Source organism: Cribrihabitans neustonicus (assembly GCF_048820895.1).
Classification (GTDB): Bacteria; Pseudomonadota; Alphaproteobacteria; order Rhodobacterales; family Rhodobacteraceae; genus Cribrihabitans_A; species Cribrihabitans_A neustonicus.
Map to the genome: position 1 here is coordinate 1 of NZ_JBMERQ010000008.1, position 53,191 is coordinate 53,191.

At 68.1% G+C, this 53,191-nt stretch carries 56 protein-coding genes (1 of these 56 cut by a window edge); 35 read left to right on the forward strand and 21 right to left on the reverse strand.

Annotation, left to right across the window (positions count from 1 at the left end; translation table 11 throughout):
* Window positions 1–556 precede the first annotated feature (556 nt).
* From ACOHWE_RS15255 to ACOHWE_RS15285, 7 genes are all read left to right on the forward strand, one after another.
* Window positions 557–1,354: a S49 family peptidase gene (locus ACOHWE_RS15255; RefSeq protein WP_420667576.1), complete on the forward strand. Its 798-nt coding sequence runs from the start codon at window positions 557–559 to the stop codon at window positions 1,352–1,354.
* Between the two features lie 169 nt (window positions 1,355–1,523).
* On the forward strand, window positions 1,524–2,510 hold the full coding sequence (locus ACOHWE_RS15260) for a calcium/sodium antiporter (RefSeq protein ID WP_420667577.1): 987 nt from the start codon (window positions 1,524–1,526) through the stop codon (window positions 2,508–2,510).
* Between the two features lie 35 nt (window positions 2,511–2,545).
* On the forward strand, window positions 2,546–3,349 hold the full coding sequence (locus ACOHWE_RS15265; RefSeq protein ID WP_420667578.1) for an SDR family oxidoreductase: 804 nt from the start codon (window positions 2,546–2,548) through the stop codon (window positions 3,347–3,349).
* 437 nt (window positions 3,350–3,786) lie between these two features.
* Entirely contained in the window at window positions 3,787–5,664 is a 1,878-nt protein-coding gene (gene uvrC / locus ACOHWE_RS15270) for an excinuclease ABC subunit UvrC (protein WP_420667579.1), read from the forward strand.
* Between the two features lie 137 nt (window positions 5,665–5,801).
* Window positions 5,802–6,473, forward strand: a complete 672-nt coding sequence (gene pgsA / locus ACOHWE_RS15275; RefSeq protein ID WP_420667580.1) for a CDP-diacylglycerol--glycerol-3-phosphate 3-phosphatidyltransferase — start codon at window positions 5,802–5,804, stop codon at window positions 6,471–6,473.
* Window positions 6,473–6,718 (forward strand): molybdopterin converting factor subunit 1, encoded by a 246-nt coding sequence (gene moaD / locus ACOHWE_RS15280; protein WP_420667581.1) that lies wholly within the window; start codon window positions 6,473–6,475, stop codon window positions 6,716–6,718. Before pgsA ends, moaD begins: the two co-directional genes overlap by 1 nt.
* Window positions 6,719–6,722: 4 nt before the next feature.
* On the forward strand, window positions 6,723–7,181 hold the full coding sequence (locus tag ACOHWE_RS15285; RefSeq protein WP_420667582.1) for a molybdenum cofactor biosynthesis protein MoaE: 459 nt from the start codon (window positions 6,723–6,725) through the stop codon (window positions 7,179–7,181).
* A 166-nt stretch (window positions 7,182–7,347) separates the two neighbouring features.
* Here the strand turns inward: ACOHWE_RS15285 and ACOHWE_RS15290 are convergent, their stop codons facing one another.
* The 3 genes from ACOHWE_RS15290 to ubiA all read right to left on the reverse strand — a co-directional run bounded on the left by ACOHWE_RS15290 (window position 7,348) and on the right by ubiA (window position 10,602).
* Window positions 7,348–7,662, reverse strand: a complete 315-nt coding sequence (locus ACOHWE_RS15290; protein WP_420667583.1) for a hypothetical protein — start codon at window positions 7,660–7,662, stop codon at window positions 7,348–7,350.
* On the reverse strand, window positions 7,659–9,575 hold the full coding sequence (locus ACOHWE_RS15295; RefSeq protein WP_420667584.1) for an OmpA family protein: 1,917 nt from the start codon (window positions 9,573–9,575) through the stop codon (window positions 7,659–7,661). The genes ACOHWE_RS15290 and ACOHWE_RS15295 overlap by 4 nt, the downstream gene beginning before the upstream one ends.
* 64 nt (window positions 9,576–9,639) lie before the next feature.
* Window positions 9,640–10,602 carry a 4-hydroxybenzoate octaprenyltransferase gene (gene ubiA, locus ACOHWE_RS15300; protein WP_420667585.1) on the reverse strand — a complete coding sequence of 321 codons (963 nt, stop codon included), beginning with the start codon at window positions 10,600–10,602 and terminating at the stop codon, window positions 9,640–9,642.
* A 12-nt stretch (window positions 10,603–10,614) separates the two neighbouring features.
* Here ubiA and ACOHWE_RS15305 point away from each other — a divergent pair, with 12 nt between their 5' ends.
* From ACOHWE_RS15305 to ACOHWE_RS15320, 4 genes are all read left to right on the forward strand, one after another.
* Window positions 10,615–11,340: a 16S rRNA (uracil(1498)-N(3))-methyltransferase gene (locus ACOHWE_RS15305; protein ID WP_420667586.1), complete on the forward strand. Its 726-nt coding sequence runs from the start codon at window positions 10,615–10,617 to the stop codon at window positions 11,338–11,340.
* Window positions 11,340–12,320 (forward strand): hypothetical protein, encoded by a 981-nt coding sequence (locus tag ACOHWE_RS15310; protein ID WP_420667587.1) that lies wholly within the window; start codon window positions 11,340–11,342, stop codon window positions 12,318–12,320. The genes ACOHWE_RS15305 and ACOHWE_RS15310 overlap by 1 nt, the downstream gene beginning before the upstream one ends.
* Window positions 12,317–12,844 carry a hypothetical protein gene (locus ACOHWE_RS15315; RefSeq protein ID WP_420667588.1) on the forward strand — a complete coding sequence of 176 codons (528 nt, stop codon included), beginning with the start codon at window positions 12,317–12,319 and terminating at the stop codon, window positions 12,842–12,844. Before ACOHWE_RS15310 ends, ACOHWE_RS15315 begins: the two co-directional genes overlap by 4 nt.
* Before the next feature lie 65 nt (window positions 12,845–12,909).
* On the forward strand, window positions 12,910–14,280 hold the full coding sequence (locus tag ACOHWE_RS15320) for a glutamate--cysteine ligase (protein ID WP_420667589.1): 1,371 nt from the start codon (window positions 12,910–12,912) through the stop codon (window positions 14,278–14,280).
* A gap of 139 nt (window positions 14,281–14,419) precedes the next feature.
* On the opposite strand, the gene ACOHWE_RS15325 is transcribed toward ACOHWE_RS15320, so the two are convergent.
* From ACOHWE_RS15325 to ACOHWE_RS15345, 5 genes are all read right to left on the reverse strand, one after another.
* Window positions 14,420–14,893: a YHS domain-containing (seleno)protein gene (locus ACOHWE_RS15325; RefSeq protein ID WP_420667590.1), complete on the reverse strand. Its 474-nt coding sequence runs from the start codon at window positions 14,891–14,893 to the stop codon at window positions 14,420–14,422.
* Between the two features lie 237 nt (window positions 14,894–15,130).
* Complete coding sequence (plsY, locus tag ACOHWE_RS15330) at window positions 15,131–15,736, reverse strand: glycerol-3-phosphate 1-O-acyltransferase PlsY (RefSeq protein ID WP_420667591.1); 606 nt, start codon at window positions 15,734–15,736, stop codon at window positions 15,131–15,133.
* On the reverse strand, window positions 15,736–17,046 hold the full coding sequence (gene pyrC / locus ACOHWE_RS15335) for a dihydroorotase (RefSeq protein ID WP_420667592.1): 1,311 nt from the start codon (window positions 17,044–17,046) through the stop codon (window positions 15,736–15,738). Before pyrC ends, plsY begins: the two co-directional genes overlap by 1 nt.
* A 65-nt stretch (window positions 17,047–17,111) precedes the next feature.
* On the reverse strand, window positions 17,112–17,657 hold the full coding sequence (locus ACOHWE_RS15340) for a hypothetical protein (RefSeq protein ID WP_420667593.1): 546 nt from the start codon (window positions 17,655–17,657) through the stop codon (window positions 17,112–17,114).
* Window positions 17,658–17,672: 15 nt separating this feature from the next.
* Window positions 17,673–18,635: an aspartate carbamoyltransferase catalytic subunit gene (locus tag ACOHWE_RS15345; protein ID WP_420667594.1), complete on the reverse strand. Its 963-nt coding sequence runs from the start codon at window positions 18,633–18,635 to the stop codon at window positions 17,673–17,675.
* Between the two features lie 208 nt (window positions 18,636–18,843).
* On the opposite strand from ACOHWE_RS15345, the gene ACOHWE_RS15350 reads away from it, so the two are divergent.
* From ACOHWE_RS15350 to ACOHWE_RS15375, 6 genes are all read left to right on the forward strand, one after another.
* Window positions 18,844–19,608, forward strand: a complete 765-nt coding sequence (locus tag ACOHWE_RS15350; RefSeq protein ID WP_420667595.1) for a uracil-DNA glycosylase — start codon at window positions 18,844–18,846, stop codon at window positions 19,606–19,608.
* Between the two features lie 10 nt (window positions 19,609–19,618).
* Window positions 19,619–20,218: a metallophosphoesterase family protein gene (locus ACOHWE_RS15355; protein WP_420667596.1), complete on the forward strand. Its 600-nt coding sequence runs from the start codon at window positions 19,619–19,621 to the stop codon at window positions 20,216–20,218.
* The gene (locus tag ACOHWE_RS15360; protein WP_420667597.1) at window positions 20,215–20,835 is read left to right on the forward strand and encodes a LysE family translocator; all 621 of its coding nucleotides are present in this window, start codon (window positions 20,215–20,217) and stop codon (window positions 20,833–20,835) included. Before ACOHWE_RS15355 ends, ACOHWE_RS15360 begins: the two co-directional genes overlap by 4 nt.
* Entirely contained in the window at window positions 20,836–21,378 is a 543-nt protein-coding gene (gene moaB, locus ACOHWE_RS15365) for a molybdenum cofactor biosynthesis protein B (RefSeq protein ID WP_420667598.1), read from the forward strand. It abuts the gene before it with no gap.
* 128 nt (window positions 21,379–21,506) lie between these two features.
* Window positions 21,507–22,961: an efflux RND transporter periplasmic adaptor subunit gene (locus ACOHWE_RS15370; RefSeq protein WP_420667599.1), complete on the forward strand. Its 1,455-nt coding sequence runs from the start codon at window positions 21,507–21,509 to the stop codon at window positions 22,959–22,961.
* Window positions 22,962–22,964: 3 nt separating this feature from the next.
* Window positions 22,965–26,375, forward strand: coding sequence for an efflux RND transporter permease subunit (locus tag ACOHWE_RS15375; protein ID WP_420667600.1), 3,411 nt, complete (start codon window positions 22,965–22,967; stop codon window positions 26,373–26,375).
* Here the strand turns inward: ACOHWE_RS15375 and ACOHWE_RS15380 are convergent.
* Window positions 26,345–26,851, reverse strand: a complete 507-nt coding sequence (locus tag ACOHWE_RS15380) for an NUDIX hydrolase (RefSeq protein ID WP_420667601.1) — start codon at window positions 26,849–26,851, stop codon at window positions 26,345–26,347. The two genes, ACOHWE_RS15375 and ACOHWE_RS15380, sit on opposite strands and share 31 nt — an antisense overlap.
* Complete coding sequence (locus tag ACOHWE_RS15385; protein WP_420667602.1) at window positions 26,848–27,690, reverse strand: protein-disulfide reductase DsbD domain-containing protein; 843 nt, start codon at window positions 27,688–27,690, stop codon at window positions 26,848–26,850. Before ACOHWE_RS15385 ends, ACOHWE_RS15380 begins: the two co-directional genes overlap by 4 nt.
* Window positions 27,691–27,871: 181 nt before the next feature.
* Here ACOHWE_RS15385 and ACOHWE_RS15390 point away from each other — a divergent pair, with 181 nt between their 5' ends.
* Window positions 27,872–28,429 carry a YqgE/AlgH family protein gene (locus ACOHWE_RS15390; protein WP_420667603.1) on the forward strand — a complete coding sequence of 186 codons (558 nt, stop codon included), beginning with the start codon at window positions 27,872–27,874 and terminating at the stop codon, window positions 28,427–28,429.
* Between the two features lie 107 nt (window positions 28,430–28,536).
* Here ACOHWE_RS15390 and ACOHWE_RS15395 read toward each other — a convergent pair whose 3' ends face one another.
* Entirely contained in the window at window positions 28,537–29,487 is a 951-nt protein-coding gene (locus ACOHWE_RS15395; protein ID WP_420667604.1) for an L-threonylcarbamoyladenylate synthase, read from the reverse strand.
* 140 nt (window positions 29,488–29,627) lie between these two features.
* Between ACOHWE_RS15395 and ACOHWE_RS15400 the strand changes: the two genes are divergently transcribed.
* From ACOHWE_RS15400 to ACOHWE_RS15420, 5 genes are all read left to right on the forward strand, one after another.
* Window positions 29,628–31,334, forward strand: coding sequence for an acyl-CoA dehydrogenase family protein (locus ACOHWE_RS15400; RefSeq protein ID WP_420667605.1), 1,707 nt, complete (start codon window positions 29,628–29,630; stop codon window positions 31,332–31,334).
* Entirely contained in the window at window positions 31,331–32,377 is a 1,047-nt protein-coding gene (locus ACOHWE_RS15405) for an MBL fold metallo-hydrolase (protein ID WP_420667606.1), read from the forward strand. The genes ACOHWE_RS15400 and ACOHWE_RS15405 overlap by 4 nt, the downstream gene beginning before the upstream one ends.
* Window positions 32,378–32,403: 26 nt before the next feature.
* Window positions 32,404–32,883, forward strand: coding sequence for a DUF6173 family protein (locus ACOHWE_RS15410; protein WP_420667607.1), 480 nt, complete (start codon window positions 32,404–32,406; stop codon window positions 32,881–32,883).
* A 195-nt stretch (window positions 32,884–33,078) separates the two neighbouring features.
* Entirely contained in the window at window positions 33,079–33,213 is a 135-nt protein-coding gene (locus tag ACOHWE_RS15415) for an aa3-type cytochrome c oxidase subunit IV (protein ID WP_420667608.1), read from the forward strand.
* A 100-nt stretch (window positions 33,214–33,313) separates the two neighbouring features.
* Window positions 33,314–33,943: a hypothetical protein gene (locus tag ACOHWE_RS15420; RefSeq protein WP_420667719.1), complete on the forward strand. Its 630-nt coding sequence runs from the start codon at window positions 33,314–33,316 to the stop codon at window positions 33,941–33,943.
* Between the two features lie 396 nt (window positions 33,944–34,339).
* Here ACOHWE_RS15420 and ACOHWE_RS15425 read toward each other — a convergent pair whose 3' ends face one another.
* Both ACOHWE_RS15425 and ACOHWE_RS15430 read right to left on the reverse strand, forming a co-directional pair.
* A complete protein-coding gene (locus tag ACOHWE_RS15425) occupies window positions 34,340–34,669 on the reverse strand; it encodes an AzlD domain-containing protein (protein WP_420667609.1) in 330 nt (109 codons plus the stop codon).
* The gene (locus tag ACOHWE_RS15430) at window positions 34,666–35,415 is read right to left on the reverse strand and encodes an AzlC family ABC transporter permease (RefSeq protein WP_420667610.1); all 750 of its coding nucleotides are present in this window, start codon (window positions 35,413–35,415) and stop codon (window positions 34,666–34,668) included. Before ACOHWE_RS15430 ends, ACOHWE_RS15425 begins: the two co-directional genes overlap by 4 nt.
* Before the next feature lie 73 nt (window positions 35,416–35,488).
* On the opposite strand from ACOHWE_RS15430, the gene ACOHWE_RS15435 reads away from it, so the two are divergent.
* The 4 genes from ACOHWE_RS15435 to ACOHWE_RS15450 all read left to right on the forward strand — a co-directional run bounded on the left by ACOHWE_RS15435 (window position 35,489) and on the right by ACOHWE_RS15450 (window position 39,695).
* Window positions 35,489–36,355 (forward strand): formate dehydrogenase accessory sulfurtransferase FdhD, encoded by an 867-nt coding sequence (locus tag ACOHWE_RS15435; protein WP_420667720.1) that lies wholly within the window; start codon window positions 35,489–35,491, stop codon window positions 36,353–36,355.
* 93 nt (window positions 36,356–36,448) lie between these two features.
* Window positions 36,449–37,066, forward strand: coding sequence for a molybdenum cofactor guanylyltransferase MobA (gene mobA / locus ACOHWE_RS15440; RefSeq protein ID WP_420667611.1), 618 nt, complete (start codon window positions 36,449–36,451; stop codon window positions 37,064–37,066).
* A complete protein-coding gene (mobB, locus tag ACOHWE_RS15445; protein ID WP_420667612.1) occupies window positions 37,063–37,566 on the forward strand; it encodes a molybdopterin-guanine dinucleotide biosynthesis protein B in 504 nt (167 codons plus the stop codon). Before mobA ends, mobB begins: the two co-directional genes overlap by 4 nt.
* Window positions 37,563–39,695, forward strand: coding sequence for a molybdopterin-binding protein (locus tag ACOHWE_RS15450; RefSeq protein WP_420667613.1), 2,133 nt, complete (start codon window positions 37,563–37,565; stop codon window positions 39,693–39,695). The genes mobB and ACOHWE_RS15450 overlap by 4 nt, the downstream gene beginning before the upstream one ends.
* 197 nt (window positions 39,696–39,892) lie before the next feature.
* On the opposite strand, the gene ACOHWE_RS15455 is transcribed toward ACOHWE_RS15450, so the two are convergent.
* The 3 genes from ACOHWE_RS15455 to ACOHWE_RS15465 all read right to left on the reverse strand — a co-directional run bounded on the left by ACOHWE_RS15455 (window position 39,893) and on the right by ACOHWE_RS15465 (window position 42,242).
* Window positions 39,893–41,113: a hypothetical protein gene (locus ACOHWE_RS15455; protein ID WP_420667614.1), complete on the reverse strand. Its 1,221-nt coding sequence runs from the start codon at window positions 41,111–41,113 to the stop codon at window positions 39,893–39,895.
* Window positions 41,114–41,138: 25 nt separating this feature from the next.
* On the reverse strand, window positions 41,139–41,609 hold the full coding sequence (gene greA / locus ACOHWE_RS15460) for a transcription elongation factor GreA (RefSeq protein ID WP_420667615.1): 471 nt from the start codon (window positions 41,607–41,609) through the stop codon (window positions 41,139–41,141).
* Between the two features lie 249 nt (window positions 41,610–41,858).
* Window positions 41,859–42,242 carry a VOC family protein gene (locus ACOHWE_RS15465; protein WP_420667616.1) on the reverse strand — a complete coding sequence of 128 codons (384 nt, stop codon included), beginning with the start codon at window positions 42,240–42,242 and terminating at the stop codon, window positions 41,859–41,861.
* A 97-nt stretch (window positions 42,243–42,339) separates the two neighbouring features.
* On the opposite strand from ACOHWE_RS15465, the gene soxR reads away from it, so the two are divergent.
* The 4 genes from soxR to ACOHWE_RS15485 all read left to right on the forward strand — a co-directional run bounded on the left by soxR (window position 42,340) and on the right by ACOHWE_RS15485 (window position 47,319).
* On the forward strand, window positions 42,340–42,819 hold the full coding sequence (gene soxR / locus ACOHWE_RS15470; RefSeq protein ID WP_420667617.1) for a redox-sensitive transcriptional activator SoxR: 480 nt from the start codon (window positions 42,340–42,342) through the stop codon (window positions 42,817–42,819).
* Between the two features lie 160 nt (window positions 42,820–42,979).
* Window positions 42,980–44,626, forward strand: coding sequence for an electron transfer flavoprotein-ubiquinone oxidoreductase (locus ACOHWE_RS15475; protein WP_420667618.1), 1,647 nt, complete (start codon window positions 42,980–42,982; stop codon window positions 44,624–44,626).
* Between the two features lie 133 nt (window positions 44,627–44,759).
* Entirely contained in the window at window positions 44,760–46,487 is a 1,728-nt protein-coding gene (locus ACOHWE_RS15480) for a tetratricopeptide repeat protein (RefSeq protein ID WP_420667619.1), read from the forward strand.
* Entirely contained in the window at window positions 46,477–47,319 is an 843-nt protein-coding gene (locus tag ACOHWE_RS15485; RefSeq protein WP_420667620.1) for a 4-(cytidine 5'-diphospho)-2-C-methyl-D-erythritol kinase, read from the forward strand. The genes ACOHWE_RS15480 and ACOHWE_RS15485 overlap by 11 nt, the downstream gene beginning before the upstream one ends.
* A gap of 138 nt (window positions 47,320–47,457) precedes the next feature.
* On the opposite strand, the gene ACOHWE_RS15490 is transcribed toward ACOHWE_RS15485, so the two are convergent.
* Window positions 47,458–48,456 carry a polyprenyl synthetase family protein gene (locus ACOHWE_RS15490; RefSeq protein WP_420667621.1) on the reverse strand — a complete coding sequence of 333 codons (999 nt, stop codon included), beginning with the start codon at window positions 48,454–48,456 and terminating at the stop codon, window positions 47,458–47,460.
* Window positions 48,457–48,512: 56 nt separating this feature from the next.
* Here ACOHWE_RS15490 and ACOHWE_RS15495 point away from each other — a divergent pair, with 56 nt between their 5' ends.
* The 3 genes from ACOHWE_RS15495 (at window position 48,513) to ACOHWE_RS15505 (ending at window position 49,968) form a co-directional block, all read left to right on the forward strand.
* Window positions 48,513–48,728, forward strand: coding sequence for a putative signal transducing protein (locus ACOHWE_RS15495; protein ID WP_420667622.1), 216 nt, complete (start codon window positions 48,513–48,515; stop codon window positions 48,726–48,728).
* A 10-nt stretch (window positions 48,729–48,738) separates the two neighbouring features.
* Window positions 48,739–49,503 (forward strand): tRNA1(Val) (adenine(37)-N6)-methyltransferase, encoded by a 765-nt coding sequence (locus ACOHWE_RS15500; protein ID WP_420667623.1) that lies wholly within the window; start codon window positions 48,739–48,741, stop codon window positions 49,501–49,503.
* 291 nt (window positions 49,504–49,794) lie between these two features.
* On the forward strand, window positions 49,795–49,968 hold the full coding sequence (locus ACOHWE_RS15505) for a YdcH family protein (protein ID WP_420667624.1): 174 nt from the start codon (window positions 49,795–49,797) through the stop codon (window positions 49,966–49,968).
* A gap of 107 nt (window positions 49,969–50,075) precedes the next feature.
* On the opposite strand, the gene yddG is transcribed toward ACOHWE_RS15505, so the two are convergent.
* Window positions 50,076–50,939, reverse strand: coding sequence for an aromatic amino acid exporter YddG (yddG, locus tag ACOHWE_RS15510; RefSeq protein WP_420667625.1), 864 nt, complete (start codon window positions 50,937–50,939; stop codon window positions 50,076–50,078).
* Window positions 50,936–51,883: a transcriptional regulator GcvA gene (gcvA, locus tag ACOHWE_RS15515; RefSeq protein WP_420667626.1), complete on the reverse strand. Its 948-nt coding sequence runs from the start codon at window positions 51,881–51,883 to the stop codon at window positions 50,936–50,938. Before gcvA ends, yddG begins: the two co-directional genes overlap by 4 nt.
* 111 nt (window positions 51,884–51,994) lie before the next feature.
* Between gcvA and ACOHWE_RS15520 the strand changes: the two genes are divergently transcribed.
* Entirely contained in the window at window positions 51,995–52,147 is a 153-nt protein-coding gene (locus tag ACOHWE_RS15520) for a hypothetical protein (protein WP_420667627.1), read from the forward strand.
* A gap of 93 nt (window positions 52,148–52,240) precedes the next feature.
* On the opposite strand, the gene phbB is transcribed toward ACOHWE_RS15520, so the two are convergent.
* Entirely contained in the window at window positions 52,241–52,963 is a 723-nt protein-coding gene (gene phbB / locus ACOHWE_RS15525) for an acetoacetyl-CoA reductase (RefSeq protein ID WP_420667628.1), read from the reverse strand.
* A gap of 188 nt (window positions 52,964–53,151) precedes the next feature.
* Window positions 53,152–53,191, reverse strand: partial view of an acetyl-CoA C-acetyltransferase gene (locus tag ACOHWE_RS15530; RefSeq protein WP_420667629.1) — the end only. Its footprint extends 1,136 nt past the window's final position; 40 of the gene's 1,176 nt are visible here — the last part of the coding sequence; the start codon falls outside the window, past its right edge — the gene reads right to left on this strand; its stop codon occupies window positions 53,152–53,154.

A 53,191-nucleotide genomic window follows, 5' to 3' on the forward strand; every position in this document is an offset into this window, starting at 1 on the left:
CTCTATCGAGAACTCGTAGAACAGCGCACCCTGCGATTCCTGCCGTGGTCCCATCATTGCCACGCACCTCCGCTTGCCTCGCGGAAAGTGAATCAACACTCAACACCCAAAACAACCCGAGTTTTTCAACAGAATAAGCCGATAGCTGACATTCGTGCGCCGCGCAGCATTGGTCGCAATGGGCTCGATTCCGTCTTTCGCTGCACCGCAGGCAAGCGGCGGCATCAGGCCGGGCTGCGCGGATTGCAGGGGCGATGGCGCTGGAAGGCAGGTGCCTGGGGCGCTTGCCGCATTGACCGCGGGCCGGATGAAGCCTGCCGAGGGCGAAAAGCGCCCCGCCGCGCGCGAGCGCGGCGCCCGGCCCAACGGGAAGCGGCCGCCGAAAGGAGGCCTCTGACGGGCGGGAGCACGCGGTACCGGGCAGGGGGAGGCAACAGGCCCCGCGCATCAGACGGCGTTGCAATTATGCCTGCGCACCCTCCGGTTTTTACCTTTCTCCGCATTTGTTCCGGGGGCAGATCTTGTTTCATCCGGTACGGCCCTTTACATCGGCGCCATGAGATTTCACCTGCCTTTCCTGAAACGGCGGCCCAGCGTGGCCGTGGTGCGCCTGGCGGGCGCCATTGGCATGCCGGGCCGCGGCTCCCTCAATGACGCTGCCCTCGCACCGGTGCTGGAACGCGCCTTCCGCAAGGGCAAACCCGTCGCGGTCGCGCTGGAGATCAACTCGCCCGGCGGCTCGCCGGTGCAGAGCGCGCTTATCGGCGCCCGCATCCGCCGCCTCGCGGACGAACTGGAACTGCCGGTCTATGCCTTTGCCGAGGATGTGGCGGCCTCCGGCGGCTACTGGCTGGCGGCGGCCGCGGATGAGATCTGGGCCGATGCCAATTCGGTGATCGGATCGGTGGGCGTGATCTCCTCGGGCTTCGGCGCCCATGTGTTCCTCGCCCGCCAGGGGGTGGAGCGCCGGGTCTACACCGCCGGTGAGAGCAAATCGATGCTCGACCCATTCCGCCCGGAGAAACCGGAAGACGTGGAGCGCCTGAAAGGCATCCTGAACGGTGTGCACGCCAATTTCATCACCCACGTCAGGGACCGCCGCGGCGCCCGGCTGAAGGCGGATGAGAACCTGTTTTCGGGTGACATCTGGCTTGCTGGCCGCGCCAAGGAACTGGGGCTGATCGACGGCATCGGCCATCTGGTGCCCAAGATGCAGGAGCGCTTCGGCAAAAAGGTGCGGCTGCGCCGCTACGGGCTGAAGCGCCCGCTGCTCAGCCGCTTCGGCCTGCGCCTGGCGCAGGATGCGCTCGCGGACATCGAGGAGCGCGCCAGCTTCGCGCGGTTCGGCCTGTAGTGCTGTTCAAGATCGTCACGGTTTTCCTCGCGGTGATGGCAGTGCTGGCGATGTTCGGCAAGCTGCGGCTGCCCGGCCGGAAAACCCTTCAATCCGTGCGCTGCCCGTCCTGCGGGCGGTTCAAGATCGGAAAGGGCCCCTGCGCCTGCAAGAAAGGAGGGCCGGGCAAATGATGCCTTGGCTGTATTCGGCTCTTGGTCTCCTGATCCTGCTGCTGGCGGGCGACGCGCTGGTGCGCGGCGCGGTGAACCTCAGCCTGCGGCTGGGGGTGCCTGCGCTGATTGTGAGCCTCACCATCGTTGCCTTCGGCACCTCGGCGCCCGAATTGCTGATCGCGATCAGCGCGGTGCGCGACAATGCCGACGGAATCGCGATGGGCAATGTGGTCGGCTCCAACATTGCCAACGTGCTCCTGGTGCTCGGCATCCCCGCGCTGCTGCGGTCTTTGCATACCAGCGAATGCAGCACGCGGAAGAACTACACCTTCATGCTGGCAGCTTCCGTCCTGTTCATCGGGCTGTCGTTTGCAGGCACGTTCACCGCCTTGTCCGGATTTGTCCTCCTGGCTGCGCTGTCGGGTGTGCTCTTCATTGCCTTCCGCGAGGCCCGCGCCCACCGCCGCAGCAACAATGGCAATGGTGCTGCTGCGGCGGTTGCCGAAGGCGGGGGCTTTTCCGAGGATCTTGAGGAGATCGAGGAAGCCGACCCGGACATGCCCTATTGGCGCATCCTCCTGTTTCTGGTGCTTGGCCTCATTGGCCTGCCGCTGGGCGCGGACCTGCTGGTGGAGAACGCCTCGGTGATCGCCCGCCTCTATGGGATCAGCGAAACCGTGATCGGCCTCACGCTGGTCGCCGTCGGAACCTCGCTGCCCGAGCTTGCCACCACCGTGATGGCGGCGCTGCGGCGGCAGGCCGACGTGGCGCTTGGCAACGTGATCGGCTCCAACATGTTCAACCTGCTGGCCATCATCGGCATTGCGTCCTTTGTCGGGCCGATCTCGGTTGACCCGGGCTTCCTGAGCTTCGACCTGTGGGTGATGCTGGCGTCCTCGTTGCTGCTGGTGCCCTTCGTCTACCTCAAGCAGGACATCACCCGGGCCTGGGGTGTCGCGCTCAGCGCTCTTTACCTGATTTACATGGTGGCCCTGTTCTAACTCTTTTGCCTGCAACAGCCTGAGAGGAGATCGTGATGCGCGCATTGGTGACCGGAGCAGGGCGGCGGCTGGGCCGCGCCATGGCGCTGCGGCTGGCGGCTGAGGGGTACGATGTGGCGGTGCATTACCGCGGCTCCAGGACGGCGGCGGAGGAGACCGCGGAGATGATCCGCGGGCAGGGCCGCCGCGCGGTGGCGCTGCAGGCCGATCTCGCGGATGAAGACGCAACCCAGGGCCTGCTGCCCGGGGCCGCCGCTGCCCTGGAAGGCCCCATCACTTGCCTCGTCAACAACGCCTCGGTCTTCGAGCGCGACACCATCGAGAGCGCCACCCGCGAAAGCTGGGACGCGCATTTCAGTTCCAACCTCCGCGCCCCCTTCCTGCTTTTGCAGGCCATGGCGGCCCAGGAAGACGTGCCGCCGCTTTTCCCCGCGGGGGATGGGCCGGAGGCCGAAGGCTGCCCCGAGCCGCGCGCCTGGGGGCTTGCGGTCAACATGGTGGACCAGCGGGTGCTGAAGCTGACCCCGGATTTCATGAGCTACACGCTGGCCAAATCCGCTCTCTGGACTCTGACGCGCACCGCGGCCCAGGCGCTGGCGCCGCGGATCCGCGTCAATGCGATCGGCCCGGGACCGACCCTTCGCGGCGCACAGCAGAGCGCCGAGCAGTTCGCCCGCCAGCGCGCCAGCACCATCCTGGAGCGCGGCGCCGGCCCGGGGGACATCGCCGCGGCGCTGGCCTACCTGCTGGCGGCCCCCGCGGTCACGGGCCAGATGATCTGCGTCGATGGCGGCCAGCACCTGGCCTGGCAGACACCGGACGTCTGCGGGCTGGAGTGACTGCCTGGGGCTGTCTGCGGAAGCGGTTCTCTGCAAGCCCCGCGCCCGCACCTGCCGGACCCTGCACCGCTCCCTGCGGCGGCCCCGCAGCAGGGGGCGCGCTTTCCCGATTCCCTCCCGGGCCACCCGTAAAACCAGCCGCCTGTCAACGCGCTTACGGAAGTTTTACACCGGCAGGTGTGGCCTTTCGGAAACGTTACAAAATTCTAAAGAGCGCCAGAGGCTTGTCAGAAGTGGAAAATCTTTCGTTTAAAATCAATATGTTGCATGGTAGCCTAAAAATTAGGCAGCCGCCGGAAACCACCCGGAAATAAGGGAAATCGGCGGATAGCCCAAAGTTATCTCCGGGGTTATCCACAGGTTCCGTGGACTATCCCAGCCTTGATCCCTTGCGGCAAACATTGCAGCCCGCGGCCGGGAATCATATGTCTTCAACCATGAACGAACTGCCCGTCCAAGAGCCCCCCAAGAAGCCCGCCACCGGCTATGCCGTGATCCAGGGTTACCTGAAGACGCTGGACTCTTCCCCCGGCGTCTACCGCATGCTCGATGCCGAAAGCCGGGTGCTCTACGTGGGCAAGGCCCGCAACCTCAAGGCGCGGGTGTCGAACTACGCCCGGCCGGGCCACAGCCCGCGCATCGAGCGGATGATCGCGCTCACCGCCTCGATGATGTTCCTCACCACCAGGACCGAAACCGAGGCGCTGCTCCTGGAGCAGAACCTGATCAAGCAGCTGAAGCCCAAGTACAACGTGCTCCTGCGCGACGACAAAAGTTTCCCCAACATCCTGGTCGCCAAGGATCACGCCTATCCGCAGATCAAGAAACACCGCGGTGCGCGCAAGGAGAAAGGCAGCTACTTCGGCCCGTTTGCCAGCGCTGGCGCGGTGAACCGCACGCTGAACCAGCTGCAAAAGGCATTCCTGCTGCGCAACTGCTCGGATTCGATGTTCGAGACCCGCACGCGGCCCTGCCTGCAATACCAGATCAAGCGCTGTTCCGGTCCCTGTGTGGGGCTGGTCTCGGAAGCGGACTACGCCGCCAGCGTGCGCGACGCCGAACATTTCCTGTCGGGCCGCTCCACCAAAGTGCAGGAGGAGCTGGCCGAACAGATGGCCGCGGCCTCCGAGGCGATGGAGTTCGAGCGCGCCGCTGCCCTGCGGGACCGCATCAAGGCGCTGACGCAGGTGCAGTCCTCGCAAGGCATCAACCCGCGCGGCGTTGCCGAGGCGGACGTGATCGGCCTGCACATGGAAGGCGGGCAGGCCTGCGTGCAGGTTTTCTTCATCCGCGCCAACCAGAACTGGGGCAACCAGGACTTCTACCCGCGCGTCGACGCCGACATGAGCGCGGCGGAAGTGATGGAAGCCTTCCTCGGCCAGTTCTACGGCAACAAAGAGCCGCCGCGGCAGCTGATTCTCTCCGACGCGATCGAGAACACCGACCTGATGGAAGCCGCCCTCACCGAACAGGCCGGCCGCCGGGTCGAGGTGGCGGTCCCGCAGCGCGGCGAGAAATCCGAGCTGGTGGCCTTCGCCGTGCGCAACGCCCGCGAGAGCCTGGCCCGCCGCATGGCCGAAAGCGCCACCCAGGCTAAACTCTTGCGCGGACTGGCGGAGGCCTTCGGCCTGGAAGCCCCGCCGCAGCGGATCGAGGTCTACGACAACTCCCACATCCAAGGCACCAACGCGGTCGGCGGCATGATCGTCGCGGGCCCCGAGGGCCTGATGAAGAACGCCTACCGCAAGTTCAACATCCGCGGCGAGGACCTGGTGCCGGGCGACGACTTCGGCATGATGAAAGAAGTTCTGAACCGCCGCTTCTCGCGCCTCCTGAAGGAAGACCCGGACCGGGAGAAGGGCATGTGGCCCGACCTGCTGCTGATCGACGGCGGCGCGGGCCAGGTCTCTGCAGTGGCGGAGATCATGGCCGAACACGGCGTCCAGGACATCCCGATGGTGGGGGTCGCAAAGGGCGTCGACCGCGACCACGGCAAGGAGGAGTTCTACCGCCCCGGCCAGAGCGCCTTTGCGCTGCAGCGCAACGACCCAGTCCTCTATTTCATCCAGCGCCTGCGCGATGAGGCGCATAGGTTCGCCATCGGCACCCACCGCGCCAAACGCGCCAAGGCCATCGGCGCCACCCCCCTCGACGAGGTGCCTGGCGTCGGCGCTGCCCGCAAGCGCGCGCTGCTTGCGCATTTCGGCAGCGCCAAGGCGGTAAGCCGCGCCAACCTCTCGGACCTGAAGGCGGTGGAGGGCATCTCCGCGGCGCTCGCCGAGCGCATATATGACCATTTCCATGGCAGCAGCTGAGACACGCCCTTGACCCCCGGCCCGCCGCGCGCTTCCTCTTGCCCGGAATATCCCCGCCGGAGGCATCCGTCCCGCCAGGGGCGGATTTTTCCGAGCATCCGCTTTCCACTTCCTTTACAGCCGGATACTGTGCGCCCATGAAATGGACCCTGCCCAATATCCTCACCCTGCTGCGCCTGCTTGCGGCGCCCGGCCTTGCGGTGATGTTCCTGTATTTCTCTCGCCCCTATGCGGACTGGTTCGCGCTCCTGCTGTTCGTCACCGCTGCGGTAACCGACTGGTTCGACGGCTACCTGGCCCGGGCCTGGAAGCAGGAGACCAAGATGGGCGCTATGCTGGACCCGATCGCCGACAAGGCGATGGTGGTGATCGCGCTGATGATCCTGGTTGGCTACGCCGCCGAACACTGGACTCCATGGCTGGTGCTGCCCGCCACGGTAATCCTGTTCCGCGAAGTCTTTGTCTCCGGCCTGCGCGAATATCTTGGCGATACCGCGGGCACGCTGAAGGTCACGAAACTGGCCAAGTGGAAGACCACCGCCCAGATGATCGCCATCGCCACGCTGTTCTCGCAAGGCATCTTCGAGCACTACCTGGTAATGTCCTCCTTTGGCATGGACCAGACCATGGTGGAACAGATCCTCAGCGGCACGCTCGCGGATGAACAGGGGCTGCGCTGGAAGTTCGCGGGCATGGTCTGGACCGGCCGCATCGGACTGTGGCTGTTGTGGATCGCGGCGGCGCTGACGGCAATCACCGGCGTCGACTACCTGCGCAAGGCGATGCCGCATCTGAAGGAGGCGCATTGATGGATGTTCTCTATTTCGCCTGGGTGCGCGAGCGCATCGGCCTGCCGCGCGAGCGGGTGGAGACCTCGGCCGCCACTGTCGCCGAGCTGGTCGACGAACTGCGCGCACGCGAAGAGCGCTATGCCGCGGCCTTCGCCGACCTCTCGGCGCTGCGGGTGGCGCTCGATCAGGAACTCGCCGACTTCTCCGCACCGCTCAGCGGCGTGCGCGAGGTCGCCTTCTTCCCGCCGATGACCGGGGGCTGAGGCGATGGAGATCCGCGTCCAGGAAGCCCCCTTCGCGCTCGGCGCCGAGAGCGATGCCTTTGCCGCGCGGGCAGAGGGCGCGGGGGTGCAGGCGGGCGCGCTGGTCACCTTCACCGGCGTGGTGCGCGACGCCGATCGGGGCGGGCTCCTGGCAATGGAGATCGAGCACTACCCGGGCATGACCGAAAAGGCGCTCACCGCCATCGCCGAAGAGGCCAGCCGCCGCTGGTCGCTGGCGGATGTGCTGGTGATCCACCGCCACGGCCGTCTCGCTCCGGGCGAGCGCATCATGATGGTCGCCACCGCCGCCCGCCACCGCAAGGACGCCTTTGAGGCGGCGGAGTTCCTGATGGACTACCTGAAATCCCGCGCGCCGTTCTGGAAGAAGGAAATTCTTGCAGGCGGCGATACCGAATGGGTCGCCGCGAAGGACAGCGACGAGGAAGCCCTCACCCGCTGGTAGCCCTTCTCCGCCGGCGTCCCGCCGCGGCGGCCGGCAGTCCCGCCAGCCGTGCAATCATCAAGGATGATCTCCGCCCGCTGGGCCGTGCTCAGCGCCGCTGCCCGTCAGCAGAGCAATGCGGGCGCGGTGCGGGGCGCGCGAGTTCGCCCGGCCGCGGCGGCGGCGCTCAGCGCGCCAGGCGGGCGCGCAGCTCTTCGGCTTCGCGGCGGGCCTCGCGCAGCCCGTCCATCGCGGCGCGCAGCTCGGCCTCGGTCTGGGTCAGCTGGTTGGTCAGCTCCGCCTCGCGCTGCTGGAGGTAGGTAATCGCCTGGTCGCGGGTTTCCTCGGCCTCGTGCAGCTCCTGGCTCATCCGGTCCAGATCGGCAACATCGCTCTGCCGCACCCGGGTGAACCGGTGCACCAGCCAGTTGGCAAACCACCCAAGCGAGAAGGCCGCGAAGAGGATGATCGCGGTGGTGATGATGAACTCGGTCCTGTTCATTGTCCTGTAGTCTCCTGTGCGGCGCCGTCTTCGGTGTCGCCCGCGGCGTCCTCCGCGCTTTCTGCTGCCTCTGCGTCTTCGCCGCCTTCCGGATCCGCCGCCGCCTCCGGGCGGATCAGGCGGAACTCGATGCGGCGGTTGGCCTCGCGGCCCTCCTCGGTGCCGTTGTCGGCGACCGGCGTGGTCTCGCCATAGCCGCGGGCGGTGAAGCTCGACGTCACCAGCCGCCGGGCACGCAGCTCGTTCAGAACCGACTGCGCCCGCGCCTGGCTGAGGTTCTGGTTCATTTCCTCGCGGCCCTGGCTGTCGGTGTGGCCCTGGATCTCCAGCCGCACCGGCCCGCAGCGGCCGAGGATTTCGGCGATCCGGTCCATCGTGCCCTGGCTTTCGGCGGCAATCGTGGCCGAGCCCGGCTCGAAGGTGATCTTGCCCGCGGCCTGGGCGCCGGCCAGCTCGGCCTCGCACAGCTCCGGCGGGATCGGCTTGTCCTTGGGCTCCGGCGGCTCCTCAAAGCGGATGTCCAGTTCGTACTGCTCCGCCTCGCCGAGTTTGGCCGACAGCAGCCGCGCGACCTCGGCAGGGGCGTCTTTCCGGTAGCTCATGCCGCTCAGGGCCAGATTGTCCGGCGTCACTGTCACCGCGCCGCGCTGCAGGTAGGAAAGCGCTTCCAGCCCGGCGAGCACGCGCACCGGCCAGTCCGCGGGGAGGCCTTCGGCAATCCGCGCCGCCGTATGCACGCGGGAAGAGCCGAAGCGCGCCTGAGCATAGCTGCTGGCCACCGTGCGCATCGCCGCATCCGGCAGGCGGCCGCGCAGCTGCACTTGGCCCTCGGGGCTGAGCGTTGCGGTGAATTCGGGGGGGCCTGCGGCCTGTGTGGTTTCCGGTTCGGGCAGCACCGCGTGCAGGGCAAAGACCCGGGGCAGGGCGCTCTCCAGCTCGCCCACCACACGGTCGAACACATCGCTTTCCGTGCCTTCGGCTGCGACCAGGGTGATGTCGGCATTGGCCATGGTGACCGATCCCGCGCCAAGCTCGGCAAGGCTTGCGATGCTCAGTTCTGCCGCCCGCGCCCAGTTCGGCGAGGGCACGCCCATGCCGATCACGCAGTCGGCCTCGCCCTCGAGCCCCGCCGCGCGCGCCGCGTCCAGGATACGGTCGCGGCTTTGCTCGCTTTCGGCCGAGCAGGCGTCGAATTCGGCGCCGTCCCCGCCCAGCAGGAAGCGCAGGGTAAACGGTGTGATTACCGGCCGCGGTGCGGCGATATCCATGCTCAGGCTGATCTCCGGCGGCGCCATCCTGCCAAGCTTTTCCTCCAGGCGCTGCTTCGCCATGGCGCTGTCGGAAATCGCGGTGATCGTGACCGCGCCGGCGGAAACAGAGATCTTGGAACGCGGCAGGAGCTCCAGCGCCTCCATTGCAAACTCCAGCGCTTCCTCCCAGCCGTCGGGCGTGTCGTGCCGCGCGGTTTCCAGGAAATCCGCCACCTCTCCCGCCCCCGCCAGCGCATCGAGCCGCGCAACCAGACCCTTGCGCCCGAAACCTTCCGGCATCAGCCCGATGATGGATATGCCGCTGTCGTTGCGCAGGATCTCGGCAGAAAACCGCGGCGGTGCCAGCTTTTCCGATGGGCGCACGTCCATGCCGTCGATGATGCGGGCGGCATCGATCACGCTGCCCGCCGCCGAAAGCGCGGAGAAGCGCGCCGCCTCGTCCGGGGCAGTGCCCTGCATCTCCACCTGCAGCCCGTCCGCCGTGACCTCGGCCCAGGTGAACCCCGCCTTGTCCAGCGCCGCGCGCAGCCCCATCTCCGTGCTGCGCTCCACCGCGGTGACGGCAAAACTGGCGGTTACAAGGCTCAGCCCGGCCGCGGCAGCGAAGGTCAGGCCCGGAAGCATCAGCGAAGACAGGCGCATGTGGCGGCAGGTTCCCCTTGTTTCAGCGTCCCGCGCTCTTACCGCTTGCAGGCCGCGGGTTCAATCATGCCAGGATTGCCAGAAGGAGGAAGATCAGCGGAATAAGGCCGGTATCGCGGTTCAGCCGGAACAGCTGCAACAGCCGCGGACTGTTCTCCGCGTCAAACGCGCGCAGCTGCCAGGTCATGTGCCAGCCCATCGCCCAGGGGCCCGCAAGCGCCAGCACCAGCGCCAGCACCGAGCCCGCAGGCTGCACCGCGAGGATCACCGCCAGCGCCATCAGGCTCACCGTGGCAACAATGAAGCGGCGCAGCCACATCGGCGACTTCCTGCCGAACAGCCGGGCGGTGGATTTCACCCCGATCAGCGCGTCGTCCTCGGTGTCCTGATGGGCGTAGATGGTGTCGTAGAACAGCGTCCAGGCGATCCCCGCCAGGTACAGCACCACCGGCGGCCAGCTCAAACTGCCGGCATGGGCAACCCAGGCCAGCATCGCGCCCCAGTTGAAGGCAAGCCCCAGGAACACCTGCGGCCACCAGGTGAAACGCTTGGCAAAGGGGTAGACTGCCACCGGCAGCAGCGCCAGGACGCCCATCGCGATGGCCGCCTGGTTGAATGTCAGCAGGATTGCCAGGGCCAGCAGCATCTGCAAGCCCATCCAAACCAGCGCGCCCTTGACCGAGACCTGCCCCGAGGGGATCGGCCGCGAGCGGGTCCGCTCCACGGCACCGTCGAAGTTGCGGTCGGTGATGTCGTTCCAGGTGCAGCCCGCACCGCGCATCAGCCAGGCGCCGGCGCCGCAGGCGGCAAAGATCCACAGGTCGCCCCAGCGCGGATCCTGACCCGCGAGGATCGCGAGCGCCAGCCCCCACCAGCACGGGATCAGCAACAGCCAGGTGCCGATTGGCCGGTCGGCGCGGGAGAGCCGCAGGTAGGGGCGGCTCCAGGCCGGGGCATGGGTGTCCACCCAGTTTCCCTTTACCGCATCGGCGACCTGACCCTCTGGCGCTGGCGTTTGACCTTGCATATGTAGGTCCTCATGACTGCGAAAATCAGGTTGTATGTAGAGCACCCGCTGGGGGCAGGGCAAACGGTTCCTCTGGACCGCGATCAGGCGCATTACCTGTTCGGGGTGATGCGGCTGCAGCCGGGCGCCCATGTGGCGCTGTTCAATGGCCGCGACGGCGAATGGCAGGCCGAGGTCGCCGAGGCCGGCAAGCGCGGCGGCGCGCTTCTGTGCCGCGGGCAGAGCCGCGCCTTGCAGCTGCCGCCCGATCTCTGGCTGATGTTTGCTCCGATCAAGAAGGCGCGCACCGATTTCATCGTCGAGAAGGCGGCCGAGATGGGCGCGGCCCGGATTCTGCCGGTGCAGACCGAGTTCACCAATTCCGAGCGCATCCGCCAGGACCGCCTGCAGGCCCACGCGGTGGAGGCGGCCGAGCAGTGCGGCGGCACCTTCGTGCCGGAGGTGGCCGAACTGCAGAAGCTGTCCCGCCTGCTGGACGAATGGCCGCAGGAGCGGCAGCTGATGTTCTGCGACGAGGCCGAGGCCGGCAACGCGCTGGAACTTGCGGCAGAAGACCGGAAGGCTGCCCCCTGGGCCATCCTGATCGGCCCGGAAGGCGGCTTTTCCGACGCCGAGCGCCGCCGTCTCCATGCGCTGCCGCAGAGCTGCGCCGTCAGCCTCGGCCCCCGAATCCTGCGCGCCGATACTGCCGCGGTGGCGGCGATGACGCTGTGGCAGCAGCAGTTGGGGGATTGGTAATGGGCCGTCTGGACCGCCTTCCCTTTTTTGCCCGCCCCGATGGCGCCGCCCGTCAGATGGCGCGCATTCAGCGCCAGGTGCAGTTCAAATGGCCGCTTGGAGGCCTGGTGCTTGAAAGCCCCCTGAAGATCGACGGCGAGGCCTCGGTCTTCCGCGGCTTTCACAAAGGGCGGCCGGTGGTTGTCAAGAAGTTCTGGGACCGCGGCACCCGCCGCCGTTTTGTCGGCCATACGGTGAAGGCTCTGAAGCGCTTTCAGGATCTGGAGCCGCATCCGGAGTTTTCCGTCAACGAATATATCGCCAGTTCCGGAAACCTGGGGCTTCTGGTGGTGAGTTTCGAGGCAGGCCAGTCGCTCAAATCGCTGCTGAAGGGGCCGGCCGGGGACCGGAGCCGACTTCTGCAGAAGTGTTGTGCCTGGCAAGACTGGGCGGCCGGGGGCGAGGTCACGCGGGAGATCCTGCCGGCCGGACAGTTCGAGGCCGAAATCAGCCGCAGTCTAGCGGCCTCCGCAGCGCATCCGGATGCGGCGCTGCTGGGAGAGCTTGGGGGCGCCCTCCTGCGCATGCTGGCGGAGATCGCGGACCAGCCGGCCGCCCGGTCGCCCGGCCACCCGGATTTTGCCCCGCGCAACCTGATCCTGCGCCCGGACGGCGGATTGACCGCCGTGGACATTCACCGCCGCGGCGCGTTTTTCCGGGCCCGCCAGGCAGCCATGTTCCTGGTGTCAAAGGACTTCCAGAACGGACGTCAGGCGGGGCCCATGCTCTATGGGCTGAACCTGAAGGAGACGCGGCGGTTCCTGGCCCACGGCACCGTCCCCGAGGAGGAAACCAGCCGCGTGCTCCCGTTCTTCATCGGTCTTACATATTTTACCATGTACGCTAAGAACCCCGGCCGGCCGCGGCGCATGAAGGTGCGCCGCGGCCGGATCCTGGCTTTTCTTTCCGATGCCGCCGAGGGCAGGAGGATCTTGCCATGAGTTTCATCCGCCCCGAAGCGCGCGCCGCGCTCTGGCAGTGGCGGGAGGTGATCGCCGCAGCGCTGATGTTCCTTGTCGGGCTGAAATGGGCCTTTCAGGGCCAGGGTTTCAGCGCCGTCACCGGCTGGGCGCTGGTCGCCACGGGCATCGTCACCGGCATCATCGGCGCCCAGCGGATGCGCTTCCGCCGCGGCACCGGCGGCCCTGGCGTGGTGCAGGTGGACGAGGGGCAGATTGCCTACTTTGGCCCGCTCACCGGCGGCGCCGTCGCCGCTTCGGAGCTGGAACGGCTGGCGCTCGACCACTCGGCCCGGCCGCCGCACTGGGTGCTGGAGCAGCCCGGCCAGCCGCCGCTGGCAATCCCGGTCACTGCCGAGGGTTCCGAGGCGCTGTTCGACGTCTTTGCAGCACTTCCCGGTCTCAAGACCGAGCGGATGCTGGCCGAACTGCGCAGGCGCGGGCCTCACCAGGTCGTGATCTGGGAGCGCGCGCCCAGCCGTCCGGGCCACCAGCGGCTGCATTGACACCAGGGCGGAATTTCCCCACCACTGGCCTTTTAACCCTTTTCACTCAGGACGGAGTTCCAGGCATGTCCATTCCCCAGTCCGGCGGCGGTCCGATCGAGCGCCACGAGCAGCTTGCCGAATATCTCTCCAGTGGCTGCAAACCGCGCCAGGACTGGCGCATCGGCACCGAGCACGAAAAGTTCGGCTACTGCAAGGACACGCTGAAACCGCTGCCCTACGAAGGCGAGCGCTCGATTCTCGCGGTGCTCGAGGGCCTGCGCGACGGCCACGGCTGGGCACCGCTGACCGAGGGGGGCCACCTCATCGGCCTGACCAAGGACGGCGCCAATATCTCGCTGGAGCCGGGCGGCCAGCTGGAGCTCTCTGGCGCGCCGCTGGAGACCATCCACGAGACCTGCGATGAGGTGAACGCCCACCTGCGCGACGTGAAGGACATCGCCGACAAGATCGGCGTCGGCTTCATCGGCCTCGGCGCCGCGCCGGTCTGGAAGCACGAAGACATGCCCCTGATGCCCAAGGGCCGCTACAAGCTGATGGACAGCTACATGCAAGAGGTCGGCACCATGGGCACCACCATGATGCGCCGCACCTGCACCGTGCAGGTGAACCTCGACTTCTCCTCCGAGGCCGACATGGTGCAGAAAATGCGCGTGGCGCTTGCGCTGCAGCCGGTGGCCACCGCGCTGTTTGCCAATTCGCCCTTCCTTGACGGTAAGCCCAACGGCCATAAATCCTGGCGCTCAAAGGTGTGGCGCCACCTCGATGCCGACCGTACCGGCATGCTGCCCTTCGTCTTTGACGAGGGCTTCGGATTCGAGGCCTGGGTGCAATACGCGCTCGATGTGCCGATGTACTTCGTCTACCGCGACGGCGAATACATCAACGCGCTCGGGATGTCCTTCCGCGACTTCCTGAAGGGCGAGCTGCCGGCGCTGCCGGGTGAAAAGCCGACGCTTTCCGACTGGGCCGACCATCTCACCACCCTCTTCCCCGAGGCGCGGGTGAAGAAGTTCATCGAGATGCGCGGCGCCGACGGCGGCCCCTGGCGCCGCCTCTGCGCGCTGCCCGCCTTCTGGGTCGGGCTCACCTACGACCAGGGCGCGCTGGATGCGGCCTGGGACCTGGTCAAAGGCTGGGATGCCGAGACCCGCGAGGCCCTGCGCGTCGCCGCGTCGGAGCAGGGACTGCAGGCCAAAGTGAATGGCATCAGCATGCACGAGCTTGCGCGCGAGGTGGTGGCGATCTCCGAAAGCGGCCTGAAGGCGCGCCACCGCCCCGGCGCCGGCGGTCTGGTCCCGGACGAGACCCATTTCCTCAACGCGCTGAAGGACAGCCTGGAGACCGGCAAGGTGCCCGCCGACGAACTGCTTGACCGCTACAACGGCGCGTGGCGGGAAGACCTCAGCCGCATCTACAGCGAATTCGCTTACTGAAACACAGGGGGCGCTGCGGCGCCCCTCCGTTTTTTCGGGCTGCCGGTTGCCGTTGCAAACGGGGCGCTGCTCTCCGGCATCAAGAAACCGGCGGCGGGCTGCCCCGCCGCCGGCCGGTTCGCGTGCTTGGTGCGCCGCCTTACTGCTGCAGCGCGGCCGGCTCCACATCGGCAATCTCGCTCCAGTTGGCGTCGGCCTTTTCGATAAAGCCTGGAATGTCGCCTTCCCAGCGCTGCTGGATGTCTTCGGAAATGTTCAGGTACAATTCGCCGTCGACGATCTTCCACACGGTGGGGTCGCCGTCGAACTTGAAGCCCATTGCTGCGCCAAAGGCGCAGTAGCCGCCGTATTCCGGCAGGTAGGCTTCCGGGTTCTTTTCGAACGCCGCCTTGTTCTCTTCCGAGGCGAAGCGGTAGGTGGCGTCCTCATGAGTGCTGGTGATCTTCCAGTTGCCCTTCTGCGGCGCGCCTTCGGTGAAATAGGCCACCGGGTCGTAGCCCTGAAGCGCCAGCCCGGTGGAGGAGGCGTTGAGCTCGACCCCGGCCGCCATGGCCGAAGCCGCCAGCGATGCGGAAAGCGCAAGTCCGCCCAGCAGTACTCTAAAGTTTGTCATAGGTCCCGTCCTTGTCCGATCGGCCCGCGCCTCCATTAAAATCCATGCGCATTGGGCCGTGTTGCAGTCTCCCGTGCGGCGGTAATTGCCGGCACGGACCCGATGTGGGCGAAGACGGGATCACATTCAAAGCAACTCAATTTGACCGCGTGGTGAGCGCGCTTTGTCTGTGCAAAAGCGCGCAGAAAAAACGCCCCGGGCGGGGCGTTTCACCGGGCGCGGCAAAGGCGGGAGGGCCTACTTCTGCCCGATCCGCGGCTCAGTGCCTGCACGCAGCCGCGCTATGTTGGCATGGTGGCGGACAAAGACGATGATGGCGAGCACCGCGGCCAGCGCCGCCGCCTGCGGATAGCCCAGCACCAGGGCCCAGAGCGGGGCTGAAGCGGCCGAGACCAGCGCCCCAAGCGAGGAAATCCGGCTCAGCGCCGCCGCCGCCAGCCAGGTGAGGCAGGCGGCAATGCCCGCAGGCCAGGCGAGCGCCAGCATCAGGCCGAGGAAGGTCGCCACGCCCTTGCCGCCCTTGAAGCCCAGCCACACCGGGAAGCAATGGCCGAGGAAGGCGGCAAGCCCCGCGATCTGCGCGGCATCGCCGCCAGCCAGGGAGCGGGCCAGCAGCACCGCCGCCGCGCCCTTTCCGCCATCCAGAATAAGCGTCAGTGCCGCGGCGGCCTTGCTGCCGGTGCGCAGCACGTTGGTGGTGCCGATATTGCCCGACCCGATCTGGCGCAGGTTGCCCAGCCCGAAGGCGCGGGTGACCAGCAGGCCGAAGGGCACCGAGCCCAGAAGATAGCCCGCAGCGGCCCAGAACAGCAGCAGCGCGGGGGCGGTCTCAAGAAGCGGCATCAATCTCTCCGGTAAACGGTCTTGCCCGCCACATAGGTGGCCAGCACGCGGCCCTGCATGCGCTGGCCGTCAAAGGGGGTGTTCTGCGATTTCGAGCGCAGCTTGAAGCGGTCGAGCACGAACGGAATATCGGGGTCGAACAGCACCAGGTCCGCAGGCGCGCCCTCGGCCAGGCGGCCGCAGTCCAGCCCCAGCCGTTTCGCCGGATTCAGCGCCATCGCCCGGAACAGCGTGGGCAGGTCCAGATGGCCTGCGTGGTAGAGCCGCAGCGCCGCGGGCAGGAGCGTCTCCAGCGCCACCGCCCCGGCCGCGGCCTCCTCGAAGGGCAGGCGCTTGCTCTCCTCGTCCTGCGGCGTGTGCATCGAGCTCAGCGTGTCGATCAGCCCGCTCTTCAGCGCGTCCACCACCGCCAGCCGGTCGTCCTCGGACCTGAGCGGCGGCTTCACCTTGAAGAAGCTGCGGTAGCCCGCCACGTCCAGCTCATTGAGCGTCAGATGGTGGATCGAGGTGCCCGCGGTGATGTCGAGCCCGTTGGCTTTCGCGCGCTCCAGCGCGGGCAGGGCGCGCGCGGTGGTGATCTGGTCGGCGTGGTAGCGCGCGCCGGTCATCTCGAGAAGCGCAATGTCGCGGTCAAGCCCCATCCGCTCCGCCATGGGCGAAACCGAAGGCAAGCCGTAGAGCGCAGCAAGCTTTCCCGAAGTGGCTGCGGCGCCCTGGCTCAAGCCCGGCTCTTGCGGATGCGCGATCACCAGCGCGCCGCAGGACTTCGCGTAGGTCAGCGCGCGGCTGAACGCCTTGGTGTCGGCGACCACGTGATCGCAGTCTGAAAACGCCACCGCGCCTGCATCCATCAGGAAGCCGATCTCGGTCATCTCCCGGCCCTGGCGGCCCTTGGTCAGCGCCGCCATCGGCAGCACGTTCACTGGCGTATCGGCCTGGGCGCGGCGGGTGACGAATTCCAGGGTTTCAGGACTGTCGATCGCGGGAGAGGTGTCGGGGCGGGTGACCATGGTGGTGACCCCGCCCGCCGCCGCCGCGAGGCCGGCAGATTTGTAGCTTTCCTTGTGGCGCTCGCCCGGCTCGCAGACCTTCACGCCGATGTCGACGATGCCGGGCGCGAGGCACTTGCCGCCGCAGTCCACATGGGTCACGTCCTCTGACCGGATGTTTCGCGCACGAAACAATTGGTCAGCGTCGCTGCCCTTTCCGCCGCGGGCCGCGATGCGGCCATCCTGCACCAGCAGAAAACCGGAGGACTCGCTGCCGCTTTCGGGGTCGATCAGGCGGGCGTTCAGAAAGAGGGTGGTCATTTCGGTGGGGTCCTCTCGAACTGTCCGGTTGGGTCGGGTTTTCCGGCTTGGCTACCGCGCGGCATTCAGAACACCAGCGCCCAGAGGACCAGCGCGATCAGCGCCATCACCACCGCGAACAACGTGGCGCCGATGCGGCGCGACTTTTCGCGGGCGGCGCGGGGCGGCAGGGGAGGAGCGGAATAAAGTTCGGCGCTTTTTGTGCTCAATGGCGCGGACTCCCAGTTGGTTTGCCGCTCGCCGTAGGTGCCCTTCAGCACGATGCTCTGCGCCGGCGTCAGCTGCACGTCCCGGCCCGCAAAGGCGCGGGAGCGGATCAGCAGCACGTGGCCCTCCAGCGCCTCCAGCATCGCCCGGTCGTTCTCGACCTGCGCCTGCGGCACGCCGAGGCCCTCGGTCAGGTAGCCCGCGAGGCCGATGTCTTCGAGGTCTTTCACCGGGAAAATCTCAACCTGCTCCATGTCGGGCTCGATGCCGGTTTTCTCCAGCCCCAGCACCTGCGCCAGCGCGCCCGGCTCCTTCAGGAAGGCAGCCTGCTCGGGGCGCATGTCCAGCGCGAAGAGCCGCACCACGCCGCGCTCGCCTGCCGGGATATGGATGACCTCTGCCATTGTCCTGCCTCCGCCTCAGACCGCTTTCACTTGGTTGGCGGCCTGCCGCTCGGTGCGCAGGTTGCGCGCGAGCAGGTCCATCGCCGCCATCCGCACCGCTACGCCCATCTCCACCTGCTCCTGGATCACCGAGCGGTTGATGTCGTCGGCGATGGTGCCGTCGATCTCTACCCCGCGGTTCATCGGGCCGGGGTGCATCACGATGGCATCGGGTTTGGCCAGCGCCAGCTTCTCGGCATCGAGCCCGTAGCGGTAGAAATACTCGCGTTCGGAGGGGATGAAGCCGCCGTCCATGCGCTCCTTCTGCAGGCGCAGCATCATCACCACGTCGACGTCCTTCAGCCCCTCGCGCATGTCGTCGTAGACCTCCGCACCGAATTCGGCGAAATGGCCGGGCACCAGCGTCGGCGGGCCGATCAGGCGGATGCGGTTTTCCATTTTGCCCAAGAGGATCAGATTGGAGCGCGCGACGCGGCTGTGCGCGATGTCGCCGCAGATCGCGATGTTGAGCCGGTGCAGCCGGCCCTTGGCACGGCGGATGGTCAGCGCATCGAGCAGCGCCTGTGTCGGGTGCTCGTGCCGCCCGTCACCGGCGTTCAGCACCGCGCAGTTCACCTTCTGCGACAGAAGGTCCACGGCGCCGGAATGCGGATGCCGCACCACCAGGAGGTCGGGGTGCATCGCATTGAGCGTCATCGCGGTGTCGATCAGTGTCTCGCCCTTTTTGATCGAGGAGGCCTGCATCGCCATGTTCATCACATCCGCGCCCAGCCGCTTGCCCGCCAATTCGAAGGAGGCCTGCGTGCGCGTGGAGTTCTCGAAGAACATGTTGATCTGGGTCAGCCCGGCAAGCGCGTCTGCGTGCTTCTCGGGCCGCCGGTTGAGATCGACGTAACTGTCCGCCAGGTCGAGGATCGCGGTGATCTCCTGCGGCTTCAGCGGCTCGATTCCCAAGAGGTGGCGGTGTTCGAAGGACATGGGGGGCGGCTCCGCGTGATTTGCCGGGAGTTATAGGGGGGCTGCGCGCTTGCGGCAAGGCGGTGGGGCGTGTGCGGCGGGCGGCGGGTGCGAGGGGCCGCCCCCTCGCACTCCCCGGAGTATTTCCGGAAAGATGAATGGCTTGATTGTGAAGGGGCAGAGCGTGTGAGGTGTTCCGCTTGGGCTGCGGGCGGGGTAGCTTGCGGGCATGGAATCGGCATTGGACTATTGGAGCGCCCGGGCGCTGTTGGAGTGGCAGGCGGAGCTGGGCGCCACCGAGGCGCTGGGCGATGCGCCGGTGGACCGCTATGCGCTGGAACAGGCCGCGCCCAAGCCGAAGCCGGGCGCCGCTCCGGCGCGGCCCGCAAAGCCAAAGCCGGCGGACCCCGCCATCGTGGCGCAGAGGGCGGCGCGGGGGGCGGCCACCATTGATGCCTTGCAGGCGGCGCTTGCCGGTTTCGAGCATTGCGAGCTGAAGAAAGGCGCGCGCAGCCTGGTCTTTGCGGATGGCACCCCCGGCGCGCGGGTGATGATCGTGGCGGAGGCGCCGGGCCGCGAGGAAGACCTTGAGGGCAAGCCAGTCGCCGGCCAGGCGCTGGGATTGCTTGACAAAATGCTCGCGGCCATCGGCCTCAGCCGTGCCGAGGACGTCTACCTCACCAGCGTGCTGCCCTGGCGGCCGCCGCAGAACCGCGATCCGCTGCCCGGTGAGCTCGCCATGCTCACGCCTTTCCTGGAGCGCCACGTGGAGCTGGCGGCGCCGGAGATTGTGGTGCTGATGGGCAACCTCGGCTGCCAGGCGGGGCTCGGCAAGCGCGGCATCACCCGGCTGCGCGGGCAATGGGGCAAGGCCTGGGGCAAGCCCGCCCTGCCGATGCTGCCGCCCGCGGCGCTGATGGCGCAGCCGGGGATGAAGCGGCTCGCCTGGGGCGATCTCCTGGAGCTGAAGGCGCGGCTGGCGGCCAAGACCTGAGGAGGAAGCCATGAGAATTCTAGCCTTTTCCGACCTGCATCTTTCCGCCCCGCATGCGGCGGAGATCGTCGCCGCCAGCGCGGGAGCTGATCTGGTGATCGGCGCGGGCGATTTCTGCAACATGCGGCAGGGCTTGGACCGCGCGGTGGCGATGCTGGCGGGGCTCAAGGCGCCAATGGTGGCGGTGCCCGGCAATGGCGAAAGCGCGGAGGAGCTGCGCGCTGCGGGGTTTGCCGGCACCACCGTGCTGCATGGCGAAGGGGTGGATATCGAAGGCCTTCGCCTGTTCGGGCTCGGCTGCGGCGTGCCGGAGACGCCGTTCGGCAGCTGGTCCTGCGATCTGAGCGAGGTGCAGGCGGCGGCAATGCTGGCGGCCTGCGATCATGCCGATATCCTGATTTCGCACTCGCCGCCCAAGGGCGTGGCGGATGTGACCTCGGGCGGCGTGTCGGTTGGCTCCACTGCGGTGCGGGCCGCGGCGGAGCGGGTGCAGCCGAAACTGCTGCTTTGCGGCCACGTGCACGACTGCTGGGGCGTGCGCGGAACGATCGGCAAGACCGAGGTGGTGAACCTTGGCCCCGGCCTTACCTGGTTCGAGGTGGCGCCATGATCGACCCGGTTACGCTTCTGGCCTTCATCCCGGCGGCGCTGGCGCTGAATCTGACGCCGGGGGCAGACATGATGTTCTGCCTTGGCCAGGGCCTGCGCTCGGGGCGGCTGCCGGCAGTGGCGGCAAGCGCCGGGGTGGCGGCGGGCGGCATGGTGCATGTGACGCTGGCGGGGCTGGGGCTCGGCGCGGCGGTGGCGGCGGTGCCGGGGCTTTTCGACGTGATCCGCTGGGCCGGCGTTGCCTACCTCCTGTACCTCGCCTGGGGTGCGCTGCGGCATGGGCCTGCCACGGGCAAGCCGCTGGCGGTGCCCGCGCGGCATGCCTTCCGGGCCGGCTTCTTCGTGAACCTCACCAACCCCAAGGTGATCCTCTTTGTGCTCGCCTTCGTGCCGCAGTTCGTGCGCCCCGAGGCGGGGCCGGTGCTGGCGCAGTTTCTGGTGTTCGGAGCGGTGCTGGCGCTGGGCGGTTTCGTGGTCAACGGCCTGGTGGGCATCTTCGCGGGCCACGCCGGGCAGCGGCTCACCGGATCGCCGGTGTTTGCGCGCTGGCTCGGCCGGGTCTCGGCCGGGATTTTTGCAGGGCTGGCGCTGCGGCTGGCCATCATGGAAAGGGCCTAGATGTCCCGTATCGACGAAAGCATGGAATTCATCCCCGTCCGCATCGCGGTGCTGACAGTGTCGGACAGCCGCTCCTTGGACGATGACCGTTCGGGCCAGGTGCTGGCGGACCGGATCGAGGCAGCGGGCCACATGCTGGCGGACCGCCGCATCATCGCCGACGAGCGCGCGGAGATCGCGGCGCAGCTGCGCGCCTGGGTGGCGGACCCGGAGGTCGATGCGGTGATTTCCACCGGCGGCACCGGGCTCACCGGGCGCGACGTGACGGTGGAGGCGCACCGCGACGTCTACGAAAAGGAGATCGACGCTTTCGGCACCGTCTTCACCATAGTGTCGATGCAGAAGATCGGCACCTCGGCGGTGCAGTCGCGCGCGACCGCGGGCGTCGCGGGCGGCACCTACCTGTTTGCGCTGCCCGGCAGCCCCGGCGCCTGCAAGGACGGCTGGGATGAAATCCTGTCAAAACAGCTCGATTACCGGCACCGGCCCTGCAATTTCGTGGAAATCATGCCAAGATTGCAGGAACATTTGCGGCGGAAGTGATCCGCGCCTGCGTGTAAGCCCGCACATTCACAGGGGCCCGGGTGGATCGCATCGCGGGCGCCGCCGCTTGCCTCGGGGCAGGGCGCCGCAGCACCGGCGCCGCGCCGGGGCCACCGGAAGGAAGCTATATGCGCTTTTTGCGACGCAGTGTGACAGGAGTGTTTCTCGCCGCGGTTGCGGTGGGGCTGATGCTCTTTGCCGCAAAGCTGGTATTCGACGCCATCGAGGCGCAGCTGAGCGCCGATGACCGGGTGCCGCCCGCCCGCGAGCGGGTGTTTGCGGTCAACGTGGTGACAGCGGAACTGGGCTCGGTGGCGCCCGAGCTCACCGCCTTTGGCCGGATCGAGAGCCGCCGGACGCTTGAGCTGCGCGCGGCCGTGCCGGGCCGGATCGTGAAACTGGCAGAAAACTTCGAGGAAGGCGGCCGCGTGGAGGCAGGCGAAGTGCTGGTGCAGATCGACCAGGCCGACGCCCAGGCGGCGCTGGACCGGGCCGAGGCCGACATGATGGACGCCCGCGCCGAGGCCCGCGATGCCGAACGCGCGCTGACGCTGCTGCGGGACGAGCTGCGCGCGGCGGAGGACCAGGCCGCCCTGCGCGAGCGTGCCTTTGTGCGGCAACAGGACCTGGAGGCACGCGGCGTCGGCACCGCTGCGGCGGTGGAAACGGCCGAGCTTGCTGCGGTGCAGGCGCGGCAGGCGGTGATCTCGCGCCGCCAGGCGGTGAGCCAGGCCGAGGCGCGCGCCGATCAGGCCGAAACCCGGGTGGCACGGGCGCGGATTGCTCTTGGCGAGGCGCAGCGCGAGCTGAGGGACACCACCGTCACCGCCGCCTTCAGCGGCACGCTTCAAGCGGTGAACCTGGCCGAGGGGCGGCTGGTCTCGGAAAACGAGAAACTGGCGGAACTGGTCGATCCGAATCTGCTGGAAGCGGCTTTTCGGGTCTCGACGGTACAATATGCGCGGCTGCTGGATGATGACGGCCGCCTGCTGCCTGCACCGGTGCGAGTGACGCTGGATGCAGCGGGCGCGGGGCTTACCGCCAGCGGGCAGCTGTCGCGGGTGAGCGGTTCGGCCGGGGACCGGCAGACCGGCCGCATGGTCTATGCCGCGCTGGATGCGGCGCCGGGGTTCAAACCGGGCGATTTCGTCACCGTCGCGGTGACCGAGCCGGAAGTCTCCGCGGTGGCACGGCTGCCGGCTTCGGCACTGGGCTCGGACGGCACCGTGCTGGTGGTCGATGGCGAGGGCCGGCTGGAGGCGCTGCCAGTGGAGCTACTGCGCCGGCAGGGCGATGACGTGCTGGTGCGCGGGACTGGGCTTGCCGGGCGCGAGGTGGTGACAGGGCGCACGCCGCTTCTGGGCGCGGGCATCCGGGTGCGGGTGCTGCGCCAGGGCGCGGAGGTGCGGCTGAGCCCCGGCATGATCGAGCTCGGCGCCGAACGCCGTGCGCGGCTGGTGGCGCTGGTCGAGAATGCTGCCGGGATGGCACCCGCGGAGAAGGAGCGGATGCTGCGCCAGCTGGACAAAGCGCAGGTGCCCGCCAAGCTGGTGGCGCAGCTCGAAGCGCGGGCGGGGGGCTAGGCGATGGCGCGCGCACTGCCGCCCCGGGCCGGCGGGCTGTTCAGCTATTTCACCCGCCACCGCACCGCGGCGAACCTGCTGCTCGTGCTGCTGCTGGTCCTTGGCGCCGCCGCAATGCCCAACATGCGGGCTCAGTTCTTCCCCGATGTGATTGTCGAAAACGTCAGCGTGAACGTCGAATGGGAGGGCGCCGGCCCCGAGGACGTGGACAGCGGCATCGTGCAGGTGCTGGAGCCGGTGCTGCTGGCGGTGGATGGCGTTGCGGAGACCGCCGCGGTCTCACGCGAGGGGCAGGCGTCGCTGACGCTGGAGTTCGAGCCGGATTGGGACATGTCCCGCGCCGTGGCCGATGTGCAAAGCGCGGTCGACAGCGTCACGTCCTTGCCCGAAGAGGCCGAGGAGCCCGAAGTGCGCCGCGGCGGCTGGCGCGACCGGGTGACCGATGTGGTGATCACCGGGCCGGTGTCGCCTCAGCAGCTCGCCCTGTTTGCGGACGAGCTGGTGGTGCGGCTGTTCGAAGCGGGTGTCACCCGCACTTCCATCCGCGGCGTGGCGGCGCCGCAGACGGTGGTGGAGGTGCCCTCGGCCAGCCTGATCTCCCATGATATCACCCTGCGCGGGATCGCCGCTGCCATCGCCGCCGAGGCCGATGCTGATCCCGCGGGCGACATCGAAAGCGCCAATGCGCGGGTGCGGACAGGCAGCGAGAAACGCGCGCCGGACGCCCTGGAGCGCATCGTGCTGCGCACCAACCCGGACGGCTCGGTCCTGACGGTGGGCGACGTGGCCACCGTGCGCGTTGAAGGCCCGGACCGGAACCGCGCCTATTTCGTCGGCGAGAACCCCGCCGTGTCTATCCGCATCGACCGGGCCGGGCAGGGCAATGCCATCCGCCTGCAGGCCCAGGTCGAGGACGTTGTCGAGGAACTGCAGGCGAGCCTGCCCGAGGGCGTCAGCGCCGGGCTGATCCGCACCCGTGCCGAAGCCATTACCGACCGGCTCGACCTCCTGGTCGACAACGGGCTGATGGGGCTCGGGCTGGTGCTTGCGCTGCTCTTTCTGTTCCTCAACAGCCGGATTGCCTTCTGGGTGGCGGCGGGCATACCGGCGGCGATGTTTGCTGCGGCGGCGCTGATGTATGCGGCGGGCATCACCATCAATATGGTGAGCCTGTTCGGGCTGATCCTGACACTCGGCATCGTGGTGGATGACGCCATCGTGGTGGGCGAGCACGCCGATTTCCGGGTCCGCCGCCTCGGCGAGACGCCGGTGCAGGCGGCCGAGAACGCCGCCCGGCGGATGGCGATGCCGGTGTTTGCCGCCTCGCTCACCACCATCATCGCCTTCTTCGCGCTGACCCTGGTGGGCGGGCGCTTCGGGGAGCTGATCCGGGACATTCCCTTCACCGTGATTGCGGTGATGGCAGCCTCGCTGGTCGAATGCTTCCTGATCCTGCCGAACCACTTGGCCCATGCGCTGACCCATGCCCAGGCGCGGCACTGGTACGACGTGCCCAACCGGGTGGTGAACCGCGGCTTCCGCTGGCTGCGCGACCATGCCTTCCGGCCGCTGACGGCGGGCGTGGTGCAGGCGCGCTACGCGGTGCTCGCCGGGATGCTGGTGATCCTCGCGAGCCAACTGGCGCTGTTCATCGGCGGCGACGTCAAATGGCGTTTCTTCAATGCGCCCGAGCGCGGATCAGTGACCGGCAACTTCGCCATGGCCGAGGGTGCCACCCGCGCCGACACCCTGGCGATGATGCGCGAGATGCAGCGCGCAACCGAGGAGCTGGGCGCCGAGTACGAGGCGCGGTTTGGCGAGAACCCGCTGAATTTCGTGATGGCGGAGACCGGCGGCAACGCGGGCTGGGGCCTGGCCGGGGTGGAGACCAAGGATGCGGACCTGCTGGGCGGGATCTCAATCGAGCTGATCGACGCCGACCTGCGCCCCTATTCCAGCTTTGCTTTTGTCGCCGAGCTGCAGGAGCGGGTGGTGCAGCATCCTATGGCCGAGACCGTCTCTTTCCGCGGCTGGCGCTCCGGGCCGGGCGGCGATTCGCTCGACGTGCAGTTCTACGGCGCCGGGGCCGAGGTTCTGAAGCGCGCGGCGGAGGATCTGAAGACGGCGCTTCTGCGTTTCCCCGAGGTTTCCGCAGTGCAGGATAGCCTCGCGTACGACAAGGAGGAGGTGCTCCTTGACCTCACCCCGCAGGGGCAGGCGCTTGATTTCGATATTGCCGGCCTCGGGCAGGCGCTCCGGGCGCGGCTCAACGGGATCGAAGCGGCGACCTACCCGGACGGGCCGCGCAGTGCAGCGATCCGGGTGGAGCTGCCGAAGGGCGAGCTGACCGCTGATTTCCTTGAACGGATGCTGATGCGCGCGCCAAGCGGCATCTACGTGCCGCTCGCTGATATCGTCTCGGTCAGCCAGCGCACGGGCTTCTCCACTGTGCGGCGCGAGAACGGGCTCAGGGTAATCAGCGTGACCGGCGACGTTTCCGAAGACGATCCGGCCCGCGCCGAGGCGGTGATGCAGGCTCTGAAGGACGAGATTCTGCCGGAGATTGCCAGCCGCCGGCAGGTGGAATGGCGGCTGGGCGGGCTGGCCGAGCAGGAGCAGACCTTCCTGCAGGAGGCGGGCACAGGGCTGATCCTGTGTCTCACCGGCATCTACCTGGTATTGGCCTGGATCTTTGCCAGCTGGACCCGGCCCTTGGTGGTGATGGCCGTGATTCCCTTCGGCCTCGTCGGCACCATCTGGGGCCACTACATGTGGGAGGTGCCGCTGTCGATGTTCACGGTGGTCGGGCTGCTGGGGATGACCGGGATCATCATCAACGACTCCATCGTGCTGGTCACAACCATCGACCAATACGCCGAGGAGCGCGGGCTGATCCCTTCGATCATCGATGGCGCGGCGGACCGGCTGCGGCCGGTGATGCTGACCACGATGACCACGGTACTGGGACTGGCGCCGCTGCTGTTCGAGCGCTCGCAGCAGGCGCAGTTCCTGAAGCCGACGGTGATTACCCTGGTCTACGGGCTGGGCTTCGGGATGCTGCTGGTCTTACTGCTGGTGCCAGCCCTGATGGCGATGGGGCAGGACGTGCTGCGCCCCGCGGCGGCGCTGCGGCGGGCGCTTCGCCGCGGAGGGCCGCGGGCCGCGTCGGGGCTGCGCTGGCTCGTGGCGGGCACCGCGCTGGCCGAGCTGGCGTGGCTTGCGGTCACACTGGGCTGGGCGATGGCCACCGGCGCGCTGCATCCGGCCCTGCGCGGGCTGGCGCCGGTGATGGCGCGGGCTGAGCCGGTAACGGCGGGCTTGCTCCTGTTCCTGGCAGGCGCTCTGGTTATTGCGGTTCTGGCCTACATGGGCGGCGGGCTCGCCTACCGCATGAGGGTCCGCCAGCGGGCCTGAGCCAGCCGTGCCACGCCGGCCACCTCATCAAGCAGATCGAAACCCGGCGCTTCCAGCCCGGCGACGGAAACCCATGCCGCCTGGGCGGCATCATCCTGCGGCCGGGGCGTGCCGGAGGCGTAGCCGCACAGCACAGCAGCGAGCAGGTAGTGGCTCTGCACCCTGCCTGCGGCGTCGCGGGTGATCACATCGATATTGGTGAGGTACTCCAGCGGGCGGGCGATGACGCCGGTCTCCTCATGCAGTTCGCGTGCCGCGGCCTGCATCGCGGTTTCGCCAGCCTCCACATGGCCGCCGGGAAAGCCCCACCAGCCCGCCATCGGCGCCTTGCCGCGCTGGACCAGGATCACCTCCCCATCTTCCGCGCTGCCGCCGCCGCTGCCGGCGGGCTGGCGGCAGACCACGGCGACGGCCCCCAGCACGGGACGCTGAGCGGCAATCCTGACGGCGGAGGGAGGGGTTCCTGCTGCGCTCATCCGGCAGCGCAGCCGCGGATGTCGACCGCGTGATCGCGGCCCAGAACCGTGATGCGCAGGCGCGAGCGGTCGAGCGCGGAGGCCGTGCCGCTGTCTGCGGGCAGGAACTCGGTTTCGGCAACCAGGGTGCCGCCCTCGCGCCGCGTGCTGGTGGCGCCGGCCTGGAAATGCGGGGTGCCGGGCTCGATCACCGCGACCTCCTCGCCTCCGGCGGGCGGCATGGCGATGCGGGCGGTCACGCTGAGCCCGTAGCGCGAGGGGCGCACGCCGCAGGCGGCATTGCTGACCCGGGCTTCACGCGCCGACAGGGGACGGCTGGCGAGCGCCGCGGCAATTGCCGGATTGCGCCCGGCCTGCGGGTCGAGCGTGTGATCGAAATCCAGCTCCGCCGGCACGCAGACATCCTTGCACACCCCCAGCTGCACTTGCCCCTTGAGCCGCACCGGCGCGCCGGGGCGTGCAGGGGTGATCTCCACCGGCAGCACCAGCGCATCGTGGTAGCCCAGCGTGCGCATGCCCGCGGTCAGGAACACCTCCGGCGCGGGCCAGGTAAAGGCGGCGGCAGCAACGTTCTGCGAGCCGTTCCAGGCGAAGGAGGGCGGGATGCCGGCCTCGCCCGGCGCGCGCCAGTAGGTCTTCCAGCCCTCTGCTAAAGTGATCTTCAGGGCGCTCTGGTAGGTGCCGCGGGCGGTCATCCCGCCGTCCAGCACTTCGATCCGCACCAGGCCGCCTTCGGGCAGGCCCGCCGCACGGGTCGCGGAGGCGGGCAGAACGGCAAACCAGGCGGCTGCAAGCACGGCGGCAGCCCGGATCAGGATAGGGGTCAGCTTCTGTCTCATGGCTGCATTGATGCGCCGCATACGCGGATTTGCCAAGCCTTCCGCGGTCATCTTTCCGTGTGCGCCGCGGGGGCTCTGCGCGGGTTTTGACGGGCGCGCGCCGGCGGGCGGTTCCCGCAGCCCTTGCGCGCGGGCCTGCCGGGCGGCATGGTGGGGACAGGAAGCAGAGTGACGGAAGCGCATGGAACTGACAGGTAAGCTCTTGATTGCAATGCCCGGAATCGGCGATCCCCGCTTCGAGCACGCGGTGATCTTCCTGTGCTCGCAGGGCGAGGACGGCGCGATGGGGCTGATTGTGAACAAACCTGCCGCTGGCGTCGCGCTCGGCGAATTGCTGGAGCAGCTCGATATCGGCGGCGCGAACAGCCCGGCGGCGGCGCTGCCGGTGCGCTTCGGCGGGCCGGTGGAGACGCAGCGCGGCTTCGTGCTGCATTCCGACGATTACGTGTCGGACGTGAGCTCGCTGAAGGTGGCGCCGGGGTTTTCCATGACCGCGACGCTGGACATCCTAGAAGACATCGCCCGCGGCGCCGGGCCGGATGACCTCTTGGTGCTGCTGGGCTATGCCGGCTGGGGACCGGGACAGCTGGAGTCAGAGATTGCCATGAACGGCTGGCTGACCACGGATGCGAGCCCCGAGCTTGTGTTCGGCACCGAGGATGACGCCAAATGGGGCGCGGCGCTGAAGACGCTGGGCGTCGATCCGCTGACCCTGTCTGCCAGCGCCGGGCACGCCTGAGCCGCCGGCCCGGGGGCAAGAACCTACCGTTGCAAGCTGCAGGAAGCGGGCGTGGCGCACCCGCCTCCTGCCGTGGGGGAGCAACAGGCGGAGAGCCCGCGCAGGCCTCAGCCCCGCGGGGCGGCGGCGCGGCGGAGCCGGTCGTTGATGGCGGCGCCCAGCCCGTGCTCCGGTACCGGCGCGACCGCGATCGGCAGGCCCATGGCGTCGAGCCGGTGCAGGTGGCCAAAGAGATTGGCCGCGGCCTCGGCCAGGTCGCTGGTTTCCGACAGATTGAGATCGCAGGGCCCGGGGCCGAAACCGAGGAACAGCTCGCCCGCAGCAGGCTCTTTGGCGTTGAGACGCACCGGCGCGCCGGGGGCGTAGTGCGACAGGAGCTGGCCGGGTGCGGTCAGCGGGTCCGCGGCATCGCGCAGCACCAGCTTCCGGCCCAGCACCGCCTCCACTTCCTCGGCCGCAAGCCCGCCGGGGCGCAGCAGCATGGGCTCGGGGCCTGCGAGGCCGATGATGGTGGATTCGACGCCCACTCCGCAGGGGCCGTCATCGAGGATCGCCGCGATGCGGTCGCCGAGCCCGGCTGCGACATGCGCTGCGGTGGTCGGGCTGATCTTGCCCGAGAGGTTGGCCGAGGGCGCGGCCACCGGCCCGTCGAAAGCGGAGAGCAGCGCCTGTGCCGCCGGATGCGCGGGCACTCGGACGCCGAGCGTCTCAAGCCCTGCCGTTACCAGAGACGAGATCCCGTGGCCTTCGCGCAGGGGCAGCACCAGCGTCAGCGGGCCGGGCCAGAAGGCCGCGGCGAGCGTCTCGGCTGGCCCGCTCCACTCCACGTAGCGCCGCGCTGCCTCTGCCGAGTGCACATGCGCGATCAGCGGGTTGAAGCTGGGCCGGCCCTTGGCGTCGTAGATCGCCGCCACGGCGCTGCCCTGCCGCGCATCGGCGCCGAGTCCATAGACCGTTTCGGTCGGGAAGGAGACCAGCTCCCCCGCGTGCAGGAGCGCGGCGGCGCGGGCCACGCCTTCCGCCGTGGCGGCAAGAATTTCGGTGTTTTTCTGGGTCATGCGGGTGACGCGGCGTTTTGGTTGATTGCACGGGGCGCCCGATTAGGTAATCGGACAAGCCATCGACCATACCGGTCCCGGCCCGCGATGCCAAGCGTCCGGGCCGCACAACCGCCTATTAGGACGCCAAGAGAACGCCCATGACCTTCCGTGCCCCCGTTTCCGAATATGAGTTCCTGCTGAAACATGTGATCGGCTACAGCGCGGTTGCGGCGACCGAGCGTTTCTCGGAAGCCCCGATGGACATGGCCAGGGCGATCCTGAACGAGGCCGACCGCATGTGCGGCGAGGTGCTGGCGCCCTTGCAGCGCGGCGGCGACCTGCATCCGGCGCATCTGGAGAACGGCGTGCTGCGCACCTCGCCCGGTTTCGGGGACGGCTGGAAGGCCATCGCCGAGGGCGGCTGGATCGGCATGAGCGCGCCGCAGGAGCATGGCGGCATGGGGCTGCCGATGACGGTGACCACCGCGGTGAACGAGATGATGGCGGCGGCCTGCCTGTCGCTGCAGCTGGCGCCGCTGATGAGCCAGGGCCAGATCGAGGCGCTGGAGCATCATGCCTCGGACGCGCTGAAAGAGCTGTACCTGCCAAAGCTGATCTCGGGCGAGTGGTCGGGCACGATGAACCTGACCGAGCCGCAGGCGGGCTCGGACGTGGGGGCGCTGAGTTCGAAGGCCGAGCCGAACGGGGATGGCACCTATGCCATCAGCGGCCAGAAGATCTTCATCTCCTGGGGCGACAACGACTTCTGCGAAAACGTCTGCCACCTGGTGCTGGCGCGGCTGCCTGATGGCGTGCCGGGGACCAAGGGGATTTCGCTGTTCCTGGTGCCGAAATACATCCCGGATGAGAACGGCAACCCCGGCAAGGCCAACAGCCTCAAGGTGGTGAGCCTGGAGCACAAGATGGGCCTGCATGGCTCGCCCACCTGCGTGATGCAATATGACGGCGCCACCGGCTGGCTGGTCGGTGAGGAACATGGCGGCATGGCGGCGATGTTCACCATGATGAACAACGCGCGGCTGGGTGTCGGAGGCCAGGGTGTCGGCGCGGGCGAGGGCGCCTATCAGCACGCGCTGGGTTATGCGCTGGAGCGCAAGCAGGGCAAGACGCCCTCGGGCACCATCGCCGACCACGCCGACGTGCGCCGGATGCTGATGGAGATGAAGGCGGAGCTGTTCGCCGCCCGCGCCATCATGCTGGCCTGCGCCCAGGCCATCGACATGGCCACCGCCACCGGTGATCCGGACTGGAAGACCCGCGCCGCCTTCCTGACCCCGATAGCCAAGGCCTTCGGCACCGATACCGGCATCCGCGTCGCGGAGACCGGCGTGCAGGTGCATGGCGGCATGGGCTTCATCGAGGAAACCGGCGCCGCGCAGTATTACCGCGACGTGCGGGTGACCGCGATCTACGAAGGCACCAATGGCATTCAGGCGATGGATCTGGTGGCGCGCAAGATGATGGACGGCGGTGACATGGCAAACCGCCTGATCGACGAGATCGAGGAGCAGGCTGAGCGCGCGCGCCCGACCCATCCCAACATGGCGGAGGCGGTCTGGCAGGCCTGCGAGTCCCTGCGCGAGGCGACCGAGTGGCTGACCGCGCAGAGCGACATGCAGAACCGCTTTGCCGGAGCCGTGCCCTACCTGCGCGCCTTTGCCCGCGTGCTGGGCGGCCATTTCCACCTTGCCGCGGCGCTGGCCGACCAGGGCGGCCCGCGCGAGAAGCTCGCGCGGTTCTATATCAAGCGCATGCTGCCGGAGCACGCTGCCCTGCTCACCCACGCGCAGGAAGGTGCCGAGGGCGCCATGGCGCTGAGCCTCGGCGAGCTGGCCACCGGATGACGTCGGTTCCCGAGGTCTCGCTGCACACGCCGTGGACGGAGCCGCCCGCGCCGGGCGAGGCTATCGAGGTGGCGGAGGGCGTCCTGTGGATGCGCCAGCCGCTGCCGATGAAACTGGACCACGTGAACATCTACGCGCTGGATGACGGCGGCGGCTGGACCGTCATCGACACCGGCTTCAACACCCGCAAGAGCCGGGCTATCTGGGACGGCCTGATGGCGGGGCCCCTGGGGGGCAAGCCGGTCACCCGCGTGGTGGCGACGCATCACCACCCGGACCACATCGGCCTGGCGGGCTGGTTTCAGAGCGAACACGGCGCCGAGCTGGTCACCACCCGCACCGCCTGGCTGTTTGCCCGCATGCTGACGCTCGACGTGCAGGAGAGCTGGCCCGAGGAAACGCTTGCCTATTACCGCAGCGCCGGCATGGCGCCGGAGATCTACGAGAAGCGCGTGGCGGAGCGGCCGTTCAACTTTGCCGACACGGTTTATCCGATGCCCTTGGGCTTCACCCGCGTCCAGCAGGGCGATGTGATCCGCATGGGCGGGCGCGACTGGGACGTGCACATGGGCAACGGCCATGCGCCGGAACATGCGACCTTCTGGAGCCGCGACGACCATCTTGTGCTGACCGGAGATCAGATCCTTTCCTCGATCAGCCCCAACATCGGCGTCTATGCCACCGAGCCGATGGCCGACCCGCTTGGGGAATGGCTGGAGGCCTGCGAGCGGCTCTCGGGCCTGGCGCGGCCGGAGCATCTGGCGCTGGGCGGCCACAAGCTGCCGTTCACCCGGCTGCCGCTCAGAATGCGGCAGCTTATCGGCAACCATCATGGCGCGCTGGAGCGGCTGCTGGAGCACCTCAGCGAGCCGCGCACCGCGGCCGAGTGTTTCGCGCCGCTGTTCAAGCGCCGCATCGGTGACGGCGAATACGGTCTTGCGCTGGTGGAGGCGGTTGCCCATGTAAATCATCTCTACCACACCGGACAGGCCGCGCGCTGGCAGCGCGGGGATGGGGCCTGGCTTTATCAGCGCACGGGGTGATGCCGCGCTCCGCAGGAGGGGACGCCATGGACGAAGACAAGAACACAAGCCAGCCCGGCGACGAGATCGCGACCACCGCCGAGCTGGCGGAAGCCGCGGTGCTGCCCTGCGTGCACGAGGTCCATGCCGACCCGGACGCCTGCGCCGCGCTGACCAAGGTGCCGCAGAGGCTGCAGCAAGAGGCGAAGCACAAGAGCCCGGCGCGCTGGGCCTACGAGCGTCTTGCGCTTTATATCCAGAACTTCGAGCAGCAGCTTGACGCCGAGCATGAGGTGGCGATGGGCTTCACCAGCGGCGGCAGCGGGGTGATGCGGATTGAGGGCATGGGCTACTTCGACCCCGACATCCTGACCTTCTACAGCACCGGCCCGGACGGTTCGCGCAGCCAGCTGGTGCAGCACGTGAGCCAGCTGGACGTGCTGCTGCGCTCGGTCCCGAAGGCGAAGAAGGAAGAGCCGCCGCGGCGCATCGGCTTCCGCCTGGCCAAGGACCTGACGGAAGAATGAGCCCGTCAGAAAGGGCGTGATTCGCCGCTCAGCACGGTGCCGCAGCGGCAAGCCCGCGACAGGCTCGCGAATGCTCTGTCACAGGTGCGTCACGGGGCCGGGGAATTCTGCCGGATGCGCCCGAATGACGTGGTGACACCGGGCGGCAAATCCAGTAAGCAGCGGCAAAATTCGATACGCATGAGGAAATACCAGATGGCTGAACACAAGCATGGCTCCATGGACAGCAGCGTTCAGGAAAAGACCTATGCCAGCTTCATCACCTTCATTACCCGCACGACCATCGCGCTGATCGTGCTGGCGCTGTTCCTGGCAATCTTCGCGGCCTGAGCGGCCAGGCCGGACCCAGGCTGATCCGGTGTCAGACCCTGACCTGAAAGCCCCGCAGGCGCCCGCCGTGTCCTCGCGGGTTTTCTCTGCGCGCCGGCGTCTGCGGGCCCGGGCGGGCTTGTGCCTTGGCGCGGGCCTGCTGGCGCTGGCTCTTGCGGGCTGCGCTGCTCCGCAGCAGCCCAATGCCGACGCGGCCACGCTCGCGCAGGCGGCCTACCGGCATCCGGGGCCACCGGCGCTCACCCTCTACACGATGGTCAACAACCGCACCGGCCGGGGCGGACATGCCTCCCTGATGGTGAACGCCAGGGAGCGGGTGCTGTTCGACCCGGCGGGCTCCTTCTATGCCTCGGTGGTGCCGGAGCGGAACGATGTTCTCTATGGCATCACCCCGGCAGTGGAGAGAGCCTACCGCGGGGCGCATGCGCGCAGCACCTACCACGTGGTGGTGCAGCGGGTGGAGGTGACGCCCGAGCAGGCGGAGCTGGCCTACCGGCTGGTCACTGCCAATGGCCGGGTGCCGGGGGCGTTCTGCGCGCAGTCGGTCTCGGGCATCCTGCAGCAGATCCCCGGCTTCGAGGGGATCGGGCGGACTTTCTACCCCGAGGCGCTGTCCGGACAATTTGCCAAGCTGCCGGGGGTGCAGACCGAGGTCTACCGCGAGAACGACAGTGCCGACCTGCAGGAAGGCCTCGCCAAGAGCGACGCGGCGCTGCGCGCGGGCGGGTAAGCCTCAAGCGATGTAGGGAGAACAAGCCGCGCCGGGAGACCGGGGCGGTTTTTCCGCCTGTGCCCTTCGGCGCTCATCGCGGTTCCTGCGCGGGACAAGGCCGAAGGCCGCCGCGCATCGCCGGCGCGCGCCCACGCGGCGGCGATTTGGCTGCCGCTGGGCGGTCCCTCGATAGGGTCTACGGACTTGGCCGGGATAAACTGCCAGTCAGGACCGTTCGGATCGCCCCCGCGCGCGCCGGCAATGCGCGGCTTTGCACCTTGGGGGCAGCAGAGGACGCGCTCCCGCGCCTGCTGCCCGCGCCAGGGGCGCAGGCAAAGCAGCCTTGGGCCGGGCGCCATGCTGACGCATGGCGGGGCGCGCGTGGCGGTGGCGGGGGCCTTCAGCCGCGGCGCGTCAGCCTGCGAGGTAGAGCAAAACCAGCGCCACCCCGCCGGTTCCCAGCGCCACCAGCACGTTGCGGCTGAGATAGCCGGCCGCGAAGGTCACGGCGGCGGCAGCGAAATGCGGCAGGCTGGGTTCGCCTCCGGTAGGGGCGGGCCAGACCGCAAGCGGCACCACCAGCGCCGGGATCACCGCCACCGCGGTGTAGCGCAGGTGGCGCATGAGCCAGGCGGGGATCTCGCGCCCGCCCATGAAGCCGATGAAGACGAAGCGCAGCACGTAGCTGCCCAAGGACACGCCCAGGATCACGGTCCACAGCATCCAGGTAGGGATATCGGTCATTCTGCGGCCTCCGGGTTGGTGTTGCGGGCGTCGGCCGCGGCCTTGCGGCGTTCGAGCCACAACTCTGCCTGGGCGCCCGCGATCATGCCGGCAATGCCTGCGACGATCAGGCCGAGGTTATAGGGCAGCGCGGTGGCGGGCAGGGCGGTGGCGACCGAGACGAAACAGGCCACGACGTGAGCGGGCGTCCTCAGCATCGGGCCGATCATCGCGAGGAACGCCAGCGGCAGCACGAAACCCACCCCCCAGCTGTCGGGAATGCGGGTGCCTGCCAGCGCGCCGAGCACCGTGGCTGACATCCACACCGGCGCCACGATGCCGCAGGTGCCGAAGAAATAGGCCAGCCGTTCGGGCAGGCTCATCCGCGGCTCTTTCTCGAACTGCACGATGGAGAGCGCATAAGACTGGTCGACCACGAAATAGGCGGCAATCGCGCGCTGCCACATCGGGGCGTCGCCCAGGTAGGGCGTGAGTGAGGCGGAATACATCGCCATCCGGAGGTTCACTGCCAGCGCCGACACCAGCACGATCAGCACCGGCGCCTGCTCCTGCATCAGCTGCAGCGCAGTAAGCTGGGCGGCACCGGCGAACACCGCCATGGAAAACGCCAGCGCCTCGGCGGCGTTCAGCCCGGCCTCCGCCGCGAGCACGCCGAACAGCGATCCGAAGGGGGCGGCCATCAGCAGGAAGGGGGCGCTGTCGCGAAACCCCTTCCAGAAGGCCGATTTGGGAGTGGTGATTGCCATGCGCGCGTCCTAGATTGCCTGCACCCGGCCTAAGGCGGACGCAGGAGGTTTGCAATTGGTGAGTGCAGATATCATGGCGGAATATCTGATTGCGCCCGATGTTTCCAACCCGCGGCTGACGCGGGCGGTGCAGGGGTTCGACCATACCGGCGCCGCGCAGGAGATCGCTGTGGTGGAGGAGCGGCCGCTCACGATCTTCCTCAACAGCCGCGAGATCGTCACCGCGATGACCATCGGCGATTACCCGGAGTACCTGGCGCTGGGGTTCCTGCGCAACCAGGGCATGCTGCGGGACGGGGACGAGGTGACGGGGGTCGATTACGACGAGGACCTGGACGTGGTGGTGGTGCGCACGGCGGTGGAGACCAGCCACGAGGAGAAGCTGAAGAAGAAGACCCGCACCTCGGGCTGCGCGGTGGGCACCGTCTTCGGCGACATGATGGAGGGGCTGGAGGGGCTGCGCCTGCCCGAAGCGGAGCTGCGCACATCGTGGCTTTATGCGCTGGCGCATAAGATCAACCGCACGCCGTCGCTCTACCTGGAGGCCGGGGCAATTCATGGCACAGTGCTATGCCACCGGGACCGGCCGCTGGTCTACATGGAGGACGTGGGCCGCCACAACGCGGTCGACAAGATCGCGGGCTGGATGCTGTCGGAGCGGGCGGAGGCGGCGGACAAGATCCTCTACACCACCGGGCGGCTCACGTCCGAAATGGTGATCAAGACCGCGCTGATGGGCATTCCGGTGCTGGCCTCGCGCTCGGGCTTTACCGCCTGGGGGGTGGAGATTGCGCGGGAGGTCGGGCTCACCCTCATTGGCCGGATGCGCGGGCAGCGCTTCATCTGCCTTGCGGGCGAGGAGCGTCTGGTGCGGGATATCGACCCCAGGGACGTGCCTGCGGAGGAGAAGAAGCATAGAAGGAAAGGCGCGGATGGCTGACAGGCGGGCTGACAGGTATGCTGACTGCGGCGCCGAATTTCGTACGAAATTCGTCCCGGAAAACGCGTGTTTCCCGGCGCGGGAGGAGACGGCATGACGGAACGGAAGCCTTTGGGCGTGATCCTCGCAGGCGGGCAGGCGACGCGCATGGGCGGCGGCGACAAGGGGGCGCTTGTCCTCGGCGGCCGCAGCATGCTGGACTGGGTGATCGACCGGCTGGGCCCGCAGACGGAGCGGATGGTTCTCAACGCGAACGGCGACCCGGCGCGTTTTGCCGAATACGGGCTGCCGGTGGTGGCCGACAGCCTGCCGGGCTTCCCGGGGCCGCTCGCGGGCGTGCTGGCGGGCATGGAGTGGGCGGCTGCGCAGGGCGCCAGCCATATCGTCACGGCCGCCGCGGACACGCCCTTTTTCCCGGAGGATCTGGTGGCGCGGCTGGCCCGCGCCGCCGAGCGCGCCGCGACCCCGATTGCGCTGGCCGCGACCTATGAGGGGGGGCGCGCCAACCGCCACCCGACCTTTGGCCTCTGGCCCGTGGCCTTGCGCGCGGACCTACGCGCGGCGCTGGAGGGGGGGCTGCGCAAGGTGGTGCTCTGGACCGACAAGCACGGCGCGGCAACCGCGGCTTTCGAGGACGGCGCGTTTTTCAACGTGAACACGCCGGAGGACCTGGCGGAGGCGGAGCGCCGCGTTGCCGAGGGGGAGGTATGAAGCTCTACGGCGTCACCGGCTGGAAGAACAACGGCAAGACCGGGCTGATGGAGCGGCTGGTGGCGGAGTTCACCGCGCGGGGGCTCAGCGTCTCCACCGTCAAGCACGCGCATCACGCGGTCGACGTGGACCAGCCCGGGACCGACAGTTTCCGCCACCGGCAGGCGGGGGCGTCGGAAGTGGTGCTGGCCTCGGCGGGGCGGATCGCCCTGATGCAGGAGCTGCGCGGCACGGCGGAGCCGGCCCTTGCGGAGATCCTCGCCCGGATGCAGCCCGTGGATCTGGTGCTGGTTGAGGGCTACAAGCGCGAGCCTCACCCCAAGGTCGAGGCGCACCGGCAGGCGGCGGGTACGGAGCTGATCGCGCATGGGGACGCCAGCATCCGCGCAGTTGCAAGCGATGTGCCGGATGCGCTGGACTTGGGCGGTGCGCGGCCGGTCTTCCACCTTGATGACACCGCCGCTATTGCCGATTTCATCCTGAAGGACCTCGGGCTGTGAGCGCTTTCGATACCGTGCTCGTTGTGGACTGGTCCGCCGCCAAACGCAGGCCGAAGCGCGAAAGCCGGGATGCGATCTGGCTGGGCGTCGCGCGCGGCGGAGTGGCCGAGCCGCCGGTCTACTGCCGCAGCCGTCAGGAGGCAGAAGCCTGGATTTCGGACTTCTTTGCCCGTGAGCGGGCCGCCGGGCGGCGGGTGCTGGCGGGGTTCGATTTCCCCTTTGCCTGCCCGAAGGGTTTTGCCCGCCGGATCACCGGTTCGGACGACCCGTTTGCGCTCTGGGCCTGGCTGGAGGCGCGCATCGAGGACAGCGTGGACGGCAGCAACAACCGCTTCGACGTGGCCGCGGAGATGAACCGGGCCTTCCCTGGCAAAGGTCCTTTCTGGGGCAAGCCGGAGGAGGGGCGCTGGCCCGATATCCCCTACCGCAAGGGCGGGATCGGCTACGCGGAGGTGGCGGAGCGGCGCCAGGCAGATCTGGCGGCCAAGGCGGCTTCTTCCTGCTTTCAGCTGTTCTTCAACCCGACGGTGGGCAGCCAGATGCTGATGGGTCTGCCGGTCCTGCAGCGGCTGCGGCAGGCCCATGGCCCGGCGGTCTGGCCGTTCGAGCCCGCAGAAGACACCGCGGTGGTCTTTGCCGAGCTTTGGCCCGGGCTGATCGAGCCGGCGGTTAAGGCCGCTTTGGCGGCGGCGGATGAGGACGAGATCCGCGACAGGGTGCAGGTCCGGCTGCTGTCGCAGGCACTCTCGCGGCACCCGCGGGAGGAAATGGCGGAAATGCTGGGAACTTTTCCGCCGGAGGCGCGGGAGGAAGGGTGGATCTTGGGCACAGGTTACGAGAAGCGGCTGACCGCCCTGGCGGCAGGGGACACTGCGCCGCTGGCGCCGCCGCCGCTTGGTAATGATTGTTTTGCCCTGCCCGCGGGCGTCGACTGGACTCCGGTGGATGTGGCGCTTGCGCGGCTGAAGGAACGGCTGCGCCCGGTGACCGGGCAGGAGCGGGCGCCGCTGAGCCAGGCGCTGGGCCGGGTGCTGGCCGCGGACGCGGTGGCGCAGCGTGCCAACCCGCCGCTGCCGAACACCGCGGTGGACGGCTATGGCTTCCGGGGGCCGCTCCCCGAAGGTCCGCACGTTCTGCCGCTGGTCGAAGGCCGGGCCGCCGCCGGGGTGCCCTTTGCGGGCGAGGTGCCGCCGGGCCACGCGATCCGGGTGCTGACCGGCGCCGCGCTGCCTGCGGGCGTGGACACGGTGGTGCTGGAGGAGGACGTGAACAACAACGGCAGGCAGATCGCGCTAAACGGCCCGCTGAAGCGTGGCGCCAACACCCGCAAGGCGGGAGAGGATGTGTCGGAGGGCGCGGTGATCCTGTCCCGTGGCCGGGTGGTGACGCCCGCCGATCTCGCGCTGGCTTCGGCCTGCGGGCTGGCGCAACTCACTGTTCACCTGCCGCTGCGTGTGGGGGTATTGTCAACCGGGGATGAGCTGGTGGAGGCCGGTGAGGCCGCGGCGCCGGGCCAGATCTATGACGCCAACCGGCCGATGCTGCTGGGGCTGGTGCGGCAGCTGGGCTTCACACCCGTTGACCTGGGCCGGGCACCGGATGACCGCGCCGCGCTGCGGGCGCGGCTGGATGCGGCGGCAGGACAGGCAGATGTGATCCTCACTTCCGGCGGGGCCTCGGCGGGGGATGAGGACCATGTCTCGGCCATCCTGCGCGAAACGGGCGCGCTGCAGCACTGGCGCATCGCGCTGAAGCCGGGGCGGCCGCTGGCGCTGGGCATGTGGCAGGGCAAGCCGGTTTTCGGCCTGCCGGGCAACCCGGTGGCGGCACTGGTCTGCACGCTGATCTTTGCGCGCCCGGCGATGGGGCTGATGGCGGGGGCGGGCTGGCAGGAACCGCAGGGCTTTGAGGTTCCGGCAGCGTTCCAGAAACGCAAGAAGCCGGGCAGGCGGGAATACCTGCGCGCCCGTATCCGCGATGGGCAAGCCGAGGTCTTTGCCTCGGAAGGCTCAGGCCGGATCAGCGGGCTCAGCTGGGCGGAAGGGCTGGTGGAGCTGGGCGACGGCGCCGCCGAGATCCGCCCCGGCGATCCGGTGCGCTTCATCCCCTACGGCAGCTTTGCCATGTGAGGGATTTGCTCCCGCCCGTTGCCCGCCCGTCATGGCATGACGCGCAGGCGCCGGTTGGGCCGGGCGCCGCGCTCGCGCGCGGCGGACCGCCGCATCACACGGCTGTATTGCTTTCCCGTGCCGGTTTCTGACCCGGAATACCCCCGCCGGTGGCGGCGCCCGCCAGGGCGCTTTCAGGCCCGCCTGCCCGATTGATCTCAGTCAAAGGTCCCGGCGACCCGCCCCAGGAGCATGAAGGCGCGCGCCGTGCGGGTGCCGCTGAGCGCGGAGATCTCGCTGTCGGAGGCGCCCGCCTCGAACTCTGCGAACATCTGGTCGAAACGGCGCAGGAAGTGGTGTGCGGCGTCGCGGAAGATCGGGTCCTGCTTCATCCGGGCCGCCGCCAGCGACAGAGAGGCGCGGTCGCGCACACCGCCGAGCGCGGCCACAGCGCGGCCGCGCGCGCCCTGCGCGAACTGGCGCCAGATCTCCGGCCGGGCCATGTCGGGGTGCAGGTCATCCATGTAGATGCCGTCCTGGCTCAGCAGGGTGAGCACGTCCTGCGCGGCCTGAATCACCTGCGCCGCCTTGCGGTCCTTCAGGGCTGCGCGCAGGGCGGCGAAGCCCTCCTGGTCCTCGGCGGTCTCCGGGAAGTTCAGGGCCCGGATGAACTGTTCGGCGGGGAGTGGCGGGGCGCCATCGGCGGCCTCGGTCCCCAATGCCAGTGTGCCCTGGCCGGCCGCAGCCATCTCCGCCGCCTGCTCGGGGATCGGCGGGCGCGGCGGCATCCGGCGGCTGGTGTGGAAGGTGGCCAGCGCGGTTTCGGTCTTGCGCGCCGCCTCCGCCAGTTCGTCCAGTTTGCGGCTGACCGAGGGCTCGGCCACCGCCGCATGCTGCTGCGCCTGGGTCAGATAGGTCTTGCGCAGCCCGTCGATCGCGGCCTGGAGCTGCTCGCTCTCCTCCCGCATCACCCGGGCCGAGCGCGCCGCCGACGCCGCGACCCAGAGCATCGCCAGCGGCAGGATTACCGCCAGGAGGACGGTGATCTGGTCGGCCCATTGCTCCAGTCCGCGGTCCTCGGCAGAAAAGTAATAGAGCCCGCCCGCCACCAGCAGCCAGAGCCCGCCGAGCACGATAGCCGCGAGTTCCGCAGCACCTGGGCCGGAGGAGCCGGCTGGCTCGAAGCCGCGCAGCGGCTGGCCCGGGCTTGCGCCGGGCCCGCTGCCGCCTGCTCCGCTGCCGCCTGCTCCGCTGCCGCCCGGTCCGCGGCCTGGCTGGCCGTCGCTGCCCGGCCCGGAGCCAGCTCCAGGAGCCTGTGCGGTGCGGACCGCGCCAATGCCGGAGGGGTGGCCGGAGCCGCCCGGGCCCGCGGTCCCGGCGGCTTGCGCGCCGGGGCTCGTGCCGTCTGGATATGCGCCTGCGTGACTCTGGCCGGACATGGGCCGCTCCCGGTTGCTGCTGGGGTCAGGAATAGTCGATCTTCAGGATTTCATAGGCGCGCTCGCCGCCGGGCGTGCGCACTTCCACACTGTCGCCTTCTTCCTTGCCGATCAAGGCGCGGGCGATCGGGGATTTGATATTCAGCAGCCCGGCCTCGATGTTGGCCTCGTGCTCGCCGACGATCTGCCAGGTCTTCTCCTCGTCGGTGTCTTCGTCCACCACGGTGACCCTGGCGCCGAACTTGATCGCGCCGGAGAGCTTGGCCGGGTTGATCACGTCGGCCAGCGACAGGATGCCTTCCAGCTCCTTGATGCGGCCCTCGATGAAGGACTGCTTTTCGCGCGCCGAGTGGTATTCGGCGTTCTCCGACAGGTCGCCCAGCTCACGCGCTTCGGCGATGGCCTGGATGATTGCCGGGCGTTCGACGGATTTCAGGTTTTTCAGTTCGCTCTCCAGGGCGGTGTGGCCCGCCGGCGTCATCGGGATCTTGTCCATAGGTGTCGTCCAAGTCGTTTGTCTGTGCGTTCATCAGGAAAACCGGAGCCCCGCAGCAGGCAGCTGCGGGGCGTCCGGTTCAGTTGCAATTACCTGACCCAATCCCGGGCCGGATTTCAAGTGGGGGGCTGTGGCCTGCGGCGGGCAAATCCGGCAAAGATGCGGTATTTCATGCCGGCAGGGCGCCCATGCCCCGGAGAATGCGCGGAAAAATGCCGTGGCGCGGGGCGGGCCATCCACAAAAGCAGATCATTCATCATATTGCACCGCCTCGTATTCGACCCCGTCGCCATCGAGGAAGTAGAACCGGCGGCCGGGTTCGTAGTCGGCGTGATTCACCGGCTCGAAGCCCGCCTTCTTCACCGCGGCTTCGGTGGCGTCGAGATCCGCCACCACCACGGCGAGGTGGTTGAGCGCGCCCTTGCGGCTGTAGCGCGGCGGTGCCTCGCCGGGCGCTTCCGCGGGGCGGAACAGGGCGAGGTAGCTGTTTTCGCCGCCCACGTGCACGGTGTAGCCGCCGTTGATCGCCGGGCCTTCCCAGCGGATGTGCCAGCCGAAGACCTCGCCCATCCAGGCGGCAGTGGCCTGCGGGTCGGCGACGGTGATGTTGGCGTGTTCCAGTTGTGCGCTCATCTGCGGATCCTTTTCATGTCTGGTTGCTCTTGATACGACTCACACTAATTTCTAAACCTAACTTGAGCTCAAGCATTTTTTCCGGGGGGCGCGGGAAATGGCGGCACAGGCAGGGATCTCCATCGGCTATCTGGCGAACCGAACCGGGCTCGCGGTTTCGGCAATCCGCTACTACGAGGCGCAGGGGCTGGTGGAGCCCTGGCGCAATGCAGGCGGGCAGCGGCGTTTTCACCGCGCCGACATCCGCCGCCTGAGCTTTGTGATGATCGCGCAGCAGTTCGGCTTTTCGCTGCCGGAAATCCGCGCGCAGCTGAAAAGCCTGCCGGGCGGGCGCACGCCGACGCCGCAGGACTGGGCGAGGCTCTCAGAAGGGTTCCGCGCGCATCTCGATGCGCGAATCGAAACCCTGACCAAGCTGCGCGACAATCTTGACGGCTGCATCGGCTGCGGCTGTCTGTCGCTGCCCAAATGCGCGCTCTACAACCCGGCCGATGCGGCAGCGCAGAAAGGCAAGGGGCCCCGCTATCTTCTGGGTGATGCGCCTGAGGCAGGCACCGGGGCGGAAAACGATGCCTGAATGACGAAAACAGGCGTTCATTTTGCCGCGGAACCCTGTTCTACAGGGTCCTGACGCAGAGTTTGGATTGACCAGCACGGCCGCCAAACGCTAAGCACCCGCGAAAGAAAATTACGCCCTTCCGGTGGGGCCGGTAGCGAAATAGCCAAGGAGCACCTCTATGGCCGAGATTGAACGCGAAGCGATGGAATATGATGTGGTGATCGTGGGGGCCGGCCCCGCCGGTCTCTCGGCCGCCATCCGCCTCAAGCAGCTGGACGCCGACTTGCAGGTGGTCGTGCTGGAGAAGGGCTCGGAAGTGGGCGCGCATATCCTGTCGGGCGCGGTGCTGGACCCCTGCGGGCTGGATGCGCTGATCCCCGACTGGAAGGAAAAGGGCGCGCCGCTGAACGTGCCGGTGGAGGAAGACAACTTCTACATGCTGGGCGAGGCGGGCCAGGTCCGCATCCCCAACTTCCCGATGCCGCCCCTGATGAACAACCACGGCAACTACATCGTCTCCATGGGCAATGTCTGCCGCTGGATGGCGGAGCAGGCCGAGGAGCTGGGTGTGGAGATCTTCCCGGGTATGGCGTGCTCGGAGCTGGTCTATGGCGACAACGGCGAGGTGAAGGGCGTGGTCGCGGGCGAGTTCGGCAAGAACCCGGACGGCACACCCGGCCCGTCCTACGAACCCGGCATGGAGCTGCACGGCAAGTATGTCTTCCTGGGCGAGGGTGTGCGCGGTTCGCTGTCCAAGGAAGTGATCGCCAAATACGGCCTGTCGGACGGCAAGGAGCCGCAGAAATACGGGCTCGGCATGAAGGAGATCTGGGAAATCGACCCCGCCAAGCACAAGGCGGGCCGCGTCTCCCACACCATGGGCTGGCCGCTGGGCGGCAACGCGGGCGGCGGGTCGTTCATCTATCACCTCGACAACAACCAGGTCTATGTCGGTTTCGTGGTGCACCTGAACTACAAGAACCCCTATCTGTTCCCCTACATGGAGTTCCAGCGCTTCAAGCATCACCCGATGGTTGCGGAGCTTCTGAAGGGCGGCAAGCGCGTGGCCTACGGCGCACGGGCGATCACCGAGGGCGGCTGGCAGTCGCTGCCCAAGCTGGTGGCACCGGGCGTGGCGCTGCTGGGCTGTGCCGCGGGCATGGTCAACGTGCCGCGCATCAAGGGCAACCACAACGCGATGCTGTCGGGCAAGGCTGCCGCCGAGGCCGCGTTCGCGGCCATCAAGGCCGACCGCGCGGGTGACGAGCTGGCAGCATATGAGACCGAAGTGCGAGAGGGCGCCATCGGCGAAGACCTGAAGAAGGTGCGCAACGTGAAGCCGATGTGGTCGAAGTGGGGCCTCACCGCGTCCCTGATGCTGGGCGGGCTCGACATGTGGACCAACACCTTTGGCTTTTCGCTGTTCGGCACCCTGGGCCACGGCAAGAACGACGCCGAAGCCACCGAAGAGGCCAGCAGGCACAAGGAAATCGACTATCCGAAGCCCGACGGCGTGCTGTCCTTCGACCGGCTCACCAACGTCAGCTTCTCGATGACCAACCACGAGGAAAGCCAGCCGTGCCACCTGCGGCTCGGCAATCAGGACACGCCGATCAAGGTGAACCTGCCGAAATACGCTGAACCCGCGCAGCGCTACTGCCCGGCCGGGGTCTATGAGGTGGTGGAGAAGGACGGCCAGCCGGAGTTCGTCATCAACTTCCAGAACTGCGTCCACTGCAAGACCTGCGACATCAAGGATCCCTCGCAGAACATCAACTGGACCACCCCACAGGGCGGTGACGGGCCAAACTACCCGAACATGTGAACCGCCGCGCCGGAAACGGCGGGGTTTCGCCGGAAAACAGGGGGCGGCCAGGCGGCCGCCCCATTGCGTGCAGGGGCCGCGCACACTACGATTTCAACCGAGCAGTGACATAACACGTAGAGGGAGGCCCCGCGTGCCCCGATCCTTTTTTCGCCCCTTCCGTGGCGCGGCGCTGGCCGCAGTGGCCGCTATCTCCGCCGCAGGGCCCATGGCCCACGCAGGCGGGCTGGCGGGTTCCTACCTGGCCGGGCGGGCGGCCACCTATGACAGCGATTTCGTCTCCGCCGCGCTCTACTACACGCAGGCTCTGGCACGCGATCCCCAGAACCCGGTGCTGATGGAGAATCTGGTATTCGCGCAGCTGGCGATGGGCCAGATTGATGCCGCGGTGCCGGTGGCTGAGCGGCTGTGGCAGATCGGCGCCCGCAGCCAGGCCGCCAATATCGTGATGGCGGGCAACTTTGCCCGCCGCGGCGACTTCCAGGCGATCCTCGACCGCGACCTGTCCCGCCAGGCGATCCATCCGCTGGTGGACGGCTTACTGGAGGGCTGGGCGCATATGGGCACGGGCTCGGTTTCCAGCGCGCTCAAACGCTTCGACGAACTGGCGGAAGACGGCAGCCTCCGGCCTTTCGTGCTCTACCACCGGGCGCTGGCGCTGGCCTCGGCGGGTGATTACGGCGGCGCCGAGGAGCTGTTTGCCGCCGACGACGGCCAACTCACCGGGCTCAGCCGCCGCGCCGCCATTGCGCGGGTGCAAATCCTGTCGCAGCTGGGGCGGACCGAAAAGGCGCTCACAGTGCTCGGGGAAAGTTTCGGCAGCCGGCTCGACCCCGGCCTGGATCGGCTGGCCACGGCGCTGGAGGCAGGCGAGACCCTCCCCTTTACCATCGCGCCGAGCGCACGGGATGGCGTGGCCGAGGTGTTCTTCACGCTGGGTGCAGCGCTGAATGGGGACACTGCTGATGACTACGTGCTGATGTATGTCCGCATGGCCGCCGCGGTCAGTCCCGAGCATGCCGATGCCATCCTCCTGAGCGCGGGGCTGCTGGACCGGCTCGGCCGGTACGAACTGTCGGTGGCGACCTACAAGCAGGTGCCAGCGGGGCACCCGGATCACCACGCCGCGGAACTGGGCCGGGCCGAGGCGCTGCGCCGTGCCGCGAAGCCCGATGCCGCGATCGAGGTGCTCGAGCAGCTGGCACGCGACTACCCCGACCATGCCGGCGTCTACGTGAGCCTCGGTGACCTGCTGCGGCAGCAGGAGAATTACGCCGCCGCCGCGCGTGCCTATGACAAGGCGCTGGCCGTCACGCCGGAGGATGACGGCAGCCGCTGGTTCCTGCTCTACGCCCGCGGCATCTGCCACGAGCGGCTGGGCCACTGGGAGCAGGCGGAGGCCGATTTCCGCGCCTCCCTGGCCCTGGACCCGGACCGGCCCCAGGTGCTGAACTACCTCGGCTACTCGCTGGTGGAACAGCGCAGCAAGCTGGACGAAGCGCTTGAGATGATCGAGCGGGCAGTCGCCGCGCGCCCCGACAGCGGGTATATCGTCGACTCCCTGGGCTGGGTGCTCTACCGGCTCGGCCGCTTCGAGGAGGCTGTGGGCCACATGGAGCGCGCGGTGGAGCTGATGCCGGTGGACCCGGTGGTGAACGACCACCTTGGCGATGTCTACTGGGCGGTGGGCCGCAAGCGCGAGGCGGAATTCCAGTGGAGGCGGGCGCTCTCCTTCATTGACCCCGAAGACAGCGACGGCGAGGCCGACCCGGAGCGGATCCGGCGCAAGCTGAAGGTGGGGCTGGATGCGGTGCTGGCGGAGGAGGGCAGTGCCCCCCTGAAGGTGGCCAATGACGGTTGAGGCATTTGCGCCCGCCAAGATCAACCTCACACTGCACGTGACCGGCCGCCGCGCGGACGGTTATCACCTGCTGGACTCGCTGGTGGTCTTTGCTGATGTGGGCGACCGCATCAGCGCCAGCCCGGCGGAGGCGCAGAGCCTCCAGGTGGAAGGGCCGATGGCGGCGGGGGTGCCGGCGGACGGCAGCAACCTGATGCTGCGCGCGGCCCGGCTGATCGCGGGCGGCCAGGCGCGGGGCGCGGCGCTGCACTTGGACAAGCACCTGCCGATGGCGGCGGGCATCGGCGGCGGCTCTGCGGATGCGGCGGCGGCGCTGAAGGCGCTGTCGGAGCTCTGGCAGCAGCCCATGCCCGCGGCTGGGGACGTGCTGCAGCTTGGCGCTGACCTGCCGGTGTGCCTCGCCGCCCCGGTCCCGCAGCGGATGCGCGGCACAGGTGAGCGGCTGGATGCACTGCCGCCGCTGCCGGACTGCGGCATCCTGCTGGTGAACCCGGGCGTCGCGGTGGCCACGCCTGCGGTTTTCAAAGCGCTCACGCAGCGCGGGAACCCGCCAATGCCCGATGCGCTGCCGCGCTGGCAAAGCGCTGAGGAGCTGGCGGAGTGGCTTGGACAGCAACGCAACGACCTGCAGGCCCCGGCCGAAGCACTGGCGCCACAGATCTCTGGCGTTCTGGCTGCGCTGCGCCGCACCCAATGCCTGCATGCAGGCATGTCCGGCTCCGGCGCCACGTGCTTTGCGCTCTACGTCAGCCGGGCCGGAGCACAGGCGGCACTCAGCCAGGTCCGCCGCGCCCGCCCGGGGTGGTGGGCCGCCGCTGGCACCCTTCTCTGACACCGGCAGGGGAGTGTTTCCGCGCGCGGCGGGGGCGTCCCGCAGGGCCTGAACCTCTTCTTCTTGCCAAAAATATCCCGGGGGTGAGGCCGCAGGCCGAGGGGGCAGAGCCCCCTCTTTGCCGATGCCCCTGAGGGCTCAGTTCAGCCGGGCCACCACGTAACCCGCCAGGTCATGCAGCACCTCGCGCAGCGGATGCTCCGGGAGGACCGAGAGTGCCGATTTGGCCTTATCCGCCCAGGCCATCGCGTCCGCACGGGTTGCGTCCAGCGTGCCGTATTTTGCCATCAGCGCCAGCGCCTCTTCGAGGTCGCCCTCCTGCTGGCGGCCCTTTTCGATGGTGCGGGTCCAGAAGGCGCGCTCGTCCCCGGTGGCCTCGGCCACAGCCTTGATCACCGGCAGGGTCAGTTTGCGCTCGCGGAAGTCATCGCCCACGTTCTTTCCGGTGGCCTTGCTGTCGCCCTGGTAATCCAGCAGATCATCGGCGATCTGGAAAGCAATTCCCAGCGCATCGCCGTAGTCGAACAGCGCCTTCACCTGCGCCTCGGGCGCGCCAGAGATCACCCCGCCCACTTCGGTCGCAGCCGAGAACAGCGCCGCGGTCTTGCCGCGCACCACTTGCAGGTAGATGTCTTCGTCGGTCTTGAGGTTCGACGCCGCGGTCATCTGCAGCACCTCGCCCTCGGCGATGGTGGCGGAGGCATTGGCGAGGATGTCGAGCACCCGCAAAGATCCGGTCTCCACCATCAGCTGGAAGCTGCGGGCAAAGAGGTAGTCGCCGACCAGAACAGAACTCTTGTTGTCCCAGAGCAGGTTGGCGGTGGGGCGGCCGCGCCGCTGGGCGCTTTCGTCGACCACGTCGTCATGCAGCAGCGTCGCGGTGTGGATGAACTCCACCGTCGCGGCGAGCCGGATGTGATGCTCGCCCTCGTAGCCGCAGAGCCGGGCGGCCGCGAGCGTCAGCATCGGGCGCAGGCGCTTGCCGCCTGCTTCGACCAGATGCGCGGTCACCTCAGGGATGCGGGGGGCGTGGCGGGAGGCCATGCGGGTGCGGATCAGCGAATTAACCGCGTCCAGTTCCTGGCTGAGCGTGGCGGCCAGCATCTCGTGCGGCTTCTTGTTCATGACTTGGTCCATCACATTCCTGCTTGCAAGCCTCGACAATCCGGCGGGCTTGCCCTTAGATCCATCCCATGAAGGAACTCCTGCGCAGCACCGATCCAACCGTCTTGGCCTTTGCCTCAGCCCTTCTTGAGGGAGAGGATATAGACTGCTTTCAAATCGACGTAAACATGAGCGTCCTGGAGGGCAGCATAGGCATTCTGCCGCGGCGGCTGATGGTGCGGGAAGCGGATTATGACGCCGCATGTGTGGTGATGGCGGACAATGAAATCCCGCTGGGCCGGTGATGCCGAGGCGATGAGCGCATTTTCAGACAATGAGTTGAGCCGCAACGGTTTCCTCGGCGGCCGGGTGCAGCTGTGGCAGCCGCTGAAGGGTTACCGTGCGGGCGCCGATCCGGTGCTCCTGGCGGCGGCAGTGCCGGCGCGGGCGGGGCAGTCGGTGCTGGAGCTTGGCTGCGGCGCGGGGCAGGCGCTTCTGTGCCTTGCGGCGCGGGTGCCGGGCCTGGATCTGGCGGGGGTGGAGCTGCAGCCCGCCTATGCGGCGCTGGCGCGGCGCAATGCGGCGGAGAACGGCGCGGAGCTCACCGTCTGGGAGGCGGATCTGGCAGCTTTGCCCGCCGATCTGAAGCAGCGCCGCTTCGACCACGTGATCGCCAACCCGCCCTACTACCGCGCGGGCGCCCACAGCCCGGCGCAGGATGCGGGCCGCCGCACCGCGCTGGGCGAGGCGACGCCGCTGTCGGACTGGATCGCCGCCGCGGCGCGGCGGCTCTTGCCGAAAGGGTATTTGCACATGATCCAGCGTGCCGACCGGCTGCCGGAAATGCTGAGCGCCTGCGAGGGGCGGCTGGGCTCGCTTGAGGTGCTGCCGCTGGCACCGCGCGCAGGCAAGGCCGCGGAGCTGGTGATCCTGCGGGCGCGCAAGGAGGGCCGGGCGGCGTTCTGCCTGCATGCGCCGCTCATCCTGCACGAAGGCACACGGCACGAAGGAGACGGGGAGAGCTACCGCCCTGAGCTGCGCGCCGTGCTGCGCGATGGTGCGGCGCTCAACTGGCCTTAAGCCGGGCCGATCCCACGGTGCAAGGGCGTGAAGGCTGGAGCAGCGGGGCGCTGAAACTGCGAGCCCTGCTGAAGCCGCCGATATGGTGGCCTGCGCGGTCCGCTTCAACCATTGCGGCACTGCGGCGCGGGCCGCTCTGCCACTCTCTGCCCCTTGGCGCAACATTATGAGCGATGAACAGCCTATATGACAATTTCATGACAAAAATGCTGCGGCTGCGGCGTGACAGGCGGCAGTTCTTGTGCTCCACTCGATGTGTTCAACAATCTAGCTCAATGAAGGAGGAGTGCCATGAGCCTCAGCTCGCACCTGACCGAACTTAAGAAGAAGCACGAGCACCTGAGCATGGAAGTGGAACACGCCCAACGGTCGCCGAGTACCGACGGGTTGCAGATCGCAAAGATGAAAAAGCAGAAGCTCAAGCTGAAGGAAGAGATTGAGCGCCTGGCTGCCGAGACAGCCTGAGGTTCCCGCCGGGCCAAGGCCCGGGTTTGAAGCGGAGGGCCAGCCGAACGGGGCGGCCCTCTTTTTTGTGCGCCGGGAACTATGTGCCGCGCAGCTGCGCCCGTGGCTCAGGCTGCGGCGCTTGACCTGGCCGCAATCAGTGCGCCGAAAGTGATCAGCGCTGCCGCCAGCGCCAGGCTCCAGGAAGCGGCGGCGATTCCTGCCATGACCAGGATCAGCGTCGACAGCAGGGGGGCGGCATAGGAGCTGGTGCCGAGCATCTGGATATCGCCCTGTTTCACCCCGATGTCCCAGACATAGAAGGCAAGCCCCACCGGTCCTAGCCCAAGCAGCAGCGTCGCGCCCCACCCCAGGGCGCCGGCGGGCCAGACCGTCTCCTCCAATGCGAAATGCAGCCCCCAGGAGGCCGCGGCGGTGGCGAGGCAAAAGACCGCGACCGAGCTGGTCGGCGCATGGCCGACGCGGCGCGACAAGACCGAGTAGCTGGACCAGGTGAGCGCGCAGAGGAGCGCGAGCCCGTAGCCCGGCAGGTATTGCGCCTGAAAGCCTTCGCCGCCGCCCGAGATGATGGTGGCCGCACCGCCGAAGCCCAAAACCGCTCCGATCAGATGCCCTGGCTTCAGCCGCTCCCCCGGCAGCAGGCCGGAGAACAGAACGATCAGCAGCGGCCAGAGATAGGCAATCAGCCCGGCTTCTGCCGCGGGTGCGAGGCGCAGGGCCGAGAAATAGAGCGCGTGGTAGCCGAACAGGCCCAGCGTGCCGAAAGCGTAGACCTTGAGCGGCACGGTGCGCAGCTGGCCCAGCTTGCCCGCGGCGGCGGTCCAGATCAGCCCCAGCGTGCCGCCGATGGTGAAGCACAGCGCGTTCAGCAGCAAGGGCGGCGCGGGTTCCGATCCGACGGTGAGCAAGGCGAGCAGCGACCACAGGAGAACAGCAATAAAGCCGATGGCGGTCGCGCGGGTCTTGGTCATGGCGGGGGAATGTCCTCAACTGGGATGATCTCAAATGCCTCCGAGACGTAGGCGGTTTTTGCAATCTCGGCAACAAACCAATCGCGGAAGGCGGCGATCTGGGGGCGGGTCTCGGTGCCCGGGGCGCAGAGGAAGCGGAAGTGTGCCTTGGTCTGGATCGCGGTCTTGAAAGGGGCGACGAGCCGGCCCGCGTGCAGGTCGGTGACCGCCATGCCGCGCCGCCCCAGCGCCACGCCGGCACCAGCAAGGGCGGCGTCGATGGCGTGGTCGGCCTGGGAAAAATGCGCGCCGTGGGTGGGCGTGAAGCTGATCCCCTGGCTGCGGAACCAGGCGGGCCAGTCGCAGGGCGGGTCGAGGAAGGCAACCGATTCATCGAAGATCAGCGGCGCCTCCATCAGGCTTTCTGGCGTGGTGTAGCGCTCGGCCAGCTCGGGCGTCATCACCGGGGTCATCCACTCCGGCGGCACTTCGACCGAGTAGAATCCGCCCTCCTCGCCATAGCCGAAGCGGATCGCCACATCGATATCGTCGCGCTGGAAGTCGAGCACCCTGAGCGTGGCGGAGAACCTGAGGTCGATCTCCGGATGCGCGCGGGCGAACTCGTAAAGCCGCGGTGCCAGCCACTTGGCGGTGAGCCCGGGGCCTGCGGTCACCGTTAGCGTGGTGTTGTCCTGCAGGCGGCGGGTGGCGCGCCAGGCAGCGGTGAGCGCGGCAAAACCCTCGGCGGTGCCGGGCTGCAGGGTACGGCCGACCTCGGTCAGCTCCACCGCCCGGTTCAGGCGCCGGAACAGCGGCTCGCCCAGGTGCTCCTCCAGCGATTTGATCTGGAAGGAAAGCGCGGCAGGCGTCACGTTCAGCTCCGCCGCCGCCTTGGCAAAGGACATGTGGCGGGCGGCGGCCTCGAAGGCACGCAGGGCGGTGAGAGGGGGCAGGCGGTCACGCATGGTCACATAAGTACAGCTTAACTGAGGCGGTGAAAACTCTCGTTTGTATGCTTCCGGAGCGGGCCGCATATTGGGCACAGTCAAGAGTTCCTGATCCAAGAGGAGGCCGAGATGCTGGAGTATACTGCCAATGCCGCCGTCAAAGCCGGCTTTGCCCGGGCGCATGAGGCGCGCGGCGCCGTGCTGAAACAGGCTTGGCGCTGGCTGGTGGCGCGGCGCATCCCGCTGGGTGGCCACCGCACCGCAGTTTCCCGCTGGGCCTGAGCGCGCCAGGTCCTTACGGGATTGGAAAAGGGCCGGCCCCGCAGGGCCGGCCCTTGCCGTATTGGGATACGCGGCAGAATGCGCCGCCGCTAATCACACGAAGAACTGCGCGCCGTTGGCGGAGATCGTCGAGCCGTTGATGAAGCCCGCGTCGTCAGACGCCAGGAAGGCCACGCAGCGGGCGATTTCCTCGGGTTCGCCCAGGCGGCCGGCCGGGATCTGGCCGATGATCGATTCGCGCACCTTTTCCGGCACCGCCATCACCATCTCAGTCGCGATATAGCCGGGGCAGACTGCGTTGGCGGTGATGCCCGCGCGCGCGCCTTCCTGCGCCAGCGACTTCACGATGCCGAGATCACCCGCCTTGGTCGCGGCATAGTTCACCTGGGCGAATTGCCCCTTCTGGCCGTTGATCGAGGAGATCACGATGACGCGGCCGAACTTGCGCTCGCGCATGCCGGGCCAGACCGGGTGCACGGTGTTGAAGACGCCGGTCAGATTGGTGTCGATCACCTCGTGCCACTGTTCCGGGGTCATCTTGTGGAAGGGGGCGTCGCGGGTGATGCCTGCGTTGGCGACCACGATGTCGATCGGACCCAGCTCCTCTTCGACCTTGGCAATGCCGGCCTTGCTCTCTTCATAGCTGGCGGCGTTCCACTTGTAAGTCTTGATGCCAGTTTCCTCGGTGAACTTGGCGGCCGCGTCGTCATTACCGGCATAGGTCGCGGCGACCTGGCAGCCCTGCTCCTTCAGCGCCTTGGAAATTGCTGCGCCGATGCCGCGGGAGCCGCCGGTGACGAGTGCGATACGTGCCATTCGAGTTTCCTCCAGATTTCAATACTCGGTAATCTTGCTATCGTTTCGGATGTATTTGAGCAACAATATTTCGTGCAGGTTTTTGCTGCGCTGCCGCATAAAATTGTCGCACCACGCCCATACCGCTGGCGTGTAACAAAAAAAGGACGCCCAATGGGCGTCCTTCGATATCAGCGCTGCGCTATCCCTCAGGGACGCTCCACGCACATGGCGACACCCATGCCGCCG

What these genes read in the sequence shown, in the direction of transcription:
- ACOHWE_RS15255 (WP_420667576.1), top strand. Translation starts at nt 557, where the DNA reads ATGAGATTTCACCTGCCTTTCCTGAAACGGCGGCCCAGCGTGGCCGTG.
- ACOHWE_RS15260 (WP_420667577.1), top strand. Translation starts at nt 1,524, where the DNA reads ATGATGCCTTGGCTGTATTCGGCTCTTGGTCTCCTGATCCTGCTGCTG.
- ACOHWE_RS15265 (WP_420667578.1), top strand. Translation starts at nt 2,546, where the DNA reads ATGCGCGCATTGGTGACCGGAGCAGGGCGGCGGCTGGGCCGCGCCATG.
- uvrC (WP_420667579.1), top strand. Translation starts at nt 3,787, where the DNA reads ATGAACGAACTGCCCGTCCAAGAGCCCCCCAAGAAGCCCGCCACCGGC.
- pgsA (WP_420667580.1), top strand. Translation starts at nt 5,802, where the DNA reads ATGAAATGGACCCTGCCCAATATCCTCACCCTGCTGCGCCTGCTTGCG.
- moaD (WP_420667581.1), top strand. Translation starts at nt 6,473, where the DNA reads ATGGATGTTCTCTATTTCGCCTGGGTGCGCGAGCGCATCGGCCTGCCG.
- ACOHWE_RS15285 (WP_420667582.1), top strand. Translation starts at nt 6,723, where the DNA reads ATGGAGATCCGCGTCCAGGAAGCCCCCTTCGCGCTCGGCGCCGAGAGC.
- ACOHWE_RS15290 (WP_420667583.1), bottom strand. Translation starts at nt 7,662, where the DNA reads ATGAACAGGACCGAGTTCATCATCACCACCGCGATCATCCTCTTCGCG.
- ACOHWE_RS15295 (WP_420667584.1), bottom strand. Translation starts at nt 9,575, where the DNA reads ATGCGCCTGTCTTCGCTGATGCTTCCGGGCCTGACCTTCGCTGCCGCG.
- ubiA (WP_420667585.1), bottom strand. Translation starts at nt 10,602, where the DNA reads ATGCAAGGTCAAACGCCAGCGCCAGAGGGTCAGGTCGCCGATGCGGTA.
- ACOHWE_RS15305 (WP_420667586.1), top strand. Translation starts at nt 10,615, where the DNA reads ATGACTGCGAAAATCAGGTTGTATGTAGAGCACCCGCTGGGGGCAGGG.
- ACOHWE_RS15310 (WP_420667587.1), top strand. Translation starts at nt 11,340, where the DNA reads ATGGGCCGTCTGGACCGCCTTCCCTTTTTTGCCCGCCCCGATGGCGCC.
- ACOHWE_RS15315 (WP_420667588.1), top strand. Translation starts at nt 12,317, where the DNA reads ATGAGTTTCATCCGCCCCGAAGCGCGCGCCGCGCTCTGGCAGTGGCGG.
- ACOHWE_RS15320 (WP_420667589.1), top strand. Translation starts at nt 12,910, where the DNA reads ATGTCCATTCCCCAGTCCGGCGGCGGTCCGATCGAGCGCCACGAGCAG.
- ACOHWE_RS15325 (WP_420667590.1), bottom strand. Translation starts at nt 14,893, where the DNA reads ATGACAAACTTTAGAGTACTGCTGGGCGGACTTGCGCTTTCCGCATCG.
- plsY (WP_420667591.1), bottom strand. Translation starts at nt 15,736, where the DNA reads ATGCCGCTTCTTGAGACCGCCCCCGCGCTGCTGCTGTTCTGGGCCGCT.
- pyrC (WP_420667592.1), bottom strand. Translation starts at nt 17,046, where the DNA reads ATGACCACCCTCTTTCTGAACGCCCGCCTGATCGACCCCGAAAGCGGC.
- ACOHWE_RS15340 (WP_420667593.1), bottom strand. Translation starts at nt 17,657, where the DNA reads ATGGCAGAGGTCATCCATATCCCGGCAGGCGAGCGCGGCGTGGTGCGG.
- ACOHWE_RS15345 (WP_420667594.1), bottom strand. Translation starts at nt 18,635, where the DNA reads ATGTCCTTCGAACACCGCCACCTCTTGGGAATCGAGCCGCTGAAGCCG.
- ACOHWE_RS15350 (WP_420667595.1), top strand. Translation starts at nt 18,844, where the DNA reads ATGGAATCGGCATTGGACTATTGGAGCGCCCGGGCGCTGTTGGAGTGG.
- ACOHWE_RS15355 (WP_420667596.1), top strand. Translation starts at nt 19,619, where the DNA reads ATGAGAATTCTAGCCTTTTCCGACCTGCATCTTTCCGCCCCGCATGCG.
- ACOHWE_RS15360 (WP_420667597.1), top strand. Translation starts at nt 20,215, where the DNA reads ATGATCGACCCGGTTACGCTTCTGGCCTTCATCCCGGCGGCGCTGGCG.
- moaB (WP_420667598.1), top strand. Translation starts at nt 20,836, where the DNA reads ATGTCCCGTATCGACGAAAGCATGGAATTCATCCCCGTCCGCATCGCG.
- ACOHWE_RS15370 (WP_420667599.1), top strand. Translation starts at nt 21,507, where the DNA reads ATGCGCTTTTTGCGACGCAGTGTGACAGGAGTGTTTCTCGCCGCGGTT.
- ACOHWE_RS15375 (WP_420667600.1), top strand. Translation starts at nt 22,965, where the DNA reads ATGGCGCGCGCACTGCCGCCCCGGGCCGGCGGGCTGTTCAGCTATTTC.
- ACOHWE_RS15380 (WP_420667601.1), bottom strand. Translation starts at nt 26,851, where the DNA reads ATGAGCGCAGCAGGAACCCCTCCCTCCGCCGTCAGGATTGCCGCTCAG.
- ACOHWE_RS15385 (WP_420667602.1), bottom strand. Translation starts at nt 27,690, where the DNA reads ATGAGACAGAAGCTGACCCCTATCCTGATCCGGGCTGCCGCCGTGCTT.
- ACOHWE_RS15390 (WP_420667603.1), top strand. Translation starts at nt 27,872, where the DNA reads ATGGAACTGACAGGTAAGCTCTTGATTGCAATGCCCGGAATCGGCGAT.
- ACOHWE_RS15395 (WP_420667604.1), bottom strand. Translation starts at nt 29,487, where the DNA reads ATGACCCAGAAAAACACCGAAATTCTTGCCGCCACGGCGGAAGGCGTG.
- ACOHWE_RS15400 (WP_420667605.1), top strand. Translation starts at nt 29,628, where the DNA reads ATGACCTTCCGTGCCCCCGTTTCCGAATATGAGTTCCTGCTGAAACAT.
- ACOHWE_RS15405 (WP_420667606.1), top strand. Translation starts at nt 31,331, where the DNA reads ATGACGTCGGTTCCCGAGGTCTCGCTGCACACGCCGTGGACGGAGCCG.
- ACOHWE_RS15410 (WP_420667607.1), top strand. Translation starts at nt 32,404, where the DNA reads ATGGACGAAGACAAGAACACAAGCCAGCCCGGCGACGAGATCGCGACC.
- ACOHWE_RS15415 (WP_420667608.1), top strand. Translation starts at nt 33,079, where the DNA reads ATGGCTGAACACAAGCATGGCTCCATGGACAGCAGCGTTCAGGAAAAG.
- ACOHWE_RS15425 (WP_420667609.1), bottom strand. Translation starts at nt 34,669, where the DNA reads ATGACCGATATCCCTACCTGGATGCTGTGGACCGTGATCCTGGGCGTG.
- ACOHWE_RS15430 (WP_420667610.1), bottom strand. Translation starts at nt 35,415, where the DNA reads ATGGCAATCACCACTCCCAAATCGGCCTTCTGGAAGGGGTTTCGCGAC.
- ACOHWE_RS15435 (WP_420667720.1), top strand. Translation starts at nt 35,489, where the DNA reads ATGGCGGAATATCTGATTGCGCCCGATGTTTCCAACCCGCGGCTGACG.
- mobA (WP_420667611.1), top strand. Translation starts at nt 36,449, where the DNA reads ATGACGGAACGGAAGCCTTTGGGCGTGATCCTCGCAGGCGGGCAGGCG.
- mobB (WP_420667612.1), top strand. Translation starts at nt 37,063, where the DNA reads ATGAAGCTCTACGGCGTCACCGGCTGGAAGAACAACGGCAAGACCGGG.
- ACOHWE_RS15455 (WP_420667614.1), bottom strand. Translation starts at nt 41,113, where the DNA reads ATGTCCGGCCAGAGTCACGCAGGCGCATATCCAGACGGCACGAGCCCC.
- greA (WP_420667615.1), bottom strand. Translation starts at nt 41,609, where the DNA reads ATGGACAAGATCCCGATGACGCCGGCGGGCCACACCGCCCTGGAGAGC.
- ACOHWE_RS15465 (WP_420667616.1), bottom strand. Translation starts at nt 42,242, where the DNA reads ATGAGCGCACAACTGGAACACGCCAACATCACCGTCGCCGACCCGCAG.
- soxR (WP_420667617.1), top strand. Translation starts at nt 42,340, where the DNA reads ATGGCGGCACAGGCAGGGATCTCCATCGGCTATCTGGCGAACCGAACC.
- ACOHWE_RS15475 (WP_420667618.1), top strand. Translation starts at nt 42,980, where the DNA reads ATGGCCGAGATTGAACGCGAAGCGATGGAATATGATGTGGTGATCGTG.
- ACOHWE_RS15485 (WP_420667620.1), top strand. Translation starts at nt 46,477, where the DNA reads ATGACGGTTGAGGCATTTGCGCCCGCCAAGATCAACCTCACACTGCAC.
- ACOHWE_RS15490 (WP_420667621.1), bottom strand. Translation starts at nt 48,456, where the DNA reads ATGGACCAAGTCATGAACAAGAAGCCGCACGAGATGCTGGCCGCCACG.
- ACOHWE_RS15495 (WP_420667622.1), top strand. Translation starts at nt 48,513, where the DNA reads ATGAAGGAACTCCTGCGCAGCACCGATCCAACCGTCTTGGCCTTTGCC.
- ACOHWE_RS15500 (WP_420667623.1), top strand. Translation starts at nt 48,739, where the DNA reads ATGAGCGCATTTTCAGACAATGAGTTGAGCCGCAACGGTTTCCTCGGC.
- ACOHWE_RS15505 (WP_420667624.1), top strand. Translation starts at nt 49,795, where the DNA reads ATGAGCCTCAGCTCGCACCTGACCGAACTTAAGAAGAAGCACGAGCAC.
- yddG (WP_420667625.1), bottom strand. Translation starts at nt 50,939, where the DNA reads ATGACCAAGACCCGCGCGACCGCCATCGGCTTTATTGCTGTTCTCCTG.
- gcvA (WP_420667626.1), bottom strand. Translation starts at nt 51,883, where the DNA reads ATGCGTGACCGCCTGCCCCCTCTCACCGCCCTGCGTGCCTTCGAGGCC.
- ACOHWE_RS15520 (WP_420667627.1), top strand. Translation starts at nt 51,995, where the DNA reads ATGCTGGAGTATACTGCCAATGCCGCCGTCAAAGCCGGCTTTGCCCGG.
- phbB (WP_420667628.1), bottom strand. Translation starts at nt 52,963, where the DNA reads ATGGCACGTATCGCACTCGTCACCGGCGGCTCCCGCGGCATCGGCGCA.